Origin of the sequence: Subtercola sp. Z020 (assembly GCF_002931235.1) — a bacterium.
Classification (GTDB): Bacteria; Actinomycetota; Actinomycetes; order Actinomycetales; family Microbacteriaceae; genus Subtercola.
The window spans coordinates 113,917-170,241 of sequence record NZ_PSTT01000009.1 but is presented as its reverse complement, the minus strand read 5'-3'; the positions used below and the strand labels follow the sequence as shown (position 1 = coordinate 170,241).

Genomic DNA, 56,325 nt, shown 5'->3' with positions numbered 1-56,325 from the left:
GGCGACCTCAGCGCCCCTTCGACCGTCCCTCGTGCAGGAACCGCCGGAGCGCCTCGTACCGGTACTCCTGGTAGAGGCCGTGCAGAACGGCCAGCAGCGCGGCCGTGCCGAGCCCGATCAGAATCGACGGCGTGGCCTGCTCGGTCGCCTGCACGACGAGGATGGCGACACCCGCCCCGGCGACGAGGGAGTTCACCACCGCGATGGCCGTGGCGGTCGTGAAGAACACGCCGACCCACGACGGCCGCCGACCGATCGGGAGCATCTCGTTCGGACCGTGCGGCCCGGTCGGGCGGGGAAAGTATGCGGCCGCGCCCGGCAGGGTGCGCGCATAGACGGCGCGGATGCGTTGGATCCCTTCGAGCGCAGCGACGTCTTCGAGGGAGGTCTCGACGAGCCTCTCGTAGGTGAAGATGCCGAGTAGGAAGATCACCGGGATGATGACCGTCAGAAAGCCGAGCGCGTAGGCGGTCTGCGCGAGAAAACCGAAGGCGACCAGAGAGCTCGAGAGCGTCGTCAGGTACAGCGACGCCCGGCTGCTGGACTCGTTCACGGTGATTCCGCGCGCCGATTCGAGAACGAAGTGTTCGTTCATCAGCGCACTGTAGAACGCGCCCGCCCGGTCGGCCAGGGCGTCGAGCGCTTCGTCGGCGGTCGGAAGCGGGTCGGCTTCGGGGCCGTCGGTCACGCGGTGCCTCGCGACAGGACCGACCGCAGGAAGGCCAGCGACGGATCGAGGGCCACCTCGGTGTAGCCCTCCGCGTGCCGGGTGCCGGGAATCAGCTGCAGGGTGCTGGCCACGCCGACCGCGGCGAGCGCGGCCTGCATCGCCTGGGCGTCGCTGACCGGCACGAACTCGTTCAGGGAGTTCGCGAAGAACACCGGGCCGGCCTGGGCAGACGCGTGGCGCGTGGTCGACGCCGCTGACAGCAGGCCGCGGTCACCGCCCACCTCGTTGAGGATGGTCCAGCGCAGGAACGCGTCGTCTCGCCCGGTCTGGTTGATGTCGGCGCTCTTCATCGCGTTCAGGTTCTGCGTGGTCGGCGTCGCCGGAAGACCGTCGGTGGCCTCGACGATGCCGAGCAGATCGAACATCCCCGACCAGCTGACAGCCGGGCGCCCCGTGGCGATGCTGGCCTCGACGACCAGGTTGCCGCCCGCCGATCCGCCGAAGAAGGCGAGCCTGCTGCGGTCGAACGCGTACTCGGAGGCGAGCGCCCACTGCGCCGCCGTGAGTACGTCGGTGCGGCTGGCCGGGAACGTCGCATCCGGAGCCTCGCGGTAGTTGGGCACGAAGACGATGTAGCCCGCGTCGACGAGCTTCGAGGCGAGCGAGTGCTCCTTGCTCTTGTCGCCCCGGAACCAGCCGCCGCCGTGCACGAGGATGATGGCGGCGCGCGCGCCGGCGGCATCCGGAGCTTCGCTGCCGCTGTACACGTCGAGCAGCAGGGGCACTCCGTCGACGGCCCCGTAGGCGACATCGAGAGCGATCGTCGGTTCGTCTGGCATCTGCTCACCCTTCCGTCTGCGCGGCGCATGCCGCAGCAGGGCGAGGCTACCGCCGGGTTCGCCGGCGAACCATGCCCTGGCAGGGCCACTCACCGCTCGCCGGGAACGGGCGAGGGATGAGGTCAGGCGAGCAGAAGCAGCACGGCGGTCGCAGCGAGGCTGCAGCCGCCCACCCAGGCCAGCAGGCGGCCGGTGCCGACCCGGCCGGCGGAGGAGTCGTCGTACGGGGTCGACGCTGCCGCCGGGGCTGACGCTGCCAGGTTCGGGCCCGAGCCCGACGGCGACGGCGGCGCCGGGCGGGTCGCGTTCCAGACCGCGAACAGCACCAGCGCGACCGGCAGCGAGATCGCCAGAACGATGGCGGCCATCGCCCGCAGCTCGTCGACGGCCGTCACCGCCTGGCCGCCTTCGGCAGCCGCGGCGCGGGTCGGATGTTCTGCCCCGCACCGGCGGAGAGCCGCCAGGCCGAGACGACGGCGAGCAGGGTCAGGGCACCCATCGCCACGAAACTGAAGGAGAACGCACCCGTCGTGTCGGCGAAGACCTGCCCCGCGCGCAGGGCGACGGCGCCGACCGCGACACCGAGGCCCACGGCGACCTGTTGCAGCGTCGACGAGAGCGTGTTGGCCGCCGACATGGCCGGGGCATCGATGTCGGCGAAGGCGATCGTGTTGTAGGCGGTGAACCCCACCGACCGGGCCACACCGCTGAACGTCAGCAGCAGGGCGACCACCACGAGCGGGGTGTCCCTGGTGATGAACGCGCAGAGCACCATGCTGAGGGCGGCTCCGGATGTCGCGGAGACGAGAACCGTGCGGAACCCGAACCGGCGGAGCAGAGGGGTCGTGAAGGGCTTCACCGCGATGTTGCCGACGAAGACGAAGAGCACCAGCGCGCCGGCGACAACCGGTGAGTACCCGAAGGCGTCCTGGAAGAGCAGCGGCAGCAGGAACGGCATGGCGCTGATGGTGACCCGGAAGATCGACCCGAGACCGTGCGACTGCCGGAACGTCTCGATGCGCAGCATCCCCGCCTGGAGCAGGGGGTGCTTCGTTCGGGCGAGATGCCGGATCGACCAGGCGCAGAGCACGACGGCAGCACCCCCGAGCGCGACGATGACCGCGATCTCGGTGCCACGGGAGGCGAGAGCCGAGCCGAGCACGACGAGCGCCGCCAGCGCAGCCGCCGTCAGCAGGGCTCCCACTCCGTCCAGCGGCGGGGCGGCGACCCGGGGCTCGACGGGGAGGATGCGCGCCGCCACGACGAAGGCCGCCACACCGAGCGGCACGTTGATCAGAAAGATCCAGTGCCACGAGGCGAACGTCACGAGCAGGCCGCCGGCCAGCGGCGCGAGAACGGGCGCGATGAGCGCGGGCCAGGTGAGCAGCGCGATCGTGCGCACCAGGTCGCTCCGGCCGGTCATCCGGAGCACGGCGAGCCGGCCGACCGGAACCATCAGGGCCCCGCCGACCCCCTGCAGCACCCGGCTCGCCGTCAGCTCGAGCAGGGTGCCACTCGCGGCGCAGAGCACGGAGGCGACAGTGAAGACCACGATCGCCGCCAGGAACACCTGTTTTGTGCCGAACCGCGCGGCGATCCATCCGCTCAGCGGGATCAGAACGGCGACGGTGAGCAGGTAGGCCGTGATGGCCACGCCGATCTCGAAGGAAAGAACACCGAACGATTCGCCGATGCTGGGCGCCGCCGTCGTCAGAATGGTGCCGTCGAGATTCTCCATGAAGAGCGTGGCGGCGACCAGCAGCGCGATGTTGCGGTGCAGGCGCTGGGGCGCGCCCTGCAGGGGCGCGCCCTGCAGGGTCTCCTCTGGAGCGGGCGTGCCGCCCTCAGCCGATGCGCCCGCCGGCATTCCGCTCTCAGGCCTCTGCGTACTCGGCGGCGGCGAGCCGCTCGGCGGCCGCCCGGGCACCGCGCACCGCGATGGCGACGCTCATCAGCGTCGGGTTCATCGCCGTGGCCGTCGGAATGAGCGCATTGCCGCCGACCACGAGGTTGTCGTAGCCCCAGACTCGCGACCAGGGGTCGGCGACCGACGTTCCATCGTCGGCGAGCCCCATGCGCATCGTGCCCTGGTAGTGCAGGCTCGACCCCGCCGGAAGCAGCCGCGGTTCGGCGACGAAGTGCCCGAGCGCCTCACCCGCCCGCCGCAGTCGCGCCGTGCCCTCGGCGATCTCGGCGTCTTCTGCCGGAGTGAGCGCGTAGGTCACCCTCATGTTCGGGAATCCCCGGTAGTCGGGTTCGCTGTCGTCGAAGGTGACGCCGTCTTCGAACCGGGGCTGCTTGCGCATTCCATAGCCCATGTTCACATACCCCCACCGGTTGTCGGAGTAGGGGGCACCGGGCGGCATCGGGAACGGGGTCGTCTCCGAGTACATCACCTGCAGCGAGAAGGGGTGGTCGGGTTCGGAGAACGGGATGCGGTTGACCGCCGCCACCGGGTCGACAGGGTTCAGCGCCCGCCGCGCCAGTTCTTCGGCCAGCTGTTCCTCGGTGGCCAGGCGAGCCATGCGGTCTTCGTCGAGGGCGACGGTGGAGATGACCACCGGATGCTCGGTGAGGTAGTGGCCGAGGGCACGGGGGCGGATTCCGGAGGCCCAGAGCAGCTGGGGCGACCGGAAGGCGTCTGCGGCGACGACGACGAGGTCGGCCTCGAAGAAGGAGGTCTGGCCACTCCGGAGGTCTTCGACCGTGACGCCGGTGATGCGGGTGCCGTCGTGTTCGACGCGGCGCACCAGGGAGAGGTCTTTCAGGGTGAACCGCTTCGAGAGCTCGGAACCCGGTTCGATGAGCTCGCCGAGCACCACGTCGGAGCCGGCCCAGCGCATCGAGCCGTCGGGCTGCGGGTCACCCGCGACAGGCAGGGTGCTCGGTCCGTAGCCGTCGGGCAGCTCGTCGCCGAACTCCTCGTCGAGAAGCGTTCTGATCGCACCGCCGATGGCGGAGTCGGCGAAGGCGGCGCTCTGAACGTGCAGGAGCTTCTCGGCTACCTCGATCAGGCCGTTCCACTCGGCGTCGTCGATGAACGGGATCTTCTCGCTGAAGGCCGGTCGCGGCGTCGCACAGGTCCAGTGCGCGGCCATGCCGCCCACGTTCGTCGACGCCGCGCCGGCCGGGAAAGTCTCGGAATGGGCCGAACCCTGCCCGCCGAAGTCGAGCAGGTGGGTTCCCTGCCGAGCGGTGAACATGCCCTCGACGACGGGGGCGAGCGGAATGCCGAGCTCTTCGCGCAGGCTGCCGGCCTGCGGCCCCTGCGACATCTCGCGCGCGTGCTCCTTCTCGTCGGGGTCGGGGATGTTGCGCACGCTCTCGCCGGGCGTGGCCGTCAGCTGCGGCCCCGCCTCGAACATGGTCACGTGCGCGTCGGGCAGGTTCTCGAGCAGCAGCCGCGCATAGGCGGCGCCGATCGGGCCGCTGCCGACGACGGCGATGGTGGGCTGGTGCGTCATGGGGTGCTCCTTCGGTGCATGCGGATGGTTCAGACGGCGAGGCGCTCGGGTTCGGCGACCCGGTCGGCAGAGAGGCGGCCCTTCGGCAGCAGAACGCTGGCGACGATGCCGACCCCGTAGGTGATGGCGAGGGCGAGGAAGACGGGCGAGAAGACGTCGTGGTAGATGGTGGCGACCTCAGCCTGCACCGCAGGGCCGGAACCCTGCACGAGCTGCGGGGTGAGGGTCGACGCATCGAGACCGACAGGGAGCAGCGCAGCCACCCCGAAGCCGATCACTCCGCCGATGACCGCGGTCGCCACGGTCGAACCGACCTGGCGCACGAGGTTGACCGTCGACGTGATGCTGCCCGTCTCGCTCGTCGGCACGGCGCTCTGCACGACGGCGATGATCAGGCTCATGAAGGCGCCGGTGCCCACACCGACCACGGCCATCACGACCATCGGAACCCACAGCGGCGCTCCACTCGGCAGCTGCGACATCACGAGCAGTCCGCCGGCGCCGAGCGCCGTGCCGACGATCGGGAAGGGCCGGTAGTGCCCGGTGCGGCTGGCGAGCCAGCCGGTGAGCAGGTTGCTCACGAGCATCCCGAACACCGTCGCGATGGGGACCAGGCCCGACGCCGTCGCGCTCAGCCCGTAGCTCATCTGGAAGTAGGTCGGCAGGTACGATGTGATCGAGAACAGCCCGACGCCGATGATGGCCGAGATCGCCGTACCGGCCGCGACGGTGCGATTGGCGAAGACCCGGAGCGGTACCAGCGGTTCGTCGACGCGGAACTCGACCACGAAGAACGCGGCGAAAGCGATCGCCGAGACGACGAACGCCAGCGTCGCCGACATGCCGAGCACGGGGTCGCCGACCCAGGTGACGGCCAGAACGAGCGCAGTGAGGGCGACGGTGAGGGTCGCGGCTCCGGCGAAGTCGAAGCGCGCCCTGGCCCCCGCGGCGATGTGGGGCACGGCGAAGACGGCGAGCGCGAAGGCGGCGACGCCGATCGGCAGGTTGATCCAGAAGATCCAGGGCCAGCCCCAGTAGTCGGTGATGAGACCACCGAGCACCGGGCCGACGAGGATCGCGATGGGAAAGGCCGCACCGATGATCGCCATCAGGCGCGGGCGCTCGCGCGGCGACGTCACCCGCGCGATGATCGTCTGCGACATCAGCTGCAGGCCCGCCGAACTCATGCCCTGCACGACCCGGGCGACGATGAGCCACGCCATGCTCGACGCGAGCCCGCAGGCCAGGGACGCGGCGAGGAAGACGACGAGCGAGCACAGGAAGACGGTGCGCGGCCCGAAGAGGTCGCCGAGCTTCCCGATGATGGGCAGCGTCACCGTGCTGGCGAGGGTGTAGCCGACGATCACCCAGCCGAGGTGCTGCAACGCGCCGAGATCGCCGGCGATGGTGGCCAGTGAGGTGGAGACGACCGTGTTGTCGAGGGCGCCGATGAACGAGACGGTGAGCAGCGAGACGACGAGGAAGCGGAGTCGCAGCGGGGAGAGTTCCATAGGTGTTCTGAGCACCCGAGAGATCGGGCCATCGACGCGACCCTTTGTGCCCCCGGAGCATCGTCACCCCGAAGAACGGGCTGGAAGCCCCTGCGTCTCCGCCAGTCTAGTCGAGCTTATGTAACATTGCAACCAAAGTGGGTCGCAAAGCGGCGCTGGTCGAGGCGTCACGGATGCTGTCGCTCATGTACTTCGAACCGCCGGCCGAGGCGAAGCCGCCGTCGACCGGGATCTCCGCCCCCGCGATGTATGCAGCGGCATCCGAGCAGAGAAACGCGGCGAGCTCGGCCACCTCCTCGACCCGGCCGAGACGTTCCAGCGGAGTCAAGGTGAGTTGTGCCTCACGCATCGCCGGCGGCGCCCCGCGGGTCATCTCGGTCTCGATGAAACCGGGGTGCAGGGCGTTGACCCGTATTCCGCGGGGCCCGTACTCGGTGGCCGCCACCTGGGTGAGCCCACGCAGCCCCCACTTCGACGCCGTGTAGGCGGCGGTGTAGTGCGCGGTCAGCGCCGCAGACGACCCGATGTTCAGGATCGACGAGCCGGGCCCCATCAGCGGAGCGAGCGCCTGCATGCCGAGCATCGGTCCCGTCAGGTTCACCGCCAGAACCCGGTCCCAGTCGTCGCGACGGGTCTCCCCGAGCCGGGCGCGATGGGTGATTCCCGCATTGTTGACCAGCGCCCGCAGCGGATTCCCCTGCAGTTCGGCCGCGAGGTCACGCGCCAACCGCTGCCAGGCGTCTTCGTCGGTGACGTCGAGCCGTCGGTAGCTCACTGGCGGTCCTGACGGGTCGCTCCGATCGCCGGCCGCGAAGACCTCCGGCACCTGTGCCTGCAGGTCGACCGCAACGACGCGGGCTCCGGATGCGGCGAGCAGCAGCGCCTCGGCCGCCCCCTGCCCCCCGGCGGCGCCGGTCACCACGACCATCCGCCCCGCAAGGCCCGGGTAGGTCATCGCGGCCGGTCGCCCGGAACGTCGGCCGCGGGTGCGACAGCACCGGGATTGGCGGCGGAGTCGGCCCTCGAGCGGGCGCGGCTGCGCTCCCGGGCGCGCGGGATGGCCGGGGCGACCGTTGCAGCTCCGACGACCGATTCCAGTTCGCCGATCCCCTCCACGGTCATGCGCACGACGTCGCCCTCAGCCAGGGGCGGCGGGATCAGCTCCCCGCGCCGGCCCCAGAGCTCGGCGAGGCATCCACCGTTGCCCGTCGTGCCTGAGCCGAGAACGTCACCGGCGACGATGCGCGAGTTGCGGGAGGCGTAGGCCACCAGCTCACCGAAGGGCCAGCCCATGTTCGACACCAGGTCGTCGCCGACCAGCACCCCGTTGACCCGCACGTCGGCATGCACGGCCAGAAAGCCGTCGTCATCGCGGTGGGTGGCGAGCTCGTCCGCCGTGACGATCCAGGGCCCGAGGCTCGTACCGAAGTCCTTCCCCTTGGCCGGCCCCAGGCGCACCTTCATCTCCCGTGACTGGACGTCGCGGGCCGACCAGTCGTTCATCACCGTGTACCCGAAGATCGCGCGCTCACCCTCGTCGGGCGTGAGGTTCGTGCCGCCCGCCCCACCGATCACCGCGGCGACCTCGAGTTCGAAGTCGAGCCGCTCTGTCACCGGCGGACTCACCGGGGCGCCCGGCCCGAGCACGGTGTGCGGGTTCGTGAAGTAGAAGGTCGGGGCCTCGTACCATTCCGGCACCACCTCGCTCTTGCCGTCGACGGAGGCGCTCACGCCCTCGACATGCTCTTCGAAGGCCACGAAGTCACGGATGCTCGCCGGCACGAGGGGGGCGAGAAGCTGCACCTCGGCCAGCGGCCGCCCCGCCGAAGGGTCGGGCTGCGCGTCGGGCCCCGGCGCGGCATCCGTCTTGCCGCCGACCTGCTCGAACAGCTGCGCGGCGTGCCGCAGGCCCCCGCGCAGCACCGACGCCACCGTCTCGCCACCCGGGAACGGCACGACGCGCGTTCCGACGACGAAGCCCTCTTCAGGGTCGCCGTCGGCAGCCTGCCAGCGCGCGATTCTCACGGAGCGACCCCGGCGCCCTGCGAATGCGACTGCGACTGCGACTGCACCTTCGACTGTGCCTGCGCTTGCGCCTGCCCCGCCAGCAGCTGCTCGGCGTTGCCCGCCAGCACCCGCTGCAGCACCTCGTCGTCGAGACCGGCCGAACGCACGAACGCCACCGGGTCCTCCGAGCCCATGTCGAACGGAAAGTCGCTGCCGAGCACCACCTGCGAAGCCCCGGCGACCTCGACCAGGTGTGCGAGGCCCGCCGCATCGTGCACGACGGTGTCGAACCAGATGTGTCGCAGGTAGCTCGACGGTTCGTTCAGGCAGCCGTGGGCCTCGGGCCGCACCCGCCAGGCGTGGTCGGAGCGGCCGATCGCCGTCGGCAGGTAGCCGCCGCCGTGCGCGGCCACGATGCGCAGCCCGGGGTGCCTGTCGAGCACGCCCGAGAAGATCAGGTGCGAGAGGGCGACGGCGTTCTCGACGGGCTGGCCGACGGTGTTCGAGAGGTAGAAGCGGTCGAGCCGCTCATCGAGGCTGCAGCCGAACGGGTGCAGGAAGACGATCGCACCCAGCTCCTCGGCGCGCGCCCAGAACGGTTCGAGCCGCTCGTCCGACAGCTCGACATCGCCGGCGAACGACGAGATCTCGACCCCGGCCAGACCATGGCCGAGCACCGCATCGTCGAGGGCCTCCACGGTGCGGGCCGGATGCTGCAGCGGCACGACACCGAGACCGGTGAGCCGATCAGGGGCCCCTGCGACGTGCTCGGCCACCAGACGGTTGGCCTCGGCGGCGATCCACACCGCCAGGTGCTCGTCGGCCCAGGGATAGAAGTGGCTGGGCGAGGCACTGACCCACTGCCGATCGACCTGCTGGGCATCCATCGCCGCCAACCGGGCACCCAGATCGGTGAGGCGACCGAACCGCTCGCGGATCATGGCACCGGAGGCCGCGAGACTGGCAGGCCCGTTGCGCCGGGCCTCGAGCTGCTGGGCAGCGGCGAACTGCTCGGGCGCGCGCGCCTCGACCGCATCCTGCAGCGCCGGAAGCAGCACGTGGGCGTGAACGTCGGTGGTCATGCGAGTTCCGCCATCTGGCGCGCGATGCCGAAGATCAGGCCCGGTGCGTCTGCATCCCTGTCGTGTTCGAGCTGCCACGTGCCGAGTTGAACGGATGCCTCGACCACCGCCTGCGCGCGCGGCAGGCGGCGCGCGTGGAAGGTGTTCCAGAGCGATTCGTCGAGAACGTCGGCCGCGACGAGCAGTTCACTCAGCACGGAGGCGTCTTCGAGCGCCTGCGCGGCGCCCTGCGCGATCGTGGGCGGGCAGCTGTGCGCGGCGTCGCCGATGATCACGACACGGCCGCGGTTCCACGGGGCCGGAACGATGTGCGAGGTGAACCAGGTGTAGTTGACCCGTGCATCCGGGCCCTCGAGGTCGTGACGGATCGACTCCCACGGCCCCTGGTATGCGAGTGACTGCTCGTGCATGATGCGGGCGGCCTCCTCGCTCGAGATGCCGGCCCTGTCCTGCGATGCCTCGACGAGAAAGGCGTACATCGTGTTCTCGCCGGTGGGCGTGTAGCCGGCGATGTAGGCGGGGCCGCCGTAGTACAGCTCGCTGTGCTCGACCTCGGCCGGGCGCGAGACGAAGGCCCGCCAGATGCCCATGCCGGTGCGTTCGGGCTTCGTGTCGATGCCGATCATGTCGCGAACGCTCGAGTGCACGCCGTCGGCTCCGATGAGCAGGTCGTAGGTTCCGGCCGACTCGCCGTTCACCCAGACCTCGACGGCGTCGTCTCCGCGCTGCTCGACTCCCGTCACCGGTGCGGCGAAGTGGATGCCCACGCCGACCTCCTCGGCCCGTTCGAGCAGCACGCGGTTGAGGTCGGGCCGGTACATCCCCATGGCCGCCGGGTAGTCGGGCCCGCCGGTCTGCACCTCCGGAAGATCCGCGATGACCGGGGCGCCCGGGCCGGGAGCGCGGATGCTCAGGCCGTCGAAGGGGTAGCCGAGTTCGCGGATGCGCGGCCAGACCCCGAGCGAGTCGAAGACCCGCAGCGCGTTGCCCTGCAGTGTGATGCCCGAACCGACGGTGCTCAGTTCGGCCTTCAGCTCGAAGACGTCGACCTCGACGCCTGCTTCGGCGAGTCGGATGGCGGTCGCGAGCGCGGCCGCCCCGCTGCCGGCGATCGCCACTTTCTGCACTGCTGTCATGTCAGAACCTCTCTGTTCTGTGGTCTTGCGTTCGGTGTTCGGGTGCTGCGGTGTTCGGGTGCTGCGGTGTTCAGGTGCTGCGGTGTCTCAGAAGATCGCGACGGGGTTGATCGGCGAACCGACCGCCCCGGTGATGGCCAGTGGCGAGGCGACGAGCAGGAACTCGTAGCTGTGACGGGCGAGGCACGACTCGGCCAGCGCATCCAGGTCCCACAGCTCGCCGATGGTGAGCCCGATGTTCGGGATCGCCACCTGGTGCAGCGGCTGGAAGGCCGCCACATCGAACTCGTTCGGGCGCACCTCGAACCCCCAGGTATCGGTCGCGATCGCCGCGACCTCTGTGCGGTGGATCCAGCCGGCCGTCGTCAGCGAGAGCCCGGGCGCGGGCCCGCCGGCGTAGTCGCCCCAGCCGTCGCGCTTCGCCCGGGTGAGTTGCCCGGTGCGCACGACGACCATGTCGCCCGTGCCGACCGCGCTCGTCTCGCCCTGGGCGGCGATGCAGGCGTCGAGGTCGGCGGCGGTGATCGCGTAGCCGTCGGGCAGTTCGCCGGTCTCGGGGAACAGGTGCCGGCCGAGGTCGAGCAGCACGCCGCGCGAGACGCCGGCGGCCTTCGCGTGCTCGATACCCGTCACCAGGTCGCCGTCGCTGGTCACCACGTCGCCGGCGCGCCGCCCGTTCCACGCGAAGCCGTGGTCGAAGATGTGGCCGAGTCCGTCCCACTGGGTGGAGCACTGCAGCGGCATCGCGACGATGTCGTCGGCGCCCCCGATACCGTGCGGAAACCCCTGGTTGCCGCGTTCGGCATCCGTTCCCGTGTCGAGCATCGTGTGCACCGGGTTGGTGCGCCGGCGCCAGCCCTTCTGCGGACCGTTCATGTCGAACGACTGGGTGAGCGAGACGACCGTGCCGTCGGTCACCAGCGCAGCAGCCTGCCGGCGCTTCGCCTCCGTGACGAAGTTGAGTGTGCCGAGCACGTCGTCGTCGCCCCAGCGGCCCCAGTTGCGGTAGGCCTCGGCGCGCGCCGCGATCTCGGCCTCGGGGTCGCTCCGGTCGAGGGCTTCCGGATGCTCGGCAGGAGCGGTCACGATGCGACCGGTTCTGCGACAGAACGCACGTTCTGCGTTCCGAGGCCGGTGATCGAACCGGTCATCACGTCGCCGTCTTGAAGGAATCTCTTCCAGTGCTGGCCGTTGCCGGCGGGGCTGCCGGTGAGCAGCAGGTCGCCGGGCAGCAGCGGCATCGTCTCCGACGCACCCGAGATGAGGGCCGCGATGCCGAAGAGCAGGTCGCTCGTCGAGCCGTTCTGCTTCGTCTCACCGTTCAGCTTCAGCTCCACCGTCGCCGTGTCGACATCGACGAACTGCGCCGGAACCAGGAACGGGCCGGTCGGCAGAAAGCCGGGCGCGTTCTTGGCGCGGTACCAGTCGGTGCCGATCTCCTTCATGTCTTTGCGAAAGACGAGGTCGCGCGTCGTGATGTCGTTGACGATCGTGTACCCGGCCACGTGCTTCAGCGCGTCGTCGCGGCTGACGCGGAACGCGGGGGCACCGATCACGATGGCGAGCTCGAGCTCCCAGTCGTGCACGGTGCTGTACGACGGCAGCACCAGGTCGACGTCGTCGCCCACGACGCAGGCGGGCAGGCCGATGAAGAAGTAGGGGTCGCCGTGGGCGGCCCGCTTGTCCATCATCTCCGCCGCGAAGGCGCGGGCCTCGTCGGGGGTGCGCGATCCGTCCTGCGTCAGGCCGGCCGCGACGAGTTCGATGACGTGCTGGCGGTAGTTCGCGCCGGCTTGCAGAACCTGGCGCGGTTCGACGGGGGCGGTGAGCACGACGTCGGCCAACGGCATCCATTCGCCGGCGCCGTCTGCCGAACCTGCCGTGTCTGCAGCCAGCCGTTCGAGCCGCGCCCAGTCGGCGCCGGCCAGGAACGCGTTGAGGTCGGGTGCGCCGAGGTCGTCGGGGCCGAGCGGCCGGAGGCGGTCGCCCGCCACCAGCCCGAGCCGCACCTCGTCGCCGTCGCGGTAGCGCGCCAGCGCGAAGGGGGCGGTGAACCCGTCGGTGTGCGCCACGGTCAGCCCCGACCCTGCTCGGCGTACGGGTTCAGCAGGGCGTGCTTGATCTCGTCGGGCACACCCTCTTCGGTGGCGCTCGGGCCGTCGGCGGGCGGGAACGACTCGGTCATCGACATCGGCATCGCGCCGTTGCGGTAGAAGTTGTTCGAGCCGAGCGACGGCTTCCAGGTGTTCGGCTCCCAGTCGGGTACGTAGTTGCGGTAGCCACCGGTGTTGAGCTCGATGCGGAGCCCCGAGGGCTCGCGGTAGTAGAGGAAGACCTGCTCGCCGATGCCGTGGATCGAGGGGCCGTACTCGATCGGGTAGCCCTGCTCCATCAGCACGTCGGCGGCGATCAGCACTTCTTCGCGGGTGTCGGACCAGAACGCGTAGTGGTTGACGCGACCGGCGCGGCTCGAACCGTCGAGCACGACGCCGAGGTCATGGCTCTTCTCGTTCGTGGTGAGCACCGAGAACACCGAGATGGGCGCCTCGTCGAGCACAGTGCGGGCCATGATGCGAAAGCCCAGCACGTCGTTGTACCACTTCGCGAAACCGTCGACGTCGCTCGCGGCGACGGTCACATGGTCGAGCTGGCGCGGGGCGCCGGCGACGGTGCTGCGGCGCGACGGGCGGTCGGGGTAGATCGACGCAGCCTCGCCCTCGGTCTCCTGGTGGCGGGTGACATCCCAGTGCAGGGTCATGCTGTGGCCGAAGGGGCCGGTGAAGCGGTAGGCGCGGCCGATCTGCGGCACCTCGACCCACTCGCCGGTCACGCCGGCCTCCTCGATGCGCTGCGCAGCCTCGTCGAGGGCTTCGGCGCTCGACGTGCGCCAGGCCATCGTCTCGAGCGAGGGTTCGTCGCCCGGCACGACGACGACGCTGTACGCGTAGTAGTCACCCCAGCAGCGCAGGTACACGGCGCCCTCGACGCGGTCGACCACGGTGAGTCCGACCTTATTGACGTAGAAGTCGACCGACGCCTCGACGTCGGGTGACGTGATCGCCACGTACGAGAGGTGGGAGAGAAGCTTGATCATCGTTGATCCTTTCAGGGGGCACGGAGCCCGGGGCAGCCAGTAGAACAAGTCTCGTCAGGCGGCGGGGTATCAGGGAACCACATATCGCCGATGATCCGAATCAGCGCGGTCGATGCGCCACGTCGAGGATCTCCGCTGCCAGGGCGCTGTCGTGCCGCAGGTTGTCGAGGTCGTGCGGGCGGTCGAGGGGCTGGCCCTCGGGCCGATCGTGCCCGCTGTCACCGGCCCGGGCGGCACGGATGCCGCGACCGAGTGCACCTCGATGCGACGACTCGTGGCGCGGCGCTGCCCGCAGCGTTCCCGCTGCCGTGACGGTGTCGAGGTCGGCCACTCCGGCGACCGGATCGACACTCACCTCGCTGCGCGTCTCGCCCAGCACACTGACGCGGACCAGGCCACCCGCCCGCGGGGCATCGAGCCCGGTGAACATGACGGTGACCGGCAGCCCGCCCGGGCCTTCGAGCAGGCAGACCAGCCCACCGGCCGTGCCCTCGGCAGAACGCAGCATCAGCTCGCCGCCCGCGAACTCCCTGGCCCAGCCGACGGCGTCGGCGAGCAGCCCGGCCCGCTCGTGCTCGCCGCCTGCGCACTCCACGACGACCGCGCGCACCGTGCTGCCGCCCCGGGCCGAGGTCGCGGCACCGGCGAGGTCGTGTCGCAGCCGAGGGCGCTGAAGAACGATCGGCATTGCCAGCGCGCCCAGCCCGTCGAGCGCCTCCTGCGACACGGCGGCCGGGTCGTCGACCACGGCGACGACGGCACCTGCGCGGGCGGCCTCCTCGACGCGCGTCGGCCACTCCCCCTCGCCCGACAGGGCGGCGACGGAGTCGTGCGCGGTCAGCACCGCCGTCGCACTCCGCGCGAAACCGCCGAGTGCCTGACGGTACGCGGCATGGTCGGCGAAGACCCGCACCGTCACCGGGTCGCCTCGTGCTTCACTCGCTCCGCGGCCGCGTCGGCCACGGCGATGCCGTAGAGGGCGTCGGCTCGCAGCTCGTCGTATTCGACCGGCTCCGAGCCCGACAGCAGTCCGGCGAAGGCCCGCCACTCCGAGAGGTAGCCGTCGTCGGACGCCCGCGAGTAGGTCGTGCGCCGGCCGTCGATGCCCCGCACGCTCACCGTCGCGCTGCCGGCGTGCACGAACGCCGGCGGAAAGGCGACCTCGATACGGTCGTGCTCGGTCGCGATCGTCATACGCCAGAGCGCATCGGCTCCCTCCGGGTGCATCACCGCAGCCAGCTGAATGAGCACGCCGCTCGCCCGGTAGGCGAGCAGATAGCCGACGGGCGCGGCGGCCCGGGCGAAGACGACATGCTCGAAGACCGGCGCAAGGTCGCGGAGCGCAGGCAGGTCGTGCACGGCGAGGCCCGAGACGAGCTGCCAGACCATGCCGGCGACGACATCCGGATCACTCATATCGGGCCGGGGGCGCGGCGCTGCCGGCGCCCCATCGAGCTCGGCGACCGCTTCGTGGTACCGGGTGTTCGGCGGCAGGGAGAGCGCAACGGAGACCGTCCGCACCGGCGACCGCGCTGCGAGCAGGTGATGCTTGGCGCGGCCCCAGGCGAAGTCGAAGAGATGATTGGTGCCGACCATCAGCACTGTCCCGCTCGTTCGAGCGGCCTCGATGACGCGATCGACCTCGTCGGCCGTGAGAGCCAGCGGCTTCTCACAGAAGACGGCGCGTTTTCCTGCGGCGACGGCAGCCAGGATCTGGCGCGCGTGTTCCCCGGGCGGACTGCAGATCAGCACGACGTCGACGTCGGGGTCGGCGACGAGGTGTTCCTCCCCTGTCGACCAGCGCGCACCGAGGGGCGAGGCGAGCGCCTCTGCGCGCCCGCTGCCGGAGTCGGTGATGTGGACCACGCCGAAGATGTCATCGAGCAGGCCGAGGGTCGGCAGATGGAGTGCTGCGACGCCGGCACCGGCACCGATCACCCCGACTCCGTAGACCATGACACGACCCGCTCTCTTTTGTCGCAATTATGCCTAAGTTCTGCCGTCTGCGTCCATAGCGGGCGGGTTGGCGACTCTTCGGGGCACAGCCTGTGTCAAAATCGATCATGGCCCGTGAATCCTCCCTGCGCTTCGGCGCACAGACCGACGAGATCACCAGCTTGTTGCGCATCATCAACCTGGTCCGCACCGAGGAGGCCGTCACGCGCCCCGACATCGGCCGCCTCACCGGGCTCGGTCGCGGCGTCGTGACCCAGCGGGTGGATGCCGCGATCGACGCGGGGTTCCTCGAAGACGGCGATTTCGGCCAGTCCTCCGGCGGCCGGGCGCCGCGCACCCTCCGCTTCCGCTCCGACCAGGCGCACATCATCATCTGCGCACTCGGCGCCCTGCACATCCGGGTCGGCGTCGCCGGCCTCGATGGAACCGTGACGTCGCAGACCCACCGCGAGTGGGACATCGCCCGCGGGCCGGCGGCCACCCTCGACACGGCCCTCACGATGATCGACGAGTTGCTGGCCGACGAACCCGACCGCCCCATCTGGGCTGTCTCGGTCGGCGTTCCCGGCCCCGTCGACTTCGAGAGCGGGTCGCCCGTGGCTCCGCCCATCATGCCGGGCTGGAACGGGTTCGACATCCGCCGGCGCTTCGAGCAGCGGTTCGACGCACCGGTGTGGGTCGACAACGACGTCAACCTGCTGACGCTGGCCGAACGACGACGCCGGCGCGACGAACCCATCGACCTCATCTACTGCAAAGTCGGCAGCGGCATCGGGGCCGGTCTGCTCTCCCGCGGGCGGCTGCATCGCGGGGCGAACGGTGCAGCGGGCGACATCGGTCACGTGCGCGTGCGCGACTCGAACGAACCGTGCCGGTGCGGCAAGGTCGGCTGCCTCGAGGCAGAGGCGGGCGGCTGGGCGCTGGTGCGCCGCGCCGTTCGCGACATCGAGAACGGCGCGGGTGGGATGCTCGCCGCCCAGCTCACCGCCGGCGACGCGATCACGCCCGAGGCCATCGCTGTCGCCGCGCAAGACGGAGACGCGCTCGCCATCTCCCTCGTGCACCACTCCGCGGCGCTCGTCGGCGAATCGATCGCCGCGCTCGTGAACATGTTCAACCCGAACGTCATCGTGATCGGCGGCTCGGTCTCCGCCGCGGGCGAGATCTTCCTGGCCGAGGTGCGCCGCCGGGTCTACGAGCTGTCGCTGCCGCTCGCCACCCGCGACCTCAGCCTCGTGCGCTCTGTCGGCGACGAGAAGGAGCCGCTGCGCGGCGGTGCCGAGCTGGCCATCGAGCAGCTCTTCGACGCCACGTTCCCCCGCTGGTTCGCCGAGGGGCGACCCACCATCGAAGGCGTGCGCGTAGCGGCCTGACCCGCCGGCGCCCCGGCCGTCAGCCTTCGTGGTTGTAGTACGGCCAGGGCAGGAATCGGCGATCGCCCCGGCGATCCGGGCCCTGCAGGGTGACCGCGCCGGTCGCCGCCCACTCGACGCCGCGGGGGAAGAGGGTGATGAACTCGATACGCCGGAAGGTGTCGATGTCGTGGCCGATGGTGATCGTGAAGCTCCGGCCGGCACCGTATTCGTTGATCCAGGCGATCGGCTGGTCGGTGTTCACCCCGGGCAGAGCCGACAAGCCTTCCTCCGGGATCATCACCGGGTAGTGCGACATCGGCCACCGAGGAGCGTTCTCGTACGATTCGAGGTCGTCGAAGACGCTCACCAGCACTTGCGCGCCGTCGTACAGCTCGACCCCGGTGAGAATGTCGTCGCCGGTGACGGTCCACTTCTCCCCGACACCCTCGGTGATCGCATGACGCGGCTGCGTCGTCGTCAGCAGAGCCTCGCCCCAGGGCCGCGGCCGGAGGCCCGTGGGCACGCTGAGCTTCGCGCCGCGCATGACGTTGTACTCCTCGGGGTACCCCCAGTCGTCCTCCTGCGTCGCCGAGCCGTGGAACCAGATGATCCCCCGACCGAGTTCGTGCACGAAACGCAGCAGGGCCGCATCCGTCTCGGCGCCGAAACCGACAGCCTTGTCGTGGTAACCGTCACGGCCCTCGAAGACCACGATGACAGCGTCGTACTTGTCGATGGTCTCCGGCCCCAGACCGCGAGGGTCTTCGATGACCCTCACGGTGAATCGGCCCGTGTTCTCCAGCAGGGCGGTCAGCCACTGGTTGTGTGCGCGAAAGCTCCGGTGTTCATTGTCGTGCTCGATCGTCATGTGACCCGACAGGATCAGAACGTTCAAGACAGTACTCATGGTGTTTCTCCTCGACGTCTCTTCTGGTGCTACTCGCCGTTAGCGTAGAGGCTTATGTATCATTAATACAGAAGCAAACCTGAATCAGGCAAAACTGCGAAGGAGACCAATGACGCTCACAGCGCTTCGTGACGATGCCCTGACCTCGACGCCCGACGGATTCGACCTGCGGCTGGGGTTGCCCTGGATCCGCTCGATGCCGCTGTCGAGCCTCGCCGCTCTGACGGTGAGCATCGACGACACTCTCGCGCCCGTCGACATCGTGGTCGGCGGGCGCCGGGTGCACCCGGAAGACCTCGTCGACGAGCCGGGGTGGTGGTTCATCCAGGACCGCCTCGTCATGACGGGAGCCGGAGAACTCGACCCGGGTGAGCGTGCCGTCGACGTGCGGTTCACCCTCATGGTGCCGTACCTGCAGGGTGCTCCGGATGCGCCCCTCACCCTGCCGTTCCGGCTGGCCGGGCGTCTCACGCCCGACTCCCCCACAGGCCTTCACACGGTGTCCCGCGATGTCGCCTGAGCGGGGGCGCCGCATCTTCGGCGCCAGCACCTTCAACTGGACTCCCGACATCATCGCAGCCGAGCGGGAGGCGGTCGACATCGTCGTGGACGTCGTCGCCGAGGGTGTCACCGACAGCGTCGAGCTCGAAGCCGGCTCGGTCTGGCGCTCGTTCCCCGAACCGGCCGACCGTGAGGTCGACGCGCTGCGTGAGGGCCTGGCTGCACGGGGCGGGTCGGTGAGCACCGTCGGGCTCAGCCTCGACGACTTCACCGGCACCCTCCGGCCGCGGAACCACGACGAGCGGCTCGCCTTTCTCGCACCGCAGCTGCGGGCGGCGAACCGGGTCGGTGCGCGCGGCGTGCGCCTGCCGATCGGCCAGGCGGGGCGCCTGCTGCTGGATGATCTGCTGCCCGAACTCGAACGGTACGACCTGGTGCTCTACGAGGAGATCCAGGGCCAGCAGTCACCCGCGTCGCCGCCCGTCGCCGCGGCCCTCGAGACGATCGCCGCGCTCGACGACGACCGCGTCCGAGTGCTGGTCGACATCAGCCTGCTGATGCCCGCCCTGCCCGTCTCGTACCTCGACCGCAGGTCGGCCGCCGGCCTGCCGGCCGACCTGCTGCGACGCCTCGAATCGGAGTGGCGAGACCCGGCGACCGGGGATGCGGTACTGGGATTGCTGCGATCGGGCGGGGTTCCGGCATCCATCCACACCCTCTACATGAACCTGCTGATCCGATTCGGCCGGTCGTCAGCCGGTGACCTCCGCAGAATCCTGCCCCTCGTCGGTGCCGTGCACCTGAAGTTCTGGGACCTCGACGACGCCGACGGCCGCGTCTCGGCGCCCCTCGCCGACCTCGCCGGCCTGCTGCTGGACGCACCACGACCCTTCGCCGGCACCCTGACCAGCGAATGGGGCGGCCACGAGTGGCTCGACGACGCGGATGCGACCACCCTCACCCGCACCCACCTCGCTCTCGCCCGCGCCGCCCTCGCCTGACCGCCCCGAACCGCGACCGCCCCGCCCGCCCCGCGTCGCCTCACGACGCAGGGGCGGGCGGGGCGCGGCGGCTACTTCGTGGAGAAGGCGGCGTCGAAGGCCGCGGCCGAGGGCTCGTAGGAGGAGAGGCGGCGCACGAAGCCGAGCGCCTCGGGCGCCCCGACGAGGCGGTCCATGCCCGCGTCCTCCCACTCGACCGAGAGCGGGCCGGTGTAGCCGATCGCGTTCAGCATGCGGAAGGCGCTCTCCCACGGCACGTCACCGTGCCCGGTCGAGATGAAGTCCCAGCCGCGGCGCGGGTCGGCCCACGCGAGGTGGGAGGAGAGCCGGCCGTTCCGGCCGTTGTCCAGCCGCTTCTTCGTGTCTTTGCAGTGCACGTGGTAGATGCGGTCCTTGAAGTCCCACAGGAAGCCGACGGGGTCGATGTCCTGCCAGACCATGTGCGACGGGTCCCAGTTGAGGCCGAACGCCTCGCGGTGGCCGATCGCTTCGAGGGTGCGCACGGTGGTCCAGTAGTCGTAGGCGATCTCCGAGGGGTGCACCTCGTGCGCGAACCGAACGCCGACCTCGTCGAACACGTCGAGGATCGGGTTCCAGCGGTCGGCGAAGTCCTGGTAGCCGGCGTCGACCATCGCTTCGGTGACGGGCGGGAACATGGCGACGTACTTCCAGATCGACGAGCCGGTGAAGCCGGTGACCGTCTTCACGCCGAGGGCCGCGGCGAGGCGGGCCGTGTTCTTCAGCTCCTCTGCCGCGCGCTGGCGCACACCCTCCGGGTCGCCGTCGCCCCAGACCCGGTCCGACACGATGTCGCGGTGGCGCTGGTCGATGGGGTCGTCGCAGACGACCTGGCCCTTGAGGTGGTTCGAGATGGTGAACACCTGCAGATTGTTCCGGGCGAGCACGTCGAGCTTGCCCTGCACGTAGGCGGCGTCATCCCACCGCCAGGGGTCGAGGTGGTCGCCCCAGCAGGCGATCTCGAGGCCGTCGTAGCCCCACTCGCCCGCGAGCCGGGCCACTTCTTCGAAGGGCAGGTCGGCCCACTGGCCGGTGAACAGGGTGACAGGTCGTGCCATGATGCGATTCTCCTACGTCAGAAGGGCGGGTTCGTGGGCAGCCACGGCCACCCACGCCGATTCGTGCTCAGAACTTCGTTCGACAGCCTCGAGCACGCGCTGCACGTGCAGTCCGTCGGCGAAGCTCGGGGTGGGGTCGACGCCGTGGGCGATGGCCTCGACGAAGTCCTTCGCCTGGTGCGAGAAGCCGTGCTCGTAGCCGAGGAGGTGACCCGCGGGCCACCACCCCGAGACATACGGGTGCACAGGCTCGGTGACCAGGATGCGCGTGAAGCCCTGCCGATCATCCGCAGCCGTCCGATCGTAGAACTGCAGGCTGTTGAGGTCTTCGAGGTCGAAGGCGAGCGCCCCGCGGTCCCCCGAGACCTCGATGGTGAGCTGGTTCTTGCGCCCTGTCGCGAAGCGCGTCGCCTCGAAGGCCACGAGCGCGCCGCCGGAGAGCCGGCCCGTGAAGATCGCCACGTCGTCGACCGTCACTTCGCCGACGCCCGACCCGGCATGGCCGGAGAGCCCCGACGAAGCGGCACCGGCGTCGAGCAGAGGTCGCTGCTTCACGATCGTGTCGACGACGCCCGAGACCGTCTCGACGGCCAGGCCGGTGACGAACTGGGTCATGTCGATGATGTGCGCGCCGATGTCGCCGAGGGCGCCCGAACCGGCGTGCTCCTTCTGCAGCCGCCAGGCGAGCGGCTCGTTCTCGTCGACGAGCCAGTCCTGCCGGTACGCGGCGCGCACCTGCCGTACCTCACCGACAGCACCCTCGGCGACGAGATCGCGCAGCAGCGTGACTGCGGGAACACGGCGGTAGGTGAAACCGACCATCGAACGCACACCCCGGTTCGCGGCCCGGCGGGCTGCGGCATCCATCGCCTCAGCCTCGTCGACGGTGTTGGCGAGCGGCTTCTCGCACAGCACGTGCTTGCCGGCTTCGAGAGCCGCGATCGCGATCTCGGCGTGCGAGTCGCCGGGGGTCACGATGTCGACGATGTCGATGTCGTCACGGGCGATGACCGCGCGCCAGTCGGTGGCCGACTCCGCCCAGCCCCACTTCGACGCCGCAGCGGCCACCGCGGCCTCGTTGCGACCGACGATCACCGCCATGTCGACGTCGGAGGGCAGATCGAAGGCGGCCGGCGCCTGGCGCCAGCCGACGGAGTGCGCCGCCCCCATGAACCCGTAGCCGATCATGGCCACCCGCAGGGTCACGCCAGCACCACCTGGCGCTCGACCTCGACCCGGTTGCCGACGTAGCGCATGGGCGCGATCTGCATGTAGAGCAGGCGCAGGGTGAGCACGAGGTCGACGTCGATGCCCGCACCCGCCTCTGGCACCGTGTCGAGCGGGATGATCACCTGCGGTTTGTCGGCGACGAACCAGAGGGTCTCCCACTGGTCGGGCAGCGAGTCGATCGTGTACGAGGTGCCCTGCAGTTCGAACCGCAGCGATTCCCGCGGAATCTCCCTGCCGTCGACGGTCGCGGCGACGTCGTCGACGCACGAGAGCCAGAGGCTCCGGTACCAGGGCAGCTGGATCGAGACCGCGATGCCCTCGGGGTGACGGTGCACGTCGGCTTCGGAGAAGAGGGAGTTGTGGGTGGCCATGGTGTTCTCACTCGGCTTTCTGAAGGGTTGACGAGGCGGTCGCTTCGATGGTGCGCCGCATCAGCGCGTGCTGTTTCTTCACGAGGTCGATCGGGTCGCTCTCGCCGAGGTCGGAGAAGGCATGGCCCTCCCACTCGCTCGAGAGGTAGCCCTGGTAACCGCCCTTCACGAACTGCTCGACGATGCGGGGGATGTCCATGGCGGGCTCGTTGCCCTCGGCGTCGATGTCGTAGAACTTGGCGTGCACGTGGAAGATTTGCGGCATGATGTCGAGCCACTCCTCCGGCGGTACCAGCCCATGCATGTTGAACGCGAGCCGGGTGAACGGGCCGAGACGCGCGCCGTCGAAGTTCTCCGACGCGAGGAAGTCCTCGAACTTCTGGTTGCGCACGTACATCGGCGTGGGCTCGTGCCAGATCTCGTCCATCACCGGGAAGTATTTCTCGGGCATCCCCATCTGCGACAGCGTGCGCAGCAGGGTCGGCGAGAGGCTGTGCATGGTCGACGAGAAGTCGGCGGTGAAGCCGAGCCGGTCGCTCTGCAGCTCGTCGTACATCTCCCGCATCTGCAGCACCTGGGGGTCGTTCGGGCCCGACGGCGCGTGGATCTCGTAGCCGAGCTTCTGGTCGTACTTCTCGGCCAGCGGAAGAAGGCTCCGCAGCAGCTCCTTGCCGTGCGAGCGGATGACGACCTTCTTGAAACCGAGCTGGTGGGCGGTCTTCAGCTGCCGGGCGAGAAAGTCGTGCTCCTCGTCGGGCGTCATGTCGCGCTCTTTGCGTCGACCCATGTCGAGGTTGGTGCCGATGGCGCTGGGTTCCAGGCCGTAGCGGTCCATGCTGTCGCGCCAGAGGTGGATGAACTCGTCGTCGACGTCGGGGTAGGTACGCAGCATCTGGGCGATGTTGAACTCGACGCCCGGGCCGAGACCCTCGTCGGCCGCCGCTTTTATGAGCGTCTCGGGTGTGTACAACCCGGCCGCGAATTCCGAGGTGAGGGAGTAGAGGGTGATTCCGAGCTTGATGCCGGTTCCGGCGATGCCGTTGTCGTCTGTCATGGTCTGGGTCTCTCAGTTCAGGTGGGGAACGGGTGCGGCCAGGTGCGCGGCGAGCACGCGTTTCGCCTCGGCGTTGTCGGTGATCATCCGGCTGCCCGCATTCGAGGCCGCCGAGCGCTGCACAGCCTGCTCGTCACGGATGATGTCGAACGGGCTCTGCCAGTGGTTCCAGTGCCAGCCCTCGTACTCGCTCGAGATGGCACCCGAGTACCCGTTCTCGACCAGCAGCTTCACCAGGTCGCGCACGGGCACAGACGGCTCTTCGTGGTTCTCGTCGATGCCGAAGAACTTGCCGTGCACGTGACGCACCCACGGCATGATCTCGAGCCAGTCCTCCACGCGCGCCGGGCCGAACAGGCCGGTGCCGTTGATCGCGAAGTCGATGCCGAGCTCGGGTCGACCATTCCGGGCCGCGAGGCCGATGAACGAGCCGAAGCGCTGGCCGTGCACCTGCTGGTTCGCCGGCGGGCCTTCTGCGTAGTAGCCGTTCCAGAGGTCGACCACCTGCGCGAGCAGGTCTTCGGATGCCCCGCGGCGGCGGTACGCCTCGAGAAGCGAGGGCGCGAAGCCCGTGACGGTCGCGCCCCAGTCGGCCGTGAACGCGAGGCGGGGCGAACCGACCTTCTCATAGCGATCGCGCAGCGCGAGAATGCGGGGGTGTGAGGCGTACTGGTCGGCGTGCACCTCGAGGGCCAGCGTCACGTCGTTCTTCTCGGCGATCGGCGCGAGCTGTTCCATCGAGTCGGGCGTCAGCGAGATCTGTACGCGGGCGATAGGGAAGCCGAGCTTCGCCGCGGCCTCGATCTGCAGTCGCATGTACTCGATCAGCTCGTCCTGGTCGAGCAGCCGGTCGCGGTGGATGCCGATGTCGGCGTTCACCGCCAGCGAGGTCTGGGTGAGCCCAACCTCGGCGACCAGATCTTTGAACCAGCCGGCGAACGAGTCGTCGATGGCAGGAAAGCCACGGAAGCTGGAGAACCCGATGATCTCCAGGCCCGGCCCATAGCCGTCGGCCGCGACCTTGCGGATGAGCGCCTCGAGATCGTATTCGCGCTGGTGCGAGGCCCGGGTGAAGCTGTAGAGGGTGACACCCTGGATCGGGGTGCCGAGCGTCTCGGTCATGCGTTCACTGCCTTCATGGTCTTGGTGTCGTGCTCTTCGATGTGCAGCACTTCGTTCTCGGAGATGACGATGTAGGGGATGTAGAGCGTGAGGTCGACGTCGACCGTGTGCTCGCTGCCGTCAGCGGCGGCCGGAACGTCGCCCGAGAGAACCGCGGAGTCGAGCGGGAACCACCATTCGTCGGTGTTGTCGCGCAGTTCGTCGAAGGTGAACTCCTTGCCGTTCATCCCCCAGCGCACCGACCCGGGATCGGCCGGAATGCCGTCGATCGAGAGCGTCGCCCCGGCGATGCACGAGCCGGGCAGCGCCCGGTACCACGGGATGCGCACCTCGACGGAGCTTCGCGATCCGTTCGAAGTCAGCGTTCCCTGTTCGATGATGCGATCCGGGATCACGAGAACCTCCTTGTTCGTGACGCTGCGGCCGAGGCCGATCCGCGTCTTCTTCTGAATTCTAACACACTACTGTCGATAACCGACATAAGTCATCCAGCCAGCTGGGCCGCGATGTGCCGGGCTCCCCGCACGGCCAGGGCGACGCTGGTGAGGGTCGGGTTGCACGCCGTCGACGTCGGGATCACGCCGTTGCCGGCGACGTGCACCCCCGCCGCTCCCCAGACCTCGCTGTTCGTGTCGCAGACGCTCTCACCGTCGTCGTCGACGCCCATCCGCGTGGTGCCCTGATAGTGCAGCGACGACCCCAGCGGCATGCGGAACGAGCGCTCGTCGAGAGGGTCGCCCACGGCCCGCCCGAGCACGAGGATGCGTTCGGCGGCGCGCGCGAAGACCTCACGGTCCCTGTCGGTGAGGGTGTACCGGATGCTCGGCACGGGCATCCCGTAGGCATCGACGTCGTCGCCGCTGAACTCGACCCTGTCGCTGGCCTGCAGGTCTTTGGCGCAGAACAAGCCGAGCCCGACGATCGAACCCGGAGTGACCGGATCGTCTTCGGCCAGCGGCACCGGAGATGCGTCGAGCTGCATCACCTGCCCGTGGAAGGGTTGCTCGTCGGTGAAGGGCACCCAGGTGACGCCGCTGTACTCGCCGAGCCCCGTCGAATTGCCCGCGGCCTCGACCCCCTGCCCCGCAGCAGCCACATCGCGCAGCCGCGTCGCGAAGACGATCTGGGCCTGGTCGTTCAGCCAGCGGCCGAGCGCCTCCGGCCGGATGCCGGAGGCCCAGAGCAGCTGCGGGCTGCGGATCGCGTCCCCCGCGACGACGACGAACCGTGCCGCGATGTCGACGGTGTCGCCCGTCTGCAGGTCGCGCACGGAGACACCGGCTGCCCGGCCGTCGTCGAGCAGGATGCGCGTCACGAGAGCTTCGGGAAAGAGCGAGAAGTGCGGGTTCTCCGTGCTGGCGCGGCCGAGCACCACGTCGGAACCCGACCACACCAGGTTGCCGTCGTCGCGGCGGTGCACGGCCAGCGGCATCCGCTGCACCCGGTCCTCCGGCTGGCGGCCCTCGTCGACGACGGCGGCCAGCCGACTGCGCACGATCTCGGCGAACGGCGAGCCGTCGAACGCATCGGTGGTGACGCCCAGCAGCCGCTCCGCCTCGTCGAACAGGTCGTCGAGGTCGGGCAGGAAGGTGATGCGCTCGGAGCCGCGCGGCCGCGGGCAGGCACCCGTCCAGTGCGAGGCCATGCCGCCGACGTTGGTCGACATCGCCGCGACCGGCAGGCCGTCTTCGCCCTCGGCCTGGTAGCCGCGTTCGAGCAGGTGGGTGCCGGGTCGACCGCTGCGCTGGCCCGCCTTCACGGCGCCGGGAGAGGTGACCGTCTCCGCCGATGAGCTCGGACCCTGCGATGCACGCTGCGCCCTGCCGCGCTGTTCGAGGTCTGCGATGTTCTTCACGTGCGCGCCGGGCGGGTCGGAGACGACGGGGCCGGCTTCGAACATGGCGATGGTCGCGCCCGGTGCGCTCTCGCTGAGAATCCGGGCGTAGGCGGCACCCGTCGGCCCGCTGCCGACAATGGCGACGTCGACGAGGCCGGGAAAGCGGCCGGTCATGCGTTCTCGACCGCCCGGGTGATGAACGCCGTCGAGGCGACGCTCTCCTGGGTGGGGTAGTACTCGAGGCCGATGGGGCCGTCATACCCCGACGCCCTCAGGTCACCGAGGCGTGCGGGCCAGTCAATCGCGCCGGAGCCCGGCTCGCCACGGCCGGGCGCATCCGCGATCTGCACGTACTTCACGGTGTCACCCGCCCCAGCGAGTTCGGCGGCGACGTCTTCGCCTTCGACGGTCGAGTGGTAGAGATCGTACAGAATGCCGAAGAAGGGCGAGTCGACACCCCGGGCGACGTAGGCCGACTCGGCGGTGCGGTCGAGCAGGGAACCGGGATGATCGACCCGCACATTCACCGCTTCGAGCACGAGCGTGATGCCCGAACCCTCGATCTGCGCGGTGGCGCGGGTGTAGATGTCGATCAGCTTGTCGAGCTGCACCTGACGCTTGCTGCCACCGAAGCCGGTGCCACTGCCCACCACGAGCCGCGGGCAGCCGAGCTGCTGGGCGATGGCGACGCCCTCGTCGAGATGGGCGAAGAACGGGCTGTCGTCGAACGGCGGGATCATGAACTGCGTGCGCGGCTCGGAGAGCTGAGCGGTGAGCTGCAGGCCGGTCTCCTCGAGCGCCGCCTTCAGCGCAGGCACATCTTTCGGCTTCGTGGGCGCATCGATGCCGGTCGGGCCCCACATCTCGACCGCGGTGAACCCGGCAGCCGCAGCCGCCCGCACACGGTCGTGGTACTCGGGCACTTCGGTGAAGAGCAGTTCGATGTTCGGGGCGAGTTGGTACACGGGTGTCTCCTAGTGATGGGTGGTGCTGGTGAGGCAGAGCAAAAGTCGGTGGTCAGAACATCGGATGCCGGCTGACAGACGCCTCGGGCACCTGCTGCAGAACATCCCAGTGCTCGACGATGCGGCCGTCTTCGAAGCGGTAGAGGTCGGCCACGGCGGTGTCGGGGCGACCCGGGCCGGAGGCCCTGACGTGCACCATGGCGAGGTCGCCCTCGACGATGGTGCGCTGGATGTCGAAGCGGGAGTCGGGCGATCCGTCGAACTTGGGCGTGAGGCCCTCGATGGCCGGTCCCGGCCCGTCGGGCAGGCCGGGGTTGTGCTGGATGTAGTCGGGCGAGACCAGGAAGTCGAACGCCTCCCGCACACGCTTCTGCGAGTAGAACAGGTCGCAGAAGGTCTCGAACGCCTCGCGGTTGCCGGTCATCCCGCTCAGCCCTTGAGGCCGCCGGCGAAGCCCTGGATGAAGCGCTTCTGGGCGAACAGGTAGAAGGCGAGGATCGGGATCATCGAGACGATCACGATGGCGAAGATGACGTTCCACTTCGAGACCAGCGACCCGATGAAGTAGTACATCGACACCGGGAGCGTCTGGTTCGCCGAGCCGCCGAGGAAGATCAGCGCGGTGAAGAAGTCGTTCCAGACGATCAGGCCGCAGAGGATGGCGACCGTTCCGGTGGCCGGGGCCAGCAGGGGGAACACGACGCGGAAGAAGATCTGCCCGCGGCTGGCGCCGTCGATGGCCGCGGCCTCCTCGTACTCCGTGCCGAGGCCCCGGAGGAACCCGGCATAGAGGAAGATCGCGAGCGGGAGCAGCATGCCGGTGTAGAGGAAGATCATGCCCCAGACCGAGCCGGTGAGGCCCACGGTGCGGGCCCCGATGTAGAGCGGCACGGCACCCAGCTGGGCCGGCAGAACGATCGCGATCAGAAAGAGGTAGTAGGCGAGCCTGCCCCACCGCCTCGTGCTGCGGGCGATCACGTAGCCGGTGAGAGAACCGAGGATGATGAGCCCGACGATGCTGCCGGCGGTGATGATCACACTGTTCATGAGCCCGAGCAGAATGTTCGACTGGCCCGACGCCGAGAGCAGCGAGCTGAAGTTGTTCAGGGTGGGGTTCGCCGGCAGTGCGAGGGGCGACGAGGTGTAGACCTCGGCGTCGGGCTTCAGCGCCATGGTGATCAGAAAGTAGAAGGGGAGCAGGAAGACGATCGCCAGGATCCAGACGCCGATCTCCCGCAGGAGGCTGCCCGAGGTGTACCGGAACATGTCAGCTCTCCGTTCCGCGCGTGACGCGCTGCTGGATGACGGCGAAGACGAGGATGATCGCCGAGAGGATGAGGGCGAGGGCGGCGCCGTAGCCGAAGTTGGCCAACGAGAACGCCTGCTTGTAGACCTGCGTGGCCAGCGTCTCCGTGGCACCGGCCGGCCCGCCGTTGGTGAGCGCCATGATCTGGTCGAACACCCGTAGGCCGTTGACGATGCCGAGCGTGGTGCTGATCGCGACGGCCGGGCGGATGGCCGGCAGCGTGACGTGCCGGAACCGCTGCCAGAGAGTGGTGCCGTCGATGGCGGCGGCCTCTTCGACCTCCACCGGCACACCCGCGAGCCCGGCCAGGTAGATGACCATCGCGAAACCCGTCTGCTGCCAGACGATGACGATCAGAACCGCCCAGATCGCGAACGAGGGGTCGCCCAGCCAGGTCTTCTGCCACGACTCGAGACCGACCGACTTCAGAATGGCGTTGATCGGCCCGTTGTAGTCGAAGATGAACTTCCAGATGTACGAGACCGCGAGTGGGCTGAGCACCACCGGCATGAAGAACAGCACCCGCAGCACGTAGCGGGTCTTGAGCGTGCGGTTCAGTGCCAGGGCGATGGCGAGCCCGATGATGTTGACGATCACGACCGACCCGAAGGCCAGCAGCAGCGTGTTGCCGAGCGCCAGCACCTTCGTCGGGTCGGCGAGGATCTTCTGGAAGTTCTCCAGCCCCACCAACTGGAACGAGCCGATGCCCGTCCAGTCGGTGAAGGCGAAGAAGCCGCCGACGCCGGTGGCGACGTAGTGGATGGCGAGAACGACGAGCACTCCGGGGAGGGCCCACCACCAGTGGCCGAAACCCACGACCCCCCGAGCGCGCCGGGCCCGGCTCAGTCCTTCCGGGCCCGGCGCACCGCGGTGCGCCCGCGCTGGCTTCGTCGTCTTGGTGTCTGAGTGCATCGTTGCAGTCATTGCTTACCCATCGGTCGGTCGAACGTGCGCGGCGTGGTCGCGCCTACTGGTCCCAGGCGGTGTCCATCGACGCGAGCACTCCGTCGACGGTGGTCTGGCCGGTGAGCAGGCCCTGAACGCCGGTGCCGAGGGCGTCGTAGACCGACGAGTTCGGCCAGCCCGTGTTCGGGAAGGCGACGTAGGCGTCGTTCTTGAAGATGTCGGCCACGGGTTCGTAGTTGGTTCCCGTGAGATCGAGGTCGTCGAGACCGGTCACCGGGAGGGAGCCCTGGGCGTCGGCGAACTGCTTGGACTGTGCAGGCTGCGCCATCCACTCGAGGAACTTCTTGGCGGCGTCCTTGCTCTTCGAGGCCGCGTTCAGCGACAGCGAGTAGTTCGCGCTCGCCAGGCCGAAGGCCTTGTCGCTCGACGTCGCCGGCGGGAAGGCCTCGACCACGTAGGTGTTGCCTGCCGCCGCGCGAGCGAGGTCGGCGGCCGCACCGCTCGGACCGAACATGGTCAGCGAGGTTCCGGTGGTGATGCCGTTCGTGATCGCGTCGAAGCCTGCGCCCTCAGCGCCGCCCTGGAAGCATCCGGCGTCTTTCATGTCGACGATGGCCTGCAGGCTGTCCTTCCAGCCCTGCGTGCCGGCGAAGGTCGTCGTGCCGGCGGTGCGCTCATCGTTCCACTTCGGGTCTTCGGCGTACACCCGGGTCGCGGCGATCGACGAGGCGAGGGCGCCCGTGTTGGGGCCCGCCGCGCCGGCGAGCACGAACATCGACTTGCCGCCGCTCGCTGCGACGGTCTTGCAGTCGGCCAGAACGCCGTCGAAATCCGTCGGGAAGCTGGTGATTCCCGCTGCCGTGGCAGCGGTCTGGTTCAGGATGTTGCCGACGAACGAGATGCTGAGGGCCTGGCCGTAGGTCTTGCCGTCGATCTGGAACAGGTTCTCGTTGCCGCTCGGGATGAGGGCGGTCGCGCTGTCGTCGAGCGGCTCGAGGAATCCGGCCTTCGCGAGGGTGATGATGCCCTGGCCGGCGCCGCTGCCGGGCTGGCTCTCGATGACATCCGACCCGTTGCCGGCCTGGAACTGGGTGCTCGTGGTCTGGCTGAACGAGTCGTTCGGCACGGCGTTGAGGGTGATGGTCACACCGGGGGTGGCGGCCATGTAGGCCTTGGCGAGTGTCTCGAAGGGGCTTTCGACCCCGGTCGAGACGGCGTAGGAGAGGGAGAACGACTGGGAGTCGCTGGTGCTGGATCCGGAGTTGCCTGAGCAGCCGGAGAGAACAAGGGCGCCGATGGCGAGAGGGGCGGCGAACAAGCCGATCCGTTGTGCATGAGAGCGACGGTGCTGTGTCATGAGGGAGCCTTTCTGACTTCGTTGTCGGGTGCACGATCGTGGTACAACCGGGCTATCGCCTCAGTATCACAGGGATGTGTCGGAATTGCACATAAGTCTTCGCTATAGCCGACATAACCCCTCACGGGCCGCCGGTGCATCTGAGAGGCAGATGTGAGCTCGGTCACACATCACCGGCATTGATAGAGTGCTGTCACCTTCTCCGCCCGAAAGGCCACGACGACGTGCCTGATGCCTCCCCTCTCTCCCGCCTCGACCTGAACCTCCTGGTCTCGCTCGACGCGCTGCTCACCGAGCGGAGCGTCACCCGGGCCGCCGAGCGCCTGCACCTCAGCCAGCCCGCTCTCAGCGCGTCGCTCTCCCGCCTGCGCCTGCACTTCAACGACCCCATCCTCGCCCGGCGGGGCAACGCATACGAGCTGACCCCGCTCGCCCTCCGGCTGATCGAACACACGTCGACCACCCTCGAGTCGGCACGGCGCGTGTTCGAGAGCCAGGCCACGTGGGCGCCGACGGAGTCGGTGCGCGAGTTCTCGATCTACGGTTCGGACTACGGTTTCGTCACCATCGGCAAGGTGGTCTCCGAACTGGCCGCCGAGCGCGCCCCCGGCGTGCGGTTCCGGTTCATGCTGCACAACCCGACGATCGTCGAAGACGCCTCGAACCGGCTGCGGGCCGTCGACGGGATGGTCATCCCGCACGGTCACCTCACCGACCTGCCGTTCGCCGATCTCTGGCACGACAGCTGGACGGCGATCGTCGCCGACGCGAACGAGCAGGTCGGCGACGTGCTGACCATGACCGACATGGACTCCTCGCCCTGGGTCATGACCTTCCAGTCGCGCTCCGCCTACACCTCCGCCGCCCGACAGGTACAGCAGCTCGGGGTGGAGCCGACCATCGCCGTGGTCGTCGAGAGCTTTCTCTCGATGCCCCACTTCATTGCGGGCACGAACCGCATCGGGCTGATCCAGTCCGCGCTGGCCCCGCTCGTGCTGAGATCGGGCGGGGTGCGCGCCGTGGCACTGCCGTTCGAGGCGACGCCCCTCGTCAACGCCCTGTGGTGGCATCCGGCCCACAGCAGCGACCCCGAGCACACCTGGATGCGCGCGCTGTTCCTCGAGGCCGGCCGCATCGTCGAGCAGGGCGCGCACCACGGCGAGTGAACCCGGCCGACCGCCGATCTAGGCCGGCTGGAGGGAGCGCATCGTGCGGCGGATGAGGTCGTGCTGGCGCCGAACCAGCAGCAGCGGATCGACCTCGCCGATCTCGGCGAAGGCGTGCCCCTCCCACTCGCTCGACCAGTAGCCGCGGTAGCCGCCCTCGACGAAGACGCGCACGAGTTCGGGGTAGTCGATCGCCGGCTCGTCACCGTTCTCGTCGATGTCGTAGAACTTCGCATGCACGTGCATGATCTGCGGCATGATGTCCGACCACTCCGCCGGGGCGACGTGGCCGTGCATGTTGAACGCCAGGTGCGCGAACGAGCCGAGCCGACCGGGGTCGAAGTCGCGGCCCTGCAGATAGCCGATGAACTCCTGCTGGCGGTCGCGCATCGGTGCATCCGTGGCCCAGATGGCCTGCAGCCTGTCGAGAGCCTGGGCATCGAGGCCCGCCCGTTCGACGGCACGCAGGAGCGTCGGGGACATGCTGTGCATGGTGGCCGAGAAGTCGGCCACGAAACCGAGCAGGGGCGAGTCGAGTTCGGCGTAGACCTCCCGCACCTTCAGGATCTCGGGGGCGTTCGGCCCCATCGGCGCGTGGATCTCGTAGGCGAGTTTCAGGTCGAGCTCCTCGGCGATGGGCAGCAGGCGGCGAAGCAGCTGGGGCTTCGCGCTCTGGATGCGCACCAGCGGGAACCCGAGCCGCTTCGCTCCCCTGAAGAGCGTCTCGCTGAACTCGAACTCCTCGTCGGGAGTCATGTCGCGGTCGCGGCGGCGGCCCATGTCGAGGTTGGCGCCGAAGGAGCTCTCGTCGAATCCGTGCTTGTCGAACGCTGCCCGCCAGGTGCGCACGAAATCGTCGGAGACCGCCGGGTAGGTCGGCAGTACCTGAGATGCCACGATCTCGACGCCGGGCCCGATGCCGAGCTCCGCCACGCGGTCGAGCAGCCCCTCGAAGTCGAACCAGCCCGCGCGGAACTCCGCACTCGCCGAGTAGAGCGTCAGGCCGAGCTTGAACGGGTCTGCGTCGGTGGCGGGAGGCGGCGGCGTCACATCCGACACGAGAGCGGGATGCGGGGCATCCGACTCGCGCACCTCGAGCTCGAGGGTCTGCCGCACGACGTTCGGCACGTACATCCCCGGCCCGCCGTCTGCGCCCGGCGCGATCTGCATGTAGGGCAGGCGCAGTTCGCCGAAGACGGTGACCTCGTGGTGCTCGCCGACGGCGAGGGGCTGCTCGTCGTGAACGATGAGCAGCGGGTGCTGCTGCAGGTACCAGAGCACCTCGCTCTGGGCGGAGAGCTCAGAGACGGTGTACCGGGAGCCCTCGAGCTCGAAGACCAGGTCGCTCTCGGGAATCTCCCGACCGTCGAGGCTGACCTTCAGCGTGGAGACCGACGACAGCCACAGGCTCCGGTACCAGGGAATGGTGAGCAAGAGGGCGAACCCCTCCGGGTGCGTTCGCAGGCTGGCGTCGTCGATGAGTCCGTTGGGCATGATCGTTCTCCTGGTGTGGATCGGGCTCAGTCGAGCGTGTCGGTGATGCTGCGGATGAGGGAGTGCTGGCGGCGCACCTGCTCGATCGAGCGCCAGGGCTCGCGCACACCCTCGTACTCGCTCGACAGGTAGCCGGTGTAGCCGGCGTTCTTCAGCGCCTGCAGAACGGGTCGCCACGGAATCTGCTTGTCGTCGAGGTTCTCGTCGATGTCGTGGAACTTCGCCTGCACGAAGACCACGTACTCCGCCACGTCGGCGAAGTCGGCAGGGTCGACGCCGATGCCGTCGAGGAACGCGGGCCGCGTCTCGCGGGTCTCGCCCGGGCCGAGCGGGATGGGCCGGTCCTGGAAGATGCCCGTGTCGATGAGCAGGCCGAAGTGCTTCGTGCCGGTGCGGCGGATGAGGTCGATGTAGTCGTCGACGACAGGGTGGTGGATGGGTGTCGGCGAATGGATCTCGGGGCAGATGATCACATCGAGCTCGTGTGCGAGGTCGAGCGAGCGCTCGACGGACTCCGTCCAGATGGGGTCGGGAACGAGGTCGCCCGACACGACGCCGATCTTCGGACGCACGAAGCGGAAGCCGAGATCTTTGGCGAGCCGCAGGTCACGCTGCAGAGTGGCGGCGCCCTCCTCGGCGGTCATCGGGCGGGCGTGCGGCCCGCTCGAGTGCAGACGGGTGTCGATCCACGAGCCGTAGTTGGTGGGCTGGAGGCTGTACTTCTCCAGCAGGCGGAACCATTCGTCGCGCCAGGCGGTGCTGGGCTCCGGGTAGTTCGCCACGTGCCCCTCGCCGAGGATCTCGACACCCGTCGCACCCACGTCGGCGACGGCGGCCAGCGCCGTCTCGAGGTCGAGCACCGTTCCGAAGTCCCCCATGAAGCTGTAGAGCGAGACGCCGTACTGGAAGGTACCCGCGCCACCCTCCGGCGTCAGCGTGACGTGCTTCGACACCCGGTAGACCGAGGGCTGGTGCTCCTCCGGCACGTACGACATGCGCAACCGCAGCTCGATCGAGACCTCGTGCACGCCCTGCGGCAGACCGCCCTCGAACGGCACCGTCACGACGGCGGCGTCTTCGAGTTGCCAGCGCAGGCCCTCGCTCTGCCACAGGCCGTCGAGAGTGAGGGTCTGGCCCCCCAGGGTCCAGAGCGGTACGTCGGCGGGAACGTCGACGAGGTCACCGACCAGCACCGCCACCCCGTCGATCAACGACGCCGCCATGCCGCGGTACGACGGCATCCGGAGCCGGAACTGAAAGCCGGTCACCCGGTCGCCCTCCCGCACATTGCGGAATCCGACGGACTGGATGAGGTCGCGTTCGAGAAGCATCGTCGCTCATTTCTGCAGGGGGGTGGGTCAGTGACGACCGTAGCACGCTTATGTCTGATACGCACATAAGTTGGTTCGATGTGCACTGATGAGGCTCACCGTTCGGCGAGTCGCCGCCCCACCTCGTGCGCCTGGTCGAGCAGCAGCCGGCCCAGTTCGGGCTGGCGCTCGGGTCGGAACCGCGACTCGATCCCGGTGATCGAGAGCGCCCAGGCGGGTCGACCCGACGCATCGAAGACCGCGGCAGCCATGCCCCAGCTGCCCTCGAGGATCAGGGCCGGATTCACCGCGTAGCCCGTCTCCCGCGTCGCGCGGATGCGATCGCGGATCTCGGGCGCACTGTGCCGCGGGCCCCATCGTTCGGTGAGCGCCGCCCCGGCGAGGTAGTCGTCGACCTCGGCCCCAGGCAGGAACGACAGCATGGCCAGCCCGGCCGATGCCACCCCGAGCGGAAACCGCACCCCCTCGAAGAGCACGAACGAGCGAACGGGAAAGCTGCCCTCTTCGCGCAGCAGGCAGACGGTCTCCGACCCCCGCCGCGCCGAGAAGAAGGCGCTCTCGCCCGTCTGCTGCGCGATCAGCCGAACGCTCTCGCGCGCCGCCTCCGTGATGTCGTAGCGATCGGCCGCCAACGAGCCGAGCAGGTACAGTTCGGGCCCGAGGAACCAGCGGCCCCGTGCGGTGTCGTGGTCGACGAAGCCCTCTGCGGCGAGGGAGGCGAGCAGGCGGTACGTGGTGGGCCGGGTGAACCCGGTGGCGTGGGCGGCCGCTGCGGCAGTGAGGCCCTCCGGATGCTCGGAGACGGCTCGCAGGATGCGGCCCACCCGCGAGACGAGCTGGGCTCCGCGCACCGGGTCAGCCATCGAGGTGACCTGACTTGTCCATATCGTGAGCATACGCGCGTCGCGCATCCAGAGTGCGAGTCAGTTGCCATGTATGTGCTTAGCGGGCTTTGACAGCGCGGACCACCGCTCCTAGCGTCGGAGTCACGCCGTGCATGGATCACCACGTGGACACAGATCGGCCCGAAGGAGCGCCCATGTCGAAGCTGTACTCGCGCATCGCAGAAGCGATGGCCGACACCGTGCACGACGGCGCCACCGTCGCGGTCGGTGGCTTCGGCCTCTCGGGCAACCCGACCGACCTGATCGAGGCTCTCCGCGAGACCGGCGCCCGCGATCTCACGATCGTCTCGAACAACATGGGCGTCGACGGCCAGGGCCTCGGCATCCTGCTCGAGAACCACCAGGTGGCCAAGGTGATCGCTTCGTATGTGGGCGAGAACAGGCTGTTCGCCCAGCAGTACCTGAGCGGCGAGCTCGACGTCGAGTTCGCACCCCAGGGCACACTCGCCGAACGCCTGCGCGCAGGAGGTGCGGGCATCGCCGGCTTCTACACGAAGACGGGCGTCGGCACCCCGGTCGCCGAGGGCAAGCAGCTCGCCGAGTTCGACGGAGAGACCTTCGTGCTCGAACGCGGCATCGTGGCCGACGTCGCCCTCGTGCACGCCTGGCGGGGCGACACGGAAGGCAATCTGCTCTACCGGCACACCGCACGCAACTTCAACCCGCTCGTGGCCACGGCCGGTCGGCTCACGATCGCCGAAGTCGAACAGGTCGTCGACGGCTACCTCGACCCGAACGCCATCGTCACGCCGGGCATCTTCGTGCAGCGCCTCGTCGTGTCGACCCCCCGCGAGAAGGCCATCGAGCAGCGCACCACCCGGCCGCGACCCGCAGTCGCCGACAGCACGCCGCCCACCGCGGTCACCTGACGAGAAGGAGAGCACCATGCCCTGGACCCGCGACGAGATGGCCGCGATCGCCGCCGCCGAGCTCCGCGACGGCGAATACGTGAACCTCGGTATCGGCATCCCGACCCTGGTCGCCAACCACCTGCCCGACGGGGTGCGCGTCACCCTGCAGAGCGAGAACGGCCTGCTCGGCATGGGCCCCTTCCCCTTCGAAGGCGACGAAGACGCCGACCTCATCAACGCGGGCAAGCAGACGGTCACCCTGCTTCCGGGTGGCAGCTACTTCGACTCGGCCACGAGCTTCGGGATGATCCGGGGCGGCCATGTCGCGATCGCCATTCTCGGGGCGCTGCAGGTCGCGGGCAACGGCGACCTGGCCAACTGGACCATCCCCGGCAAGCTCGTGAAGGGCATGGGCGGCGCGATGGACCTCGTCGCCGGCACGCCGCGCGTCGTCGTCATCACCGACCACGTCTCCAAAGACGGCAGCCCGAAGATCGTCGCCGAGTGCGACCTGCCGCTGACCGGAGCGGGTGTGGTCGATCGCATCATCAGCGACCTCGCGGTCTTCGACATCGACGGCGGGGCGGCCGTGCTGCGTGCTGTCGCACCGGGAGTGAGTGTCGACGAGGTGCGGTCGAAGACCGGTGCCGCCTTCACGGTCGACCTCGACGCGTCGCTCGCCGAGGCGGCAGCGTCGTGAGCGCCGTCTGATCCGGGTCTTCGGAGGCGCCGGGCTGGGGCGGGGGCCGGGCCGGGTCAGCGTTCGAGGACGAGGGCGAGACCCTGGCCGACACCGATGCAGATCGCGACGACGGCCACACCGCTGCCGCGGCGGGCGAGGTCGTGGGCGGCGCGGGCCACGATCCGGCCACCCGAGGCGCCGAGGGGATGCCCGATGGCCAACGCACCGCCGTGCGGGTTCAGCTTTGCGGGGTCGAGGTCGGGCCAGCCGGCGAGGCAGGCGAGAGACTGGGACGCGAACGCCTCGTTCAGCTCGACGACATCGACATCGGCCCAGGTGCGGCCGGCGCGGGTGAGCGCCTTGTTCGCGGCCTCGATCGGAGCGATCGGGAAGTCCTGCGGGTCGACGCCGTGCATCGCACGACCCGCGATCCGCGCCAATGGTTCACCGTCGAGCGCCCCCTCGGCGGCGACGAGCACCGCAGAGGCGCCGTCGTTGATCGAGGAGGAGTTGCCCGCCGTGACACTGCCGTCGGCTGCGAACAGCGGCCTCAGCGCTGCCAGCTTCTCGATCGTGCTGCCGTCGCGGATACCCTCGTCGCGCGCCAGCGGCGCGCCGGGCACCTGCACGATCTCCCCGGCGAACACCCCGGACGCCCACGCCTCCGCCGCGAGCCGGTGCGAGCGGACCGCGAACGCGTCCTGCGCCTCGCGGTCGATGCGACAGGTGCGGGCGATGTGCTCGGCCGATTCGCCGTTGCTGATGGTCCACTCCGCGGGCAGGGCGGGATTGGTCATGCGCCACCCGATCGACGTGTTCCAGAGCGTCTGGTTGCCGGTCGCGGGCCACGGCTTCGGCGACTTCTCGACGACGTACGGCGCGCGGCTCATCGATTCCACTCCGCCAGTGAGGATCAGGCGCGCGTCGCCCGACTCGATCGCCCGGGACCCCTGGATGACCGCATCGAGCGACGACGCACACAGCCGGTTGATCGTGGTTCCCGTCACGCTCGTCGGAAAGCCCGCCAGCAACGCACCGAACCGGCCCACGTTGCGGTTGTCCTCCCCCGCCTGGTTGGCATCCCCGAACATCACGTCGTCGATGAGGCCGGGGTCGACGCCGGTGCGCTCCACGATCGAGGCCATCACGACCGCGGCCAGATCATCCGGCCGCACGCCCGAGAGGGCACCGCCTGCGCGGCCGAAGGGGGTGCGCACGGCGTCGTACACAAAGCTCGCGGTCATGTCAGCCTTCCAGGGTCAGTCAGGTCAGGTCGAGGGCAGTGAGGCGCTCGAGCTCACCGAGGGTGGTGTCGCCGAAGAGCTCCCGCACGCGGAAGCCGTCGGGTGTGACGTCGAAGATGGCGCGGTCGGTGTAGACGCGGGACACACATCCGACGCCCGTCAGCGGGTAGCTGCACTCGGCGACGAGTTTGGAGGCGCCGTCGCGGGTCAGCAGATCGGTCATCACCCAGACGTTCTTCGCGCCGCTGGCGAGATCCATCGCGCCGCCCACCGCCGGGATGGCGCCCGGCGCCCCGGTTGACCAGTTCGCGAGATCACCGGAGCTCGACACCTGGAACGCCCCGAGCACGCACACGTCGAGGTGCCCGCCCCGCATCATCCCGAACGAATCCGCGTGATGGAAGTACGCGGCACCGGGCAGCGCCGTGACCGGCTGCTTACCCGCGTTGATCAGGTCCGGGTCGACCAACCCCGGCTCGGGAGCGGGGCCCATGCCGAGCAACCCGTTCTCGGTGTGCAGAATGATCTCGAGGCCCGCGGGCAGGTGGTTCGCGACGAGCGTCGGCGCCCCGATGCCGAGGTTCACGTAGGAGCCCTCGGGGATGTCGCGGGCGATGCGCTGGGCGAGTTCTGCCCGCCCGAGGCCGGTCACGAGGTCACCGCCAGGGGTTCGCCGTCGATGTCGACCCCGCCGACGAATGCGCCATCCCGAACCCAGCGGCGGGGGGTCACGGCGACCACACGGTCGACGAAGATGCCCGGCGTCACGACGCACTCCGGATCGAGCGACCCGAGTTCGACGACCTCGTCGACCTGCACGACCGTCGTCACCGCGGCCGAGGCCATCACCGGCCCGAAGTTGCGGGCGGTCTCGCGGTAGACGAGATTGCCCCAGCGGTCGCCGCGGTAGGCGGAGATGAGGGCGACGTCTGCCCGGATCGGGTATTCGAGCACGTACCGGCGACCGTCGATGACGCGCTCCTCTTTGCCTGCGGCGAGTTCGGTGCCGACCCCTGTCGGGCTGAAGAAGGCCCCGATGCCCGCTCCGGCGGCCCGGATGCGCTCCGCGAGGTTGCCCTGCGGCACGATCTCGAGTTCGATGCGGCCGGCGCGATAGAGACCGTCGAAGACCCACGAGTCGTGCTGGCGGGGGAACGAGCAGACCATCCGTCGCACGCGACCGGCGGCGAGCAGCGCGGCGAGGCCACGGTCGCCGTTGCCGGCGTTGTTGCTCACGATCGTGAGGTCGGTCGCGCCCTGCTCGATGAGGGCATCGATGAGCTCGACAGGTTGGCCGGCCCGGCCGAACCCGCCGATCATGATGGTGGAGCCGTCGCGGATGCCGACCACGGCATCCGGAACGCCGGCGACGGTCTTGTCGATCACGCGGTCTCCCCCGGCGCGTCGGCGGCCTGCTCGCCGAACACGCTGCTCGCGATGCGGAAGGCGGTGTTCGCCGCCGGCACACCCGAGTAGATGGCCGACTGCAGGATGACCTCGCCGATCTCCTCGACGGTCAGCCCGTTGCGGAGCGCGGCCCGCAGGTGCATCGCGAGCTCCTCCTGGTGACCGTGCGCGATCAGCGAGCTGAGCACCGCGATCGAGCGCGAACGCCGGTCGAGACCGGGGCGCGACCAGACGTCGCCCCAGGCGACACGGGTGATGAAGTTCTGCCAGTCGGCGGTCAGCGGCGTGGTCGCCGCGGTGGCACGGTCGACGTGCGCGTCTGAGAGCACCGTACGGCGCACGGCCATGCCCTGCTCGTAGCGCTCCGCGTCGCTGAGACCGTCAGTCCCTTCTCGGGTCATGGCGTGGTTCCCTCACTGTTGTGCTCGAAGAAGTCGATCAGGGCGGCCGCGGTGGCGGCGGGCTGCTCGGCGGGCGGCAGATGCGCGGCGCCCTCGATCACCGCTGCCCGGCCGTCGGCGACACCCGCGGCGATCTCGGCGGCCTTCGCCTCGGGCGCGACGACGTCGAGCCGGCCCCAGAGCGCGAGAACCGGCGGGGTGACGGCACCGAGCCCGTCGCGCACGTCGTACTCAGCGAGCGCCTCGCAGCAGAGGGCGTACGACTCGTCGTCGGCGTTCTGCAGGTCGTGCAGCAACCGGCCGGTGAGACGGGGATGCTCGGCCATCGATGTAGGCGCGAACCACCGTGCGGCAGAGGCCACGATGATGCTCGACGTACTCTCGGCCCGCACCTTCGCCGCCCGTTCGCGCCAGCCCTCCGGTTCGCCGAGCTGGGCGCCCGAGGCGACGATGGCTGCGGCGCGCACGCGGCCGCCGTGCCGCAGCATCAGCTCGAGCCCGGTTGCGCCGCCGAGGGAGACGCCGGCATACAGGTAGGAACGGTCGCCGGACGGCCCGGCCGAAGGACCGATCGCATCGTCGACGGCCCGCACCACCGCGTCGGCCAGCTCGGCGACCGAGAACGCCGCGGTGGCCGGCGGCGCCTCGCCATGGCCGGGCAGATCCAAGGCCAGCAGCCGGAAGCGCTCGGCGAGCAGGGGCGCCGTGCTCTGCCAGAGCGCTGTCGACGTGCCGAGTGACGGGCCGAGCACGAGCAGGGGGAGCTTCGGAGCGCCGCCGAGCTCCCGCAGGGCGAGACGGGGAACGGTCATGCGGATGCCCCTCCCGTGGCCCCGTCGACCGCTGCCGTCGCGTCGCCGGTGTAGGCGCGCGGGTCGAGCAGCGCGTCGACGTCCACGTCGGCGGCCTCGGGCAGATCGCGGATGAGCGCGGCCAGCCCCGCTGAAGCGGTATCGGGTGCGGATGGATGGTCGGCACCGGGCCGGGCAGCGGCAGTCTCACCAGCACCGCGCCCGGCGGCGGCGATGAGGGCGGCGACCCGCTCGGCGCCGACGAGCGGGGTCAGCACGATCGAGAGTCGCTCGGCGAGGATGAGGCCACCGGTCGCCGCGAGGTTGCGCGCGACCGCGTCCCGGTCGACCCGCAGCGCCCGGCTGAGGCGGGCCGCGTGGCTGCTTGCCCCGAGGGAGAGCCGCAGCAGCTCGCGAAGCGTGGGCCATTCGGCGTGCCAGGCGCCTGCGGGCCGCTCGTCGGCCGCGAGCGTCGCGCAGAGGTGCAGGGTGGCGGCCAGCTGGGGCGCACGGAGCGCAGCCGAGCGGATCAGCACAGCCGCCACAGGGTTGCTCTTCTGCGGCATTGCCGACGACGAACCGCCGGCACCGGCGGAGAGCTCCCCGATCTCGGTGCGCGAGAGGGTGACGACGTCGCCCGCGAACTTGCCGAGCGCATCCAGCGACTGGGTGAGCGCGTCGGCCAGTTCGGTGACCGGCCAGCGGTCGGTGTGCCACACCGTCTCGGCCGCGTCGAGGCCAAGCGCTTCGGCGAAGCGTGTCGGCAGGGTCGCCGCCGCAGCATCGCCGAGCGCCTGTCGACGCGAGAGCTCGGCGAAGGAGGCCCGCGTTCCCGCCGCACCGCCGAGCTGGGCGGGCAGGCTCAGCCCCCGCAGCCGGGCAGAGGCCCGCCGGATGCCCGTCAGCCAGCCGGCCGCGCGGGCGCCGACCGTGGTCGGCACGGCGTGCTGGGCCAGGGTGCGCCCCGCCGCCACCACGTCGCGGTGCTCGATCGCGAAGGCGGCGAGCGCCGCCTCGGCCTCGGCGAGGGAGGCCAGCACGGTGTCGACGGCCCGGCGGGAGACGAGCATGAGTGCGGTGTCGAGAATGTCCTGGCTCGTCGCACCGCGGTGCACCCACGGCCGGAGCGCCTCGGGCAGTGTCTGCTTCAGCAGCCCGACGAGCGGAATCACCGGGTTGCCCCCGTCGACCGCAGCCGAGGCGAGAGCGCCCACGTCGATTCCGGCCGTGGCGGCACCGTCCCCGGCAGTGTCCCCGACACTGCCCCCGGCACCGTCCCCGGCACTGCCCCCGGCACCGTCCCCGGCACTACCCCCGAATGCCGCTGCTATCGCCTCCGCCTCGGCCGCGTCGAGGGCGCCCACCGCCGACCACGCCCGCACCAGGCCGAGTTCGGCCGCCACCAGAGCGGCGAGCATCGCCTCGTCGGAGACCGCGGCATCCAGACCCACCGCACCGGGCGAGAGCAGACCCCGGTCGAACACGGTCGAGCGCCCAACGTCAGAAGGCAAGGAACACCGTCTCGTTCTCGCCCTGCAGGCGGATGTCGTGTCGCAGGTGACCCTCGGCGGTGCGTTCGGCGACAAGCGTCGCGCGCTCTCCGGGCGCGAGCGCCGAGAGCAGGGGGTCGGCAGCCAGCGCCGCCGCGTTCTCGGGGAGGTAGATGCGGGTGTGCAGTCGGTCGGGCAGCCCCCGCGCGTAGACGATCGCGGCGAAGAAGGCCGCCCGGCCGGGAGCCGCGCCGGGGTTGCGGGTGAAGAACTCGAAGCGACCGTCGTCTGTCGTGAACGCCCGGCCGAAGCCGGTGAAGGTGTGGTCGTCGCGCCGGAACGCCCCCCGCGCCCGCGGCACGCGGCCGTCGGTGTCTGCCCCGAAGATCTCGACGAAGGCGTCGGGCACCGGGGCGCCGGCGCCGTCGAGCACCGTGCCGGCGAGCAGCACAGCCCCCGGCGCGTACGGGTCGACGACCTGGTGCATGCGGTCGTACTCCACGCCGTACGCGAAGAACGGCCCGACGGTCTGGCCGGGCGTCGGCCGCAGGGTGCGATCGGGAACGGCCATCGTCACTCTCCCTCGTTCTCGGGCTCGAACCACGTGGCATCCGGCCCGTCGACGACGATGTCGAAGCGGTAACCGGTCGCCCACTCCGGTGACGTGAGGTCGTGGTCGTAGACGCCGATCAGGCTGTCCCGGTCCTGCGGGCGCCAGATCGTGTTGAAGATCGGATCGAGGGCGAACAGCGGGTCGCCGGGAAAGTACATCTGCGTCACCAGTCTCTGGGTGAACGAGCTGCCGAAGACCGAGAAATGGATGTGCGCGGGCCGCCAGGCGTTGGCGTGGTTCTTCCAGGGGTACGGGCCCGGTTTGATCGTGACGAAGGTGTACTCGCCGGCCTCGTCGGTGATCGCGCGCCCCGCCCCCGTGAAGTTCGGGTCGAGGGGCGCCGGATGCTGGTCGCGCTGGTGGATGTAGCGGCCTGCCGAGTTGGCCTGCCAGATCTCGACCAGCTGGTTCGCCACGGGCCGGCCCCACGAATCGGTGACCCTGCCGCTGACGATCGTGCGTTCGCCGAGCGGCTGCCCCGCGTGCTGGACCGTGAGGTCGCTCTCGATCGCGGCGACGTCGCGCTGGCCGAAGGCGGGCGAGAACAACTCGACCGTCTCGGGGTCGACGAGCCGGAGGTTCTTGGTGGGGTGGCGCAGAATGCTCGAGCGGTAGGCCGGGAAGTCGAAGACGGTGGGGCGGATGCTCTCCCCCGCCTGCTCGCGGCGGCGCAGCTGGGCGTGCAGTTCGCCGATCTCGGCGCTGATCTCCCGCTGCGAGGCCTGGTCGGGAGCAGCCAGCAGCTTCTCGGGAGCGACGGCGGCGTGTGCGGTCACGGTGTCTCCTTCGACGGCTCGGAACGGCGTTCACCCATGTTCGTGCATCGGTGGGTCGTTCCACCACACGCTCCCGATGAATGGGAGGGAGCTTGCCGACGTGCGACCATGGAGCATGGCGAACTCCCCGACCGGCGACTCGGCGACCGAGCGGTTCGTGCGCATCCTCGACACGTTCACGCCGACGCGCACCGTGCAGACGGCCTCGGAGATCGGCCGGCGGTCGGGCCTGCCCAGCTCCACCGCGCACCGCATCGTGAACGAACTGGTCGAGGCCGGGCTGCTCGAACGCGACGAGGAGCGCCGCGTTCGGATCGGGATGCGGCTCTGGGAGCTCTCGACCCGCTCGTCGCACGCGCTCCGCCTGCGGCAGGCCGCGATGCCGTTCATGGAACGCGTGCAGTCGCGGGTGCGGGAACACACCCAGCTCGCCATTCTCGAACAGGATGAGGCGCTCTTCCTGGAGCGGCTCAGCAGCCCGGATTCCGGCGCGAACATCACCCGCGTGGCCGGTCGCCTTCCCCTGCACGCCTCGAGTTCCGGGCTTGTACTGCTGGCATTCGGCACGCCCGACCTGCAGGAGCGGGTTCTGTCGGCGCGGCTCGCCCCGCTCACCCGGGCGACGCTCTCCGACCCGGCCGCCGTTCGCCGCAAGCTGGCCGAGGTGCGCCAGCTCGGGCACGCGATCGCGCCCGGCTACATCGAGGAGGTCTCGACCGGCATCGCCGCGCCGGTGCGCGACGAGACCGGGCGCGTGATCGCAGCACTCTCGGTGGTGCTGCCGCGCGGGGCCGAGCACGACTTCGCCGTGGTGGAGCTGCACCGGGCGGCCGGCGACATCGCCCGGTCGTTGGGCTACCGCTCCTGAGAGCGGCTCCCATTCATCGGGAATGGCTCAGCTGAAGGGGGCGTGCGCTCGCACACTGGCAGCAGCCACGTCGAAGGAGACGCCATGACCGACACCACCTCCACCCGCACCGAACGCACCAGGGTCGCCATCGTGGGGGCCGGCCCGGCCGGCCTCATCCTCTCCCACCTGCTGGCCGAAGCCGGCATCGACTCGATCGTCGTCGACTCCCGCTCGCGGGAGCAGATCGAATCGACCATCCGTGCCGGCATCCTCGAGCAGAACACCGCCGACCTGCTGCGGCGCATCGATCCGGCGACCCGCGTCGACACGGTGGGGCACAGGCACGACGGCATCGAACTGTGGTTCGGGGGCGAGGGGCACCGCATCGACTTCCCCTCGCTGGTCGGCCGGAGCGTGTGGCTGTACCCGCAGCACGAGGTTCTGAAGGACCTGCTCGCCCTGCGGCTCGGCGCGGGCCAGGACCTGCGGTTCGGCGTGACGGTCGAGCGTGTCGACGACGACGGATCCGGGCATCCACTGGTCGCGGGCCGGAACGCCGACGGCTCGCCGCTCGTGATCGACGCCGACTTCGTGGTGGGGGCCGACGGTTCCCGAAGTGTGGTGCGCCCCGTCGTGACCGGATCGAGTGCCGGCGGGTACTTTCGCGAATACCCGTTCGCCTGGTTCGGCATTCTCTGCGAGGCGCCCCCGAGCTCCGATGAGCTCATCTACAGCAATTCGCCGGAAGGGTTCGCCCTGATCAGCCAGCGGAGCCCGGAGGTGCAGCGCATGTACTACCAGTGCGACCCGACGGCCGACCCCGCGGCGCCGAGCGACGCCGAGGTCTGGGAGGCACTGCAGGCGCGGGTGCCGGGCACGACGCTGAACGAGGGCCCGATCATCCAGCGCGATGTGCTCCGCTTTCGCAGCTTCGTGGCACACGAACTGCGCCGCGACAGGGTGGCGCTCGTCGGCGATGCGGCTCACACCGTGCCGCCGACCGGTGCGAAGGGCATGAATCTCGCGATCGCCGACGTCGTGCTGCTGGCTGAGGCTCTGCGGGCGCTGCTGGTCGAGCGGGATGAGCGGCTCATCGACGGCTATGCAGATCGCGCCCTCGCCCGCATCTGGAAGGCGCAGCACTTCTCGTGGTGGATGACCAGCATGCTGCACTCCACCCCCGACGCCAGCGACTTCGACCACCGCCGCCAGCTCGGCGAGCTGCGGAGCGTCGTCGAGTCGGAGGCGGGCCAGACGTACCTCGCCGAGGCGTACACCGGGTGGCCGCTGGCCTGACGGCTGCGCCGCAGTGGGTGCGCGCCGGTGGGTGCGCCCCGGTGGGTGCGCCCCGGGCGTGCGGGTAGCATGACGGCGGGGCGTCTGCGGTGACGGAGGGGAACGCTCGCCGACGACGTTTCACGAAAGCTGGTTCAGGGGATGCGGGGTTGGGCGTCGACCGTTGTTCTCCGCCGGCTCGCGCGCGGCTGGGGTCTCGCGGCCGTCGTGACCGCCATCGCGGTGCTCTCGTGCACGGTCATGTCGCTGCTCGTCCTCCTGCTGGGCAGCGCCGAGACCACCGGGGTGCGCGCGTCGCTCGGGCAGCTCGATGCGGTGCAGTCGCGCATCGATGTCGACCTGGTGCGCCCCTCTGTCTCGCTGCAGGAGGCCCGTGCGGCGGCTGAGCGCAGTGTCGGGCGGGTGCTCGGCGACGCGGGAACGGTCGCCTCGCGAGGGTCGGCCGTGTCGGACTTCGGCACGATCGCCGGGTCTGCCGCCGACGGCGGCGACACCTACGCCGCCTTCGCCGAATTCGACGACATCTCCGGAAAGACCACCCTCACGGCGGGTGCGTGGCCGGGGCCACCGACCCCCGCGACAGCGGGCGCACCGCCCCAGGTTGCGGTGGCCGTGCCGCAGAACGCAGCGGCGTCGCACGGGATGATCGTGGGCAGCACCTTCGTCGAGGTCGTCGGCTCGACCGCGGTGACCGCCGTCGTCGCCGGGATCTATCGCGCCGATGACCCGGCCGACGACTTCTGGGCCGACGACGCGCTGCACGGCGCCGGGGAGATCATCGACTTTCCGAAACCGGGAGTGACCTTCTTCGTTCCGGTCGACGCGATCGGTCCGCTGTTGGTGGCTCCGGGCGCCCTCGACGCCGCGGCCATCCCGGTGCGGTTCTTCGACCTCGACTTCGTGCCGAGCTTCCCGAGCACCACAGCCGAGCAGCTCGGTGCGCTCTCTGCACGCCTCACCACCACCGATCTCACCACTGCTGTGGGGGATGTCGCAGCCCAGGTCTTCACCTCGACCGACCTGCCGGCCGCGGTCAGGCAGATCTCGACGGGGCTCACCGTGACCCGCTCGACCGTGGCCGTGGTCGCCGTGCTGCTGACCCTGCTGGCCGTGGCAGCGCTCTGGCAGGCAGCCCGGCTGTTCGCCGACTCGCGCACGGACGACCGTCTGCTCGCCCGGGCGCGAGGCGCCTCTGCACCCCGGCTGTTCGCCGTGGCGAGCATCGAAGCCGCGGCGATCGGTCTCGTGGCCGCCGTCACGGGGCCCCTGGTCGCCGCACTGCTGCTGCCCCTGGCACTGGCCGGCACCACCGGTGTGCCGGGCGGGGCGGCGGGCAGCAGCTCGACCCTCCCGGCCGACGGAACGGTGTGGGGTGTCTCGTCGGCTCTCGCACTGCTCTTCGTGGCTGTGCTGCTGCTGCCCCTGTTCGGCCGCTCGCAGGATTTCGCCGATGCTCCACGGGAGAGGGCGAGGCCGGCCCGAGCATCGAGCATCATGCGCTCCGGGGTCGACGTGGGCATCGTCGCGGTGGCCGCGGTGCTCTACTGGCAGTTGTCGCTCTACCGTTCGCCCGTGCGCGGTGTCGGTTCTCTCGCCGTCGACCCGCTTCTGGTGGCCGGGCCCGCCGTGGTGCTGCTCGCCGGAGCACTGCTCGTCACCCGCGTCGTGCCGCTGGTCGCGCGGGGTTTCGAGCGCGTGGCCCGAACGGCCCGCGGCATGAACGTCGCACTCGCCTCCTGGCAGCTGGCGAGGCGCAGCCAGTCTGCAGCGACCGTCATTCTGCTGCTGGCCCTGACCCTCGGTGTCGGCACGTTCAGCCTGTCGTACCTCGCCACCTGGCGCGGCTCCCAGCTCGACCAGGCGCAACTCGCTGTCGGGGCGCCGGTGGTGGTGACGGCCGACCCCGAGCGGGCGGCGGCCCAGGGCGGGGCGCTCGACGAGGGCGGGGCGCAGGCGGCATTCCCGGTCATCCGCCGGGCCGGACTCGTGGCGGGGCCAGGAGCCACCGGCGCATCGGGCCAGCCGCTCGTCGGCCCGCCGGCGACCGTCTTCGGCCTGCCGCACGCCGCCCGCGGCGTGATCGATCGCGACCGGCTCGCCGCGCTCGGCGGGCGCACCATTGCGCAGACGCTCGGCGATGCCGCGCCGCCGTCGGCCGGCATCGACCTGCCCGCCGGCAGCCAGGGCCTCGAAGCCCGCGTGCGGGTCTCGACCGCATCACCCCTCCCGGGCATCGGGGTGGGCGTACGGGCGCTCATCGAAGACGCGGCCGGCCTGGTCAGCGTGCTCGACTTCGGCTCTGTGGCAGCCGACGGCACCGACCAGCCGGTGCGCGCACTGCTGCCGACGACGACCGGCTCGGGCTTCGGCCCGTCGACCCGTTTCGTCGGGTTCCAGGCGACGTTCGCCCCGACCGGCGGCCCGGACGAGGCCACCGGTACAGACGGGGCAGCCGGCACAGACGAGTCAGCCGGCTCGACCGCGGCCGGCAGCGCGCCGGTCGTCAGGGTGGATGTCGCGGCATCCGTCACCGTCACCGGCCTCGCCGCCCTCAGCACGACCGCCGACCCCACCGTCTTCGGTTCGTCGCCGCTCGAACCGCAGGCGCCCGAGTGGAACGCCGTCTCCTCCGTCGCCCGGGGCACGACCCCGACGGCCACGTCGGCGGCGGGCTCCGCGACGCTCGACGTCTCCCTCCCTTCCGCGATCGACCCCGGCGGCGCGCGGTTCGCCCTCGTCGGCTGGAAGCCGCAGACGACCGTGACCGCGGTCGCCACCGACACCCTCGCCCAGAACCTCGCCGTACGACCCGGCCCGGGCACCGGCGCGACGATCGTGATCGACAACATTCCCGTGCCGGTGAGGCTCGCTGCCTCGGTTCCCTTCGCGCCGGGAGCGACGGGTGGCGCCCTGCTCACCGGCATCGGCCCGTCGCGCGACGCAGCGGGGCCGCCGGCGGTCATCGTCGTCGACGAGGTCTCGCTCGCCCGGTCGCTCGCGCAGTCGGGGTACTCCGACCCGCTGGTCGACGAATGGTGGCTCGACGTTCCGGCCGACGAGGCCGTCGCTTTCGTCGCGACGCACCCGGCGACGGGTTCGCTGGCGCCGACCCGCAGCATCCAGGGCCTCGTCGACTCTCTCAGCACGGGCCCGCTCCGCATCGCCTCGCCGGCGGCCCTGCAGATCAGCGTGCTCGCCGGGGTGCTGTTCGCCGCGATCGGTTTCGCCCTGCAGACGTCGGGCTCCCTTCGAACCAGACGTTCGGAACTCGCGCATCTGCGGGCCATCGGTGTCTCCCGGTGGCAGATCGTCGCGCTGATCGCCTCGGAATCCGCGATTCTCACGGCGCTCGGTGTGCTGCTCGGGAGCGCGCTCGGCGTGGCACTCAGCCTTCTCGTCGCTCCGCTGATCGGTGTCTCGCCGAACGGTGCGCCGCCCCTGCCCGACGTCGTCGTCGTGCTGCCCTGGGCGGGCATCGCCCTTCTGGCCGCGGGGGTCGTCGCCGGTATCGGCCTGGTCGTCGTCACGGTCGCCGCCCTCAGCCGCGGCATCGACCCGGCACGCATTCTCCGCGGGGGTGCCGAATGAGGGCTCCGGATGCCCGGCTCGGGCACCTCGCATCGCCGACCGTGCTCGCCGGGCTCCTGGCTGCTGTGGGCAGACGCTGTCGGTCGCTGCTCGCGGCCGCGCCGCTGCTGGCACGCCGGCGGGCGCGGCGGGACTGGCCGACGCTCGTCGCCTTCACCCTGGTCGCGGCGGTGGTCTTCTTCCTCACCGGAGCAACGCCCCGCTTCATCGACGACACCGCAGATGCCGGCGCCCGGCAGGCCGTCGCGGCCGGCGGGGCGAAGGCCGATCTGGTGGTCTCGACAACGGTCGCGCCCCGCTCCCCGAACCAGGTGTCGCCCGCGGTCGACCCACGAGACGTCGCCGACGTAGCCGACGGGTTGGCCTCGAAGCTGCCCGCTCCGCTCGCCGCGGTGTTCGGGAGCACGACGGCGACCGTGACGAGCTCGCCGACGACCGTCGTGGCTGTCCAGGGTGCGGCGTCGGGCGCGGCACCCGCGTTCCGCCTCCGTTTCGGGCTGCTCACCGACGAGGCGGCCGGCGCTCTAGAGCTCGCGGGCGGAACGCTGCCGACGACCGCAGAACAGCCGGAGGGATCCGGCCCCGTCGACGTGGTGATCTCCGATCGCGGGTCGGCGAGCACCGGCTTGCCCACCGGAGCGGTGCTGCAGATCTCGGGCAACCCGCCGGCCGCCGTGTCGAAGGGGCCGCAACCGCCGACACCGACGGTCGCGATCCGTGTTGCGGCCGTCGGGCACCCCCGAGCATCCGCCCCGCAGAGCATCTTCGCCGACGAGCCGGGTTTCGAGAACCCGCTCGCCCTCTCGGGTTCGACACCGAACACCGAGGTCACCGTTCTCGCGAGCGCCTCAGCCCTCAGCCGACTCGGCCTGCAGACACCGGTGACCTTCGACGGGCAGCTGCGGGTGCGCCTCGACTCCTCCCGGTTCACGTCGGCGCTGATCGGCGAGGTCGATGCGTCGATCCGGTCGCTGAAGGCCAACAACACGCCGCTCGTCGGCGGCTCGGGCTACCCGTTCGTAATCTTCTCCGGGTTCCCGGGAGTCTCCGAACCGTTCATCGGGCAACTCCGGGCGAGCTACGCGCAGATGCAGCTGGTGCTCTCGGGGCTGGTCGGGATGGGGCTGGCCGCCATCGTCATCGTGGGCCGGCTGCTCGCCCGCCGACGCGGGCCCGAGACGCAGCTCGAACGAGCCCGCGGCGCATCCTTCAGAGCGGTGGGAACGGTCGCCCTCGTCGAGAGCGCCCTGCTCACCGTGGTCGCTGCCGCCCTCGGTGTCGGCGCTGCAGCGACCCTGGGCGCGGGCGCCGTCAGCCCCACCCTGCCCCTCGTGGTCGTGGCAGCGGCCAGCCTGCTGGCGACGCCGGTGCAGGCGCTGCAGCTCGGCGGAGCGTTCCGCCGCCGCCGCCGCCCACCGCGCGACCGTGCCGCGAGGCGACGGGTCGCGGCCCAGGCAGCCGCCCGGCGCCTCGTTCTGGAACTCACCGTGCTCGCGGCGACGGCAGCGGCCGTGGCCTCGCTCCGCGGGCGCGGGGTGAGCGCGGCGCTGCCCCGACCGACGGAGACCGACGGGATCATCTCGGCGGCGCCGCTGCTTCTGGGACTCAGCGTGAGCATCGTGGTGCTGCGGGTGGTGCCGCTGGTCGTCTGGGCCGCAGCGCGCCTCGGCGCGCGGAGCCCCGGTGTGCTCGGCGTGCTCGGTGCGGCAGGCGCGGCCCGCGCGCTGCGGGGTGCCACGCTGCTGCCGTTGCTGGCCCTCACCATCGGGTTCGGGCTGGCGGCCAGCGGCTCGCTGCTCACCGCGACGATCGCCGACGGCCAGGTCGACGCGTCGTGGCAGTCGGTCGGCGCCGATGTGGTCGCCCGGGGCGCCGTCTCCGCCGCGGAGGCAGACGCCGTAGCGGCGTCGCCGGGGGTGAGCGCGGCGTCGCTGGTGCAGCTCGAGGAGGGGGCCGTGGTCGACCTCGGCACATCGACCACGGCCGCGAACGTTCTCGCAGTCGACAAGAACTACGTAAATCTGCTCGACGCCGTCGAGCGCGCGAGAACCGGCGGCGGGGGGATCGCCGACGACACGCGGGCGCAGTTCGGCGATCTGGCAACGGCAGCGCCCGCCGACGCCAGTCTCCCCGGCGCTGACGCACCGCTTCCCGTGCTCGTCGACCCGCAGCTCGCCGAATCGCTCGTGTCGAACGACATCATCGTGAACGTGGCAGGGCAGAACGTGCGGCTGCGGGTGATCGGAACGGGGCCGGCAGCTCCCGGCTCGCTCGGCGCCCGCACCAGCATCTACGTCGATCTCGACCAGCTGGCCGCGCGCGTTGGCGCGGCGTCGTCGAACGCGGCGTCGTCGAGCGCGGTGCTGCTCGTCACCGGCAACGGCGCCCGGGCGGCAACGGCCGGGCTCGAACCGGGCGCCGACGTGCAGACCCGCGCGGGATGGATCGAGGCCCAGCGTTCGCTGCCACTGGTGGGCGGCGTGCAGACCCTGTTCGCCGCCTCCGTCGGCGCCTTCGGAGTGCTCGCCCTGCTCGCGCTCGTCGCGACGTCTCTCGCCGGTTCGAGGGATCGTGCTCGGGAGCTGTCGCTGCTGCGCACGATCGGGTTCTCGCCCGGCCTCGGCTGGTGGCTGGCCTTCGTCGAGCTGCTCCCCGTGGTGCTCGGCGGCATCGTCGGCGGCGCAGGGGTCGGCTTCGGCATCGTGCTGCTGCTCGGCCCGGGCCTCGACCTCGACGCGCTGACCGGTGGGCGGTCGGCCCCCGGGCTCGTCGTCTCCCCCGGCGCGGTTCTGCTGCTCGCGGGGGCGGCGCTCGGGATGCTCGGGGTCGCCGTGCTGGCGGAGGTGCTGGCCCAGCGCCGCAACACCATGATCGGTGTACTTCGAATCGGAGGAACGGTATGACCACACTCACCGAACGGGCCGAGTACGGCCGCTCGGCCCTGATCGTGTGCGACAACCTCGTGCGCATCTTCCAGGTGGAGAACATCGAGGTACTCGCGCTACAGGGGCTCGATCTGCTCGTCGACGAGGGCGAGATGATCGCCATCGTCGGCGCATCCGGCTCGGGGAAGTCGACGCTGCTCTCGATCCTCTCGGGTCTCGACACCCCTACGGCCGGGCGGGCGCGAGTGGGCTCGTGGGATCTGCTGCAGCTGAGTGCCGCCGACCGCCTGGCCTACCGTCGCGAGACGGTCGGCTTCGTCTGGCAGCAGACCGCGAGAAACCTCCTGCCGTACCTCTCCGCCGCCGAGAACGTGGCGCTGCCGATGGCGTACGCCGGGGTTCGCGCACGAACCCGCACCCGGCGGGCCCGCGACATCCTGCACTCCCTCGGTCTCGGCGCGAAAGCCGACCGGCGGCCGGGCGAGCTCTCGGGCGGCGAGCAGCAGCGGGTGGCCATCGGGGTGGCCCTGGCGAACCGGCCACAGGTGCTTCTCGCCGACGAACCCACCGGCGAGCTGGATGCCCGAACGGGCGAGGAGGTGTTCACAGCGTTGCGCTCGGCGAACGAGAACTTCGGCACCACCGTCGTGATCGTGACGCACGATGCCGAGGTCGCCGGGCAGGTACAGCGCACCGTCGCCATTCGTGACGGGCGCACGGCGAGCGAAGTGGCCAGGCGCACGGAGACGAACGAGCACGGAGCGACGCGAGTGGTCGCCGAGGAGTTCGCGCTGCTCGACCGGGCCGGGCGGCTGCAACTGCCGAACGGGTATCGCAGCGCCCTGGGGCTCGGCAGTCGGGTGCGACTCGAGCTGGAGCCCGATCACCTGGGGGTGTGGCCGGTGGCGCCGCCGCCGGAATCCGGTTCGGCGCCGGCAGCGGCGTCGCCAACCGCAGCGGAAGCGGAAGCGCCGCGACCGCCCGCCCGACCGGCGGCGCGCAGGGCGAGGCGAGCCCGGTGAGCGACGCGACGACCCCGGCCATGATCTCCGTGCAGAACCTCGGTCGCAGCTACCCCACGCCCGCCGGAGAGGTGCCCGCCCTGCGCGGCGTCACGTTCGACATTCCCGTCGGGTCGTTCGCGGCCCTGGCGGGGCGGTCGGGGTCGGGGAAGACCACCCTGCTCAACTGCATCGGCGCGCTCGACCTGCCCACCAGCGGCCGGGTGCAGATTGGCGGGGACGAGATCACGACGCTCTCGGAGGCCGAGCGCACCCGTCTCCGGCGCACGCGCATCTCGTTCATCTTCCAGACCTTCGGGCTGCTGCCGATGCTCTCGGCGGCCGAGAACGTCGGCCTGCCCCTGCGCTTGGAACGCCGGACCACCGCCGAACGGCAGTCGCGCGTGCGGCACCTGCTCGAGCTGGTCGGGCTCTCGGATCACGCCGACCAGCGCCCTGCCGAACTCTCCGGCGGCCAGCAGCAGCGCGTGGCGATCGCCCGTGCCCTGGCGAACACGCCCCAGTTGCTCATCGCCGACGAGCCGACGGGCCAGCTCGATGCCGAGAACGGCGAGGCGATTCTCGACCTGCTGCGAACCATCGTGCGCACGGAGGGCACGACCGCCCTCATCTCGACGCACGACCCCCGGGTGCAGGCCGGCGCGGACGTCACACTGCGCCTCGCAGACGGCGTTCTGCAGAACGGAAGGGGGTTGGTTTAAACATCATACGTATGCTAAACCGGTTGTCGGGGGCAACGGTGCCCTCCGAAAGGACGCAGTGATGAGATCCCAGCTCGACGAATCGCCATCAAGCGGGAGGGGCAGGCGCCGAGGCGCGCTGCTCACTCTGCTCGGCGGCAGTGCCCTCCTCGCGGCAACGCTCACCCCTCTGAGCGCTCAGGCCGCATCGACGCCGACCTACTACGGCTCCCCCACCGGTTCCGGTTCCGGCCAGTGCAGCCAGTCCCAGCCGTGCTCGCTCGAACACCTGCAGCAGGTCGTGCGCGCCGACGCAAAGCAGAGCGACGTCTCCGTGCAACTCGCCGACGGAACGTACCGCCTCAGCGCACCGCTCCGCTTCGACGACACCGACGGCGGCGGCAGCCACACGGTCACCTGGGCGGCCGCTCCCGGCGCCCATCCCGTCATCTCCGGTTCGTCGGATGTCGCGACCTGGTCGAAGTCCGACGCGGGCGCCGGCATCTGGGTCGCCGACACCCCCACGGGCGTCGACACCCGGCAGCTCTACGTCAACGGTGTCATCGCGCCGCGCGCATCCCTCCGCCTGAACAATGCGGATGTCACGCCGACCGCCACGGGCATCACCATCAACAACCCCTCCCTGGCCTACCTCGCGACCCTGCCCGACCAGGGCCGCATCGAGTTCGAGTCGCTCGGCGACTTCACGAACAGGTATTCGCCGGTGCAGAGCATCAGCGCCACCGCCATCTCGATGGTGCAACCCATCTGGAACAACAACACCTGGGGTTACGACACGGTTCAGAACTCGTTCCTCGCCGGGCCGAGCTGGTATCTCGACAACTCGCTCAGCTTTCTGACCCAGACGAACCAGTGGTACATCGACCCGACCGGCGGCAAGCTGTACTACAAGCCGGCCGACAACGTCGACCCGAACCAGCTCGACATCGAGCTGCCCCGCATGCAGTCGCTCGTCGACATCGGCGGCACCTACGACAAGCCGGTCTCGGGACTCGCCTTCTCGGGGCTGCAGTTCTCGGGCACATCGTGGCTCGGCCCGTCGACCGACGGGTACGCCGACCAGCAGAACGGCACCTTTCTGAAGGGCACCTACGACTACCGCCCGGCAGACGCCTTCAGCAGCTGCTCGCGTGGCTGCGAGGCCTTCGAGCGGGCCCGCACCCAGTGGTACCAGGAGCCTGCCGCTGTGCAGGTGTCGGCTGCCAGCCGCATCTCGTTCACCGGCAACACCTTCACGAACCTCGGCCAGTCGGCGCTGGGTGTCGGCAACGACGCCAACGCGACGACGACGGGTGTCGGTCTCGGTGCGAGCAGCGTGCAGATCGTCGGCAACCGGTTCACAGAGACCAGTGGCCACGGCATCGCGGTGGGCGGCGTACTGCCCGACGCGCACCACCCGAGCGACCCGCGGATGACCAACCAGGACATCCTCATCCAGAACAACACCATCAACCGCGTCGCTGTCGACTACAAAGACAACAGCGGCATTCTGAGCACGTACGTCACGAACGCGAGCATCCTGCACAACGAGGTGTCGAACGTTCCCTACGACGGCATCGACACCGGCTTCGGCTGGGGCACGAACGACGCGGGCGGGTCGAACGACTACGTCGACCGCGGGTACTACAAGTGGAACACGCTCTACACGACGCCGACGACGCTGAAGAACACGAAGGTCGAGGGCAACCTCGTGCACAACACGAAGGCGCGCTTCGCCGACGGCGGCTCTGTCTACAACCTCTCGGCGAACCCGGGTGGCGTGGTGGACAAGAACTACCTGTTCAACATCTCGGGCGTCGGGCTCTACCTCGACGAGGGTTCGCGGTCGATGGTCTACGAGAACAATGTGGTGTCGGGAGGGTCGTTCGTCTTCACGAACGCCTACAGCAACCGCAACAACACCAGCGACAACGTGATCCGCAACAACTGGTACAACTCCGGCGGGGTCTCGGCCCCGAACGCCGCAGCGCACAACAACACCCTCACGAACAACGTGAAGGTGACGGGTGCGGCCTGGCCGCAGGGCGCCCTCGACGTGATCTGCGCCTCGGGTGTGGCACCGGAGTACCGCACCTCGCTGAACGC

General features: G+C 70.1%; 52 protein-coding genes (1 of these 52 only partly in view). 13 read left to right on the top strand and 39 right to left on the bottom strand.

Features of this window, described 5'->3' with window-relative positions:
• Positions 1 to 7 precede the first annotated feature (7 nt).
• From C5B96_RS01690 to C5B96_RS01620, 15 genes are all read right to left on the bottom strand, one after another.
• A complete protein-coding gene (locus C5B96_RS01690; protein ID WP_104242293.1) occupies positions 8 to 688 on the bottom strand; it encodes a hypothetical protein in 681 nt (226 codons plus the stop codon).
• A complete protein-coding gene (locus C5B96_RS01685; protein WP_104242291.1) occupies positions 685 to 1,509 on the bottom strand; it encodes an alpha/beta hydrolase in 825 nt (274 codons plus the stop codon). Before C5B96_RS01685 ends, C5B96_RS01690 begins: the two co-directional genes overlap by 4 nt.
• Positions 1,510 to 1,631: 122 nt before the next feature.
• Complete coding sequence (locus C5B96_RS01680; RefSeq protein ID WP_104242289.1) at positions 1,632 to 1,904, bottom strand: hypothetical protein; 273 nt, start codon at positions 1,902 to 1,904, stop codon at positions 1,632 to 1,634.
• Positions 1,901 to 3,376, bottom strand: a complete 1,476-nt coding sequence (locus C5B96_RS01675; protein ID WP_104242288.1) for an MFS transporter — start codon at positions 3,374 to 3,376, stop codon at positions 1,901 to 1,903. The genes C5B96_RS01680 and C5B96_RS01675 overlap by 4 nt, the downstream gene beginning before the upstream one ends.
• Positions 3,377 to 3,383: 7 nt before the next feature.
• Positions 3,384 to 4,973 carry a GMC oxidoreductase gene (locus C5B96_RS01670; RefSeq protein WP_104242286.1) on the bottom strand — a complete coding sequence of 530 codons (1,590 nt, stop codon included), beginning with the start codon at positions 4,971 to 4,973 and terminating at the stop codon, positions 3,384 to 3,386.
• A gap of 29 nt (positions 4,974 to 5,002) precedes the next feature.
• Entirely contained in the window at positions 5,003 to 6,484 is a 1,482-nt protein-coding gene (locus C5B96_RS01665; protein WP_104242284.1) for an MFS transporter, read from the bottom strand.
• 106 nt (positions 6,485 to 6,590) lie between these two features.
• A complete protein-coding gene (locus C5B96_RS01660; protein WP_104242282.1) occupies positions 6,591 to 7,439 on the bottom strand; it encodes an SDR family NAD(P)-dependent oxidoreductase in 849 nt (282 codons plus the stop codon).
• Positions 7,436 to 8,509 (bottom strand): fumarylacetoacetate hydrolase family protein, encoded by a 1,074-nt coding sequence (locus C5B96_RS01655; protein ID WP_104242280.1) that lies wholly within the window; start codon positions 8,507 to 8,509, stop codon positions 7,436 to 7,438. The genes C5B96_RS01660 and C5B96_RS01655 overlap by 4 nt, the downstream gene beginning before the upstream one ends.
• Positions 8,506 to 9,573 (bottom strand): amidohydrolase family protein, encoded by a 1,068-nt coding sequence (locus C5B96_RS01650; RefSeq protein WP_104242278.1) that lies wholly within the window; start codon positions 9,571 to 9,573, stop codon positions 8,506 to 8,508. Before C5B96_RS01650 ends, C5B96_RS01655 begins: the two co-directional genes overlap by 4 nt.
• Positions 9,570 to 10,709, bottom strand: coding sequence for an FAD-dependent monooxygenase (locus tag C5B96_RS01645; protein WP_104242276.1), 1,140 nt, complete (start codon positions 10,707 to 10,709; stop codon positions 9,570 to 9,572). Before C5B96_RS01645 ends, C5B96_RS01650 begins: the two co-directional genes overlap by 4 nt.
• Positions 10,710 to 10,796: 87 nt before the next feature.
• Positions 10,797 to 11,795 carry a cyclase family protein gene (locus C5B96_RS01640; RefSeq protein ID WP_104242274.1) on the bottom strand — a complete coding sequence of 333 codons (999 nt, stop codon included), beginning with the start codon at positions 11,793 to 11,795 and terminating at the stop codon, positions 10,797 to 10,799.
• Positions 11,792 to 12,781, bottom strand: a complete 990-nt coding sequence (locus C5B96_RS01635; protein ID WP_233188929.1) for a fumarylacetoacetate hydrolase family protein — start codon at positions 12,779 to 12,781, stop codon at positions 11,792 to 11,794. The genes C5B96_RS01640 and C5B96_RS01635 overlap by 4 nt, the downstream gene beginning before the upstream one ends.
• Before the next feature lie 2 nt (positions 12,782 to 12,783).
• On the bottom strand, positions 12,784 to 13,803 hold the full coding sequence (locus tag C5B96_RS01630) for a VOC family protein (RefSeq protein WP_104242270.1): 1,020 nt from the start codon (positions 13,801 to 13,803) through the stop codon (positions 12,784 to 12,786).
• Between the two features lie 100 nt (positions 13,804 to 13,903).
• The gene (locus tag C5B96_RS01625; RefSeq protein WP_104242268.1) at positions 13,904 to 14,722 is read right to left on the bottom strand and encodes a hypothetical protein; all 819 of its coding nucleotides are present in this window, start codon (positions 14,720 to 14,722) and stop codon (positions 13,904 to 13,906) included.
• Positions 14,719 to 15,759 carry a Gfo/Idh/MocA family protein gene (locus C5B96_RS01620; protein WP_104242266.1) on the bottom strand — a complete coding sequence of 347 codons (1,041 nt, stop codon included), beginning with the start codon at positions 15,757 to 15,759 and terminating at the stop codon, positions 14,719 to 14,721. Before C5B96_RS01620 ends, C5B96_RS01625 begins: the two co-directional genes overlap by 4 nt.
• Before the next feature lie 107 nt (positions 15,760 to 15,866).
• Between C5B96_RS01620 and C5B96_RS01615 the strand changes: the two genes are divergently transcribed.
• Entirely contained in the window at positions 15,867 to 17,132 is a 1,266-nt protein-coding gene (locus C5B96_RS01615) for an ROK family protein (RefSeq protein ID WP_104242264.1), read from the top strand.
• A gap of 19 nt (positions 17,133 to 17,151) precedes the next feature.
• Here the strand turns inward: C5B96_RS01615 and C5B96_RS01610 are convergent, their stop codons facing one another.
• Entirely contained in the window at positions 17,152 to 18,021 is an 870-nt protein-coding gene (locus C5B96_RS01610) for a ThuA domain-containing protein (protein ID WP_104242262.1), read from the bottom strand.
• Between the two features lie 109 nt (positions 18,022 to 18,130).
• Here C5B96_RS01610 and C5B96_RS01605 point away from each other — a divergent pair, with 109 nt between their 5' ends.
• Positions 18,131 to 18,541 (top strand): hypothetical protein, encoded by a 411-nt coding sequence (locus C5B96_RS01605; RefSeq protein ID WP_104242260.1) that lies wholly within the window; start codon positions 18,131 to 18,133, stop codon positions 18,539 to 18,541.
• The gene (locus tag C5B96_RS01600; RefSeq protein ID WP_104242258.1) at positions 18,531 to 19,523 is read left to right on the top strand and encodes a restriction endonuclease subunit R; all 993 of its coding nucleotides are present in this window, start codon (positions 18,531 to 18,533) and stop codon (positions 19,521 to 19,523) included. The genes C5B96_RS01605 and C5B96_RS01600 overlap by 11 nt, the downstream gene beginning before the upstream one ends.
• Before the next feature lie 71 nt (positions 19,524 to 19,594).
• Here C5B96_RS01600 and C5B96_RS01595 read toward each other — a convergent pair whose 3' ends face one another.
• From C5B96_RS01595 to C5B96_RS01540, 12 genes are all read right to left on the bottom strand, one after another.
• The gene (locus C5B96_RS01595) at positions 19,595 to 20,599 is read right to left on the bottom strand and encodes a sugar phosphate isomerase/epimerase (protein ID WP_104242256.1); all 1,005 of its coding nucleotides are present in this window, start codon (positions 20,597 to 20,599) and stop codon (positions 19,595 to 19,597) included.
• A gap of 12 nt (positions 20,600 to 20,611) precedes the next feature.
• A complete protein-coding gene (locus C5B96_RS01590; protein ID WP_104242341.1) occupies positions 20,612 to 21,787 on the bottom strand; it encodes a Gfo/Idh/MocA family protein in 1,176 nt (391 codons plus the stop codon).
• Between the two features lie 14 nt (positions 21,788 to 21,801).
• Positions 21,802 to 22,200, bottom strand: coding sequence for a DUF6379 domain-containing protein (locus tag C5B96_RS01585; RefSeq protein WP_104242254.1), 399 nt, complete (start codon positions 22,198 to 22,200; stop codon positions 21,802 to 21,804).
• A gap of 7 nt (positions 22,201 to 22,207) precedes the next feature.
• Entirely contained in the window at positions 22,208 to 23,254 is a 1,047-nt protein-coding gene (locus C5B96_RS01580; protein ID WP_104242252.1) for a sugar phosphate isomerase/epimerase, read from the bottom strand.
• A 12-nt stretch (positions 23,255 to 23,266) separates the two neighbouring features.
• Positions 23,267 to 24,376, bottom strand: a complete 1,110-nt coding sequence (locus C5B96_RS01575) for a sugar phosphate isomerase/epimerase (RefSeq protein WP_104242250.1) — start codon at positions 24,374 to 24,376, stop codon at positions 23,267 to 23,269.
• Complete coding sequence (locus tag C5B96_RS01570; RefSeq protein ID WP_104242248.1) at positions 24,373 to 24,771, bottom strand: DUF6379 domain-containing protein; 399 nt, start codon at positions 24,769 to 24,771, stop codon at positions 24,373 to 24,375. The genes C5B96_RS01575 and C5B96_RS01570 overlap by 4 nt, the downstream gene beginning before the upstream one ends.
• An 89-nt stretch (positions 24,772 to 24,860) precedes the next feature.
• Complete coding sequence (locus tag C5B96_RS01565) at positions 24,861 to 26,387, bottom strand: GMC oxidoreductase (protein ID WP_104242246.1); 1,527 nt, start codon at positions 26,385 to 26,387, stop codon at positions 24,861 to 24,863.
• Positions 26,384 to 27,178 (bottom strand): TIM barrel protein, encoded by a 795-nt coding sequence (locus tag C5B96_RS01560; RefSeq protein WP_104242244.1) that lies wholly within the window; start codon positions 27,176 to 27,178, stop codon positions 26,384 to 26,386. The genes C5B96_RS01565 and C5B96_RS01560 overlap by 4 nt, the downstream gene beginning before the upstream one ends.
• A 52-nt stretch (positions 27,179 to 27,230) precedes the next feature.
• The gene (locus C5B96_RS01555) at positions 27,231 to 27,602 is read right to left on the bottom strand and encodes a nuclear transport factor 2 family protein (protein ID WP_104242242.1); all 372 of its coding nucleotides are present in this window, start codon (positions 27,600 to 27,602) and stop codon (positions 27,231 to 27,233) included.
• A gap of 5 nt (positions 27,603 to 27,607) precedes the next feature.
• A complete protein-coding gene (locus C5B96_RS01550) occupies positions 27,608 to 28,444 on the bottom strand; it encodes a carbohydrate ABC transporter permease (protein WP_104242240.1) in 837 nt (278 codons plus the stop codon).
• A gap of 1 nt (position 28,445) precedes the next feature.
• Positions 28,446 to 29,300, bottom strand: coding sequence for a carbohydrate ABC transporter permease (locus tag C5B96_RS01545; RefSeq protein ID WP_233188928.1), 855 nt, complete (start codon positions 29,298 to 29,300; stop codon positions 28,446 to 28,448).
• Positions 29,301 to 29,451: 151 nt separating this feature from the next.
• The gene (locus C5B96_RS01540; protein WP_104242236.1) at positions 29,452 to 30,747 is read right to left on the bottom strand and encodes an ABC transporter substrate-binding protein; all 1,296 of its coding nucleotides are present in this window, start codon (positions 30,745 to 30,747) and stop codon (positions 29,452 to 29,454) included.
• Between the two features lie 224 nt (positions 30,748 to 30,971).
• On the opposite strand from C5B96_RS01540, the gene C5B96_RS01535 reads away from it, so the two are divergent.
• Complete coding sequence (locus tag C5B96_RS01535) at positions 30,972 to 31,913, top strand: LysR family transcriptional regulator (protein ID WP_104242234.1); 942 nt, start codon at positions 30,972 to 30,974, stop codon at positions 31,911 to 31,913.
• A gap of 18 nt (positions 31,914 to 31,931) precedes the next feature.
• Here C5B96_RS01535 and C5B96_RS01530 read toward each other — a convergent pair whose 3' ends face one another.
• The 3 genes from C5B96_RS01530 to C5B96_RS01520 form a co-directional block, all read right to left on the bottom strand.
• The gene (locus tag C5B96_RS01530) at positions 31,932 to 33,407 is read right to left on the bottom strand and encodes a DUF6379 domain-containing protein (RefSeq protein ID WP_104242232.1); all 1,476 of its coding nucleotides are present in this window, start codon (positions 33,405 to 33,407) and stop codon (positions 31,932 to 31,934) included.
• Positions 33,408 to 33,433: 26 nt separating this feature from the next.
• Positions 33,434 to 34,738: a DUF6379 domain-containing protein gene (locus tag C5B96_RS01525; protein ID WP_104242230.1), complete on the bottom strand. Its 1,305-nt coding sequence runs from the start codon at positions 34,736 to 34,738 to the stop codon at positions 33,434 to 33,436.
• Between the two features lie 95 nt (positions 34,739 to 34,833).
• Positions 34,834 to 35,601 (bottom strand): IclR family transcriptional regulator, encoded by a 768-nt coding sequence (locus tag C5B96_RS01520; protein ID WP_104242228.1) that lies wholly within the window; start codon positions 35,599 to 35,601, stop codon positions 34,834 to 34,836.
• Between the two features lie 176 nt (positions 35,602 to 35,777).
• On the opposite strand from C5B96_RS01520, the gene C5B96_RS01515 reads away from it, so the two are divergent.
• Positions 35,778 to 36,512: a CoA transferase subunit A gene (locus tag C5B96_RS01515; RefSeq protein ID WP_104242226.1), complete on the top strand. Its 735-nt coding sequence runs from the start codon at positions 35,778 to 35,780 to the stop codon at positions 36,510 to 36,512.
• Positions 36,513 to 36,528: 16 nt separating this feature from the next.
• The gene (locus C5B96_RS01510; protein ID WP_104242224.1) at positions 36,529 to 37,194 is read left to right on the top strand and encodes a CoA transferase subunit B; all 666 of its coding nucleotides are present in this window, start codon (positions 36,529 to 36,531) and stop codon (positions 37,192 to 37,194) included.
• Between the two features lie 56 nt (positions 37,195 to 37,250).
• Here the strand turns inward: C5B96_RS01510 and C5B96_RS01505 are convergent, their stop codons facing one another.
• The 8 genes from C5B96_RS01505 to pcaH are packed head-to-tail and all read right to left on the bottom strand — an operon-like array spanning position 37,251 to position 43,898.
• Complete coding sequence (locus C5B96_RS01505) at positions 37,251 to 38,420, bottom strand: thiolase family protein (protein WP_104242222.1); 1,170 nt, start codon at positions 38,418 to 38,420, stop codon at positions 37,251 to 37,253.
• Positions 38,421 to 38,439: 19 nt separating this feature from the next.
• Entirely contained in the window at positions 38,440 to 39,072 is a 633-nt protein-coding gene (locus C5B96_RS01500) for a 3-oxoacid CoA-transferase subunit B (RefSeq protein ID WP_104242220.1), read from the bottom strand.
• Positions 39,069 to 39,806 (bottom strand): 3-oxoacid CoA-transferase subunit A, encoded by a 738-nt coding sequence (locus C5B96_RS01495; RefSeq protein WP_104242219.1) that lies wholly within the window; start codon positions 39,804 to 39,806, stop codon positions 39,069 to 39,071. The genes C5B96_RS01500 and C5B96_RS01495 overlap by 4 nt, the downstream gene beginning before the upstream one ends.
• Positions 39,803 to 40,228: a 4-carboxymuconolactone decarboxylase gene (gene pcaC, locus C5B96_RS01490; protein WP_104242217.1), complete on the bottom strand. Its 426-nt coding sequence runs from the start codon at positions 40,226 to 40,228 to the stop codon at positions 39,803 to 39,805. The genes C5B96_RS01495 and pcaC overlap by 4 nt, the downstream gene beginning before the upstream one ends.
• A complete protein-coding gene (locus C5B96_RS01485; RefSeq protein ID WP_104242215.1) occupies positions 40,225 to 41,040 on the bottom strand; it encodes an alpha/beta fold hydrolase in 816 nt (271 codons plus the stop codon). Before C5B96_RS01485 ends, pcaC begins: the two co-directional genes overlap by 4 nt.
• Positions 41,037 to 42,530 carry a lyase family protein gene (locus tag C5B96_RS01480; RefSeq protein ID WP_233188927.1) on the bottom strand — a complete coding sequence of 498 codons (1,494 nt, stop codon included), beginning with the start codon at positions 42,528 to 42,530 and terminating at the stop codon, positions 41,037 to 41,039. The genes C5B96_RS01485 and C5B96_RS01480 overlap by 4 nt, the downstream gene beginning before the upstream one ends.
• Positions 42,520 to 43,080 carry a protocatechuate 3,4-dioxygenase subunit alpha gene (gene pcaG / locus C5B96_RS01475; RefSeq protein ID WP_104242213.1) on the bottom strand — a complete coding sequence of 187 codons (561 nt, stop codon included), beginning with the start codon at positions 43,078 to 43,080 and terminating at the stop codon, positions 42,520 to 42,522. The genes C5B96_RS01480 and pcaG overlap by 11 nt, the downstream gene beginning before the upstream one ends.
• Before the next feature lie 2 nt (positions 43,081 to 43,082).
• Positions 43,083 to 43,898, bottom strand: coding sequence for a protocatechuate 3,4-dioxygenase subunit beta (gene pcaH / locus C5B96_RS01470; protein WP_199176517.1), 816 nt, complete (start codon positions 43,896 to 43,898; stop codon positions 43,083 to 43,085).
• Positions 43,899 to 44,013: 115 nt separating this feature from the next.
• Here pcaH and C5B96_RS01465 point away from each other — a divergent pair, with 115 nt between their 5' ends.
• The 7 genes from C5B96_RS01465 to C5B96_RS01435 form a co-directional block, all read left to right on the top strand.
• Positions 44,014 to 44,766 carry an IclR family transcriptional regulator gene (locus C5B96_RS01465; protein ID WP_104242211.1) on the top strand — a complete coding sequence of 251 codons (753 nt, stop codon included), beginning with the start codon at positions 44,014 to 44,016 and terminating at the stop codon, positions 44,764 to 44,766.
• Between the two features lie 84 nt (positions 44,767 to 44,850).
• Complete coding sequence (locus C5B96_RS01460; RefSeq protein WP_104242209.1) at positions 44,851 to 46,044, top strand: 4-hydroxybenzoate 3-monooxygenase; 1,194 nt, start codon at positions 44,851 to 44,853, stop codon at positions 46,042 to 46,044.
• 141 nt (positions 46,045 to 46,185) lie between these two features.
• Positions 46,186 to 49,632 carry an ABC transporter permease gene (locus tag C5B96_RS01455; protein WP_104242207.1) on the top strand — a complete coding sequence of 1,149 codons (3,447 nt, stop codon included), beginning with the start codon at positions 46,186 to 46,188 and terminating at the stop codon, positions 49,630 to 49,632.
• Entirely contained in the window at positions 49,629 to 52,535 is a 2,907-nt protein-coding gene (locus C5B96_RS01450) for an FtsX-like permease family protein (protein ID WP_104242205.1), read from the top strand. Before C5B96_RS01455 ends, C5B96_RS01450 begins: the two co-directional genes overlap by 4 nt.
• Positions 52,532 to 53,539 carry an ABC transporter ATP-binding protein gene (locus C5B96_RS01445; protein ID WP_104242203.1) on the top strand — a complete coding sequence of 336 codons (1,008 nt, stop codon included), beginning with the start codon at positions 52,532 to 52,534 and terminating at the stop codon, positions 53,537 to 53,539. Before C5B96_RS01450 ends, C5B96_RS01445 begins: the two co-directional genes overlap by 4 nt.
• Positions 53,536 to 54,240, top strand: a complete 705-nt coding sequence (locus C5B96_RS01440) for an ABC transporter ATP-binding protein (RefSeq protein ID WP_233188926.1) — start codon at positions 53,536 to 53,538, stop codon at positions 54,238 to 54,240. The genes C5B96_RS01445 and C5B96_RS01440 overlap by 4 nt, the downstream gene beginning before the upstream one ends.
• A gap of 61 nt (positions 54,241 to 54,301) precedes the next feature.
• Positions 54,302 to 56,325, top strand: partial view of a fibronectin type III domain-containing protein gene (locus tag C5B96_RS01435; protein WP_104242201.1) — the 5' portion only. It continues 1,207 nt past the right edge of the window; 2,024 of the gene's 3,231 nt are visible here — the first part of the coding sequence; the start codon lies at positions 54,302 to 54,304; its stop codon lies off the right edge, out of view.

Excerpts from the sequence above, each read along its gene's own strand:
- C5B96_RS01565 (WP_104242246.1), bottom strand. The coding sequence starts at position 26,387 with ATGACCGGCCGCTTTCCCGGCCTCGTCGACGTCGCCATTGTCGGCAGC.
- C5B96_RS01555 (WP_104242242.1), bottom strand. The coding sequence starts at position 27,602 with ATGACCGGCAACCGCGAGGCGTTCGAGACCTTCTGCGACCTGTTCTAC.
- C5B96_RS01455 (WP_104242207.1), top strand. The coding sequence starts at position 46,186 with ATGCGGGGTTGGGCGTCGACCGTTGTTCTCCGCCGGCTCGCGCGCGGC.
- C5B96_RS01685 (WP_104242291.1), bottom strand. The coding sequence starts at position 1,509 with ATGCCAGACGAACCGACGATCGCTCTCGATGTCGCCTACGGGGCCGTC.
- C5B96_RS01610 (WP_104242262.1), bottom strand. The coding sequence starts at position 18,021 with ATGAGTACTGTCTTGAACGTTCTGATCCTGTCGGGTCACATGACGATC.
- C5B96_RS01520 (WP_104242228.1), bottom strand. The coding sequence starts at position 35,601 with ATGGCTGACCCGGTGCGCGGAGCCCAGCTCGTCTCGCGGGTGGGCCGC.
- C5B96_RS01675 (WP_104242288.1), bottom strand. The coding sequence starts at position 3,376 with ATGCCGGCGGGCGCATCGGCTGAGGGCGGCACGCCCGCTCCAGAGGAG.
- C5B96_RS01615 (WP_104242264.1), top strand. The coding sequence starts at position 15,867 with ATGGCCCGTGAATCCTCCCTGCGCTTCGGCGCACAGACCGACGAGATC.
- C5B96_RS01540 (WP_104242236.1), bottom strand. The coding sequence starts at position 30,747 with ATGACACAGCACCGTCGCTCTCATGCACAACGGATCGGCTTGTTCGCC.
- pcaG (WP_104242213.1), bottom strand. The coding sequence starts at position 43,080 with ATGGCCGTTCCCGATCGCACCCTGCGGCCGACGCCCGGCCAGACCGTC.
- C5B96_RS01585 (WP_104242254.1), bottom strand. The coding sequence starts at position 22,200 with ATGGCCACCCACAACTCCCTCTTCTCCGAAGCCGACGTGCACCGTCAC.
- C5B96_RS01660 (WP_104242282.1), bottom strand. The coding sequence starts at position 7,439 with ATGACCTACCCGGGCCTTGCGGGGCGGATGGTCGTGGTGACCGGCGCC.
- C5B96_RS01650 (WP_104242278.1), bottom strand. The coding sequence starts at position 9,573 with ATGACCACCGACGTTCACGCCCACGTGCTGCTTCCGGCGCTGCAGGAT.
- C5B96_RS01580 (WP_104242252.1), bottom strand. The coding sequence starts at position 23,254 with ATGACAGACGACAACGGCATCGCCGGAACCGGCATCAAGCTCGGAATC.
- C5B96_RS01445 (WP_104242203.1), top strand. The coding sequence starts at position 52,532 with ATGACCACACTCACCGAACGGGCCGAGTACGGCCGCTCGGCCCTGATC.
- C5B96_RS01575 (WP_104242250.1), bottom strand. The coding sequence starts at position 24,376 with ATGACCGAGACGCTCGGCACCCCGATCCAGGGTGTCACCCTCTACAGC.
- C5B96_RS01510 (WP_104242224.1), top strand. The coding sequence starts at position 36,529 with ATGCCCTGGACCCGCGACGAGATGGCCGCGATCGCCGCCGCCGAGCTC.
- C5B96_RS01530 (WP_104242232.1), bottom strand. The coding sequence starts at position 33,407 with ATGCCCAACGGACTCATCGACGACGCCAGCCTGCGAACGCACCCGGAG.
- C5B96_RS01665 (WP_104242284.1), bottom strand. The coding sequence starts at position 6,484 with ATGGAACTCTCCCCGCTGCGACTCCGCTTCCTCGTCGTCTCGCTGCTC.
- C5B96_RS01595 (WP_104242256.1), bottom strand. The coding sequence starts at position 20,599 with ATGGCACGACCTGTCACCCTGTTCACCGGCCAGTGGGCCGACCTGCCC.
- C5B96_RS01550 (WP_104242240.1), bottom strand. The coding sequence starts at position 28,444 with ATGTTCCGGTACACCTCGGGCAGCCTCCTGCGGGAGATCGGCGTCTGG.
- C5B96_RS01505 (WP_104242222.1), bottom strand. The coding sequence starts at position 38,420 with ATGACCGCGAGCTTTGTGTACGACGCCGTGCGCACCCCCTTCGGCCGC.
- C5B96_RS01620 (WP_104242266.1), bottom strand. The coding sequence starts at position 15,759 with ATGGTCTACGGAGTCGGGGTGATCGGTGCCGGTGCCGGCGTCGCAGCA.
- C5B96_RS01600 (WP_104242258.1), top strand. The coding sequence starts at position 18,531 with ATGTCGCCTGAGCGGGGGCGCCGCATCTTCGGCGCCAGCACCTTCAAC.
- C5B96_RS01460 (WP_104242209.1), top strand. The coding sequence starts at position 44,851 with ATGACCGACACCACCTCCACCCGCACCGAACGCACCAGGGTCGCCATC.
- C5B96_RS01645 (WP_104242276.1), bottom strand. The coding sequence starts at position 10,709 with ATGACAGCAGTGCAGAAAGTGGCGATCGCCGGCAGCGGGGCGGCCGCG.
- C5B96_RS01590 (WP_104242341.1), bottom strand. The coding sequence starts at position 21,787 with ATGATCGGCTACGGGTTCATGGGGGCGGCGCACTCCGTCGGCTGGCGC.
- C5B96_RS01630 (WP_104242270.1), bottom strand. The coding sequence starts at position 13,803 with ATGATCAAGCTTCTCTCCCACCTCTCGTACGTGGCGATCACGTCACCC.
- C5B96_RS01525 (WP_104242230.1), bottom strand. The coding sequence starts at position 34,738 with ATGCTTCTCGAACGCGACCTCATCCAGTCCGTCGGATTCCGCAATGTG.
- C5B96_RS01515 (WP_104242226.1), top strand. The coding sequence starts at position 35,778 with ATGTCGAAGCTGTACTCGCGCATCGCAGAAGCGATGGCCGACACCGTG.
- C5B96_RS01450 (WP_104242205.1), top strand. The coding sequence starts at position 49,629 with ATGAGGGCTCCGGATGCCCGGCTCGGGCACCTCGCATCGCCGACCGTG.
- C5B96_RS01485 (WP_104242215.1), bottom strand. The coding sequence starts at position 41,040 with ATGACCGTTCCCCGTCTCGCCCTGCGGGAGCTCGGCGGCGCTCCGAAG.
- pcaC (WP_104242217.1), bottom strand. The coding sequence starts at position 40,228 with ATGACCCGAGAAGGGACTGACGGTCTCAGCGACGCGGAGCGCTACGAG.
- C5B96_RS01465 (WP_104242211.1), top strand. The coding sequence starts at position 44,014 with ATGGCGAACTCCCCGACCGGCGACTCGGCGACCGAGCGGTTCGTGCGC.
- C5B96_RS01605 (WP_104242260.1), top strand. The coding sequence starts at position 18,131 with ATGACGCTCACAGCGCTTCGTGACGATGCCCTGACCTCGACGCCCGAC.
- C5B96_RS01670 (WP_104242286.1), bottom strand. The coding sequence starts at position 4,973 with ATGACGCACCAGCCCACCATCGCCGTCGTCGGCAGCGGCCCGATCGGC.